The 57671-nt window shown below is 58.6% G+C and carries 52 protein-coding genes and 1 pseudogene (2 of these 53 cut by a window edge); 29 read left to right on the forward strand and 24 right to left on the reverse strand.

The genetic code is table 11. The annotated features are described in order from the left end of the window. On the reverse strand, positions 1–559 hold the 5' portion of the coding sequence (paaG, locus tag ACFY68_RS05155) for a 2-(1,2-epoxy-1,2-dihydrophenyl)acetyl-CoA isomerase PaaG (protein ID WP_387524024.1). It extends 233 nt beyond the left edge of the window; only the first 559 of its 792 coding nucleotides appear in the window; its start codon is at positions 557–559; the stop codon falls past the left edge of the window. Between the two features lie 36 nt (positions 560–595). Continuing rightward, positions 596–1369, reverse strand: coding sequence for a 2,3-dehydroadipyl-CoA hydratase PaaF (gene paaF, locus ACFY68_RS05160; protein ID WP_387524027.1), 774 nt, complete (start codon positions 1367–1369; stop codon positions 596–598). Between the two features lie 282 nt (positions 1370–1651). Here paaF and paaY point away from each other — a divergent pair, with 282 nt between their 5' ends. The 3 genes from paaY to ACFY68_RS05175 all read left to right on the forward strand — a co-directional run bounded on the left by paaY (position 1652) and on the right by ACFY68_RS05175 (position 5072). Further along, positions 1652–2251 carry a phenylacetic acid degradation protein PaaY gene (paaY, locus tag ACFY68_RS05165; RefSeq protein ID WP_346613342.1) on the forward strand — a complete coding sequence of 200 codons (600 nt, stop codon included), beginning with the start codon at positions 1652–1654 and terminating at the stop codon, positions 2249–2251. A 77-nt stretch (positions 2252–2328) separates the two neighbouring features. After that, positions 2329–3252: a phenylacetic acid degradation operon negative regulatory protein PaaX gene (gene paaX / locus ACFY68_RS05170; protein WP_387524649.1), complete on the forward strand. Its 924-nt coding sequence runs from the start codon at positions 2329–2331 to the stop codon at positions 3250–3252. Positions 3253–3284: 32 nt separating this feature from the next. Continuing rightward, a complete protein-coding gene (locus ACFY68_RS05175; protein WP_387524030.1) occupies positions 3285–5072 on the forward strand; it encodes an ATP-binding protein in 1788 nt (595 codons plus the stop codon). Positions 5073–5172: 100 nt separating this feature from the next. Here the strand turns inward: ACFY68_RS05175 and rfaD are convergent, their stop codons facing one another. Further along, positions 5173–6204: an ADP-glyceromanno-heptose 6-epimerase gene (rfaD, locus tag ACFY68_RS05180; protein ID WP_387524032.1), complete on the reverse strand. Its 1032-nt coding sequence runs from the start codon at positions 6202–6204 to the stop codon at positions 5173–5175. A gap of 810 nt (positions 6205–7014) precedes the next feature. On the opposite strand from rfaD, the gene ACFY68_RS05185 reads away from it, so the two are divergent. Then, positions 7015–7284, forward strand: a complete 270-nt coding sequence (locus ACFY68_RS05185) for a hypothetical protein (protein WP_387524035.1) — start codon at positions 7015–7017, stop codon at positions 7282–7284. A 759-nt stretch (positions 7285–8043) separates the two neighbouring features. Here ACFY68_RS05185 and ACFY68_RS05190 read toward each other — a convergent pair. Further along, on the reverse strand, positions 8044–8685 hold the full coding sequence (locus ACFY68_RS05190; RefSeq protein WP_387524038.1) for a 4-carboxy-4-hydroxy-2-oxoadipate aldolase/oxaloacetate decarboxylase: 642 nt from the start codon (positions 8683–8685) through the stop codon (positions 8044–8046). 241 nt (positions 8686–8926) lie between these two features. Here ACFY68_RS05190 and ACFY68_RS05195 point away from each other — a divergent pair, with 241 nt between their 5' ends. The 3 genes from ACFY68_RS05195 (at position 8927) to ACFY68_RS05205 (ending at position 12449) form a co-directional block, all read left to right on the forward strand. Then, on the forward strand, positions 8927–9598 hold the full coding sequence (locus ACFY68_RS05195; RefSeq protein ID WP_387524041.1) for a GntR family transcriptional regulator: 672 nt from the start codon (positions 8927–8929) through the stop codon (positions 9596–9598). A 349-nt stretch (positions 9599–9947) separates the two neighbouring features. Then, entirely contained in the window at positions 9948–11336 is a 1389-nt protein-coding gene (locus ACFY68_RS05200; RefSeq protein ID WP_387524044.1) for an MFS transporter, read from the forward strand. A 75-nt stretch (positions 11337–11411) separates the two neighbouring features. Next, on the forward strand, positions 11412–12449 hold the full coding sequence (locus ACFY68_RS05205; protein WP_387524047.1) for a hydroxyacid dehydrogenase: 1038 nt from the start codon (positions 11412–11414) through the stop codon (positions 12447–12449). 268 nt (positions 12450–12717) lie between these two features. Here the strand turns inward: ACFY68_RS05205 and ACFY68_RS05210 are convergent, their stop codons facing one another. Then, entirely contained in the window at positions 12718–13035 is a 318-nt protein-coding gene (locus ACFY68_RS05210; protein WP_387524050.1) for a DUF2790 domain-containing protein, read from the reverse strand. Continuing rightward, positions 13032–16163, reverse strand: coding sequence for an efflux RND transporter permease subunit (locus ACFY68_RS05215; RefSeq protein ID WP_387524053.1), 3132 nt, complete (start codon positions 16161–16163; stop codon positions 13032–13034). Before ACFY68_RS05215 ends, ACFY68_RS05210 begins: the two co-directional genes overlap by 4 nt. A gap of 309 nt (positions 16164–16472) precedes the next feature. Between ACFY68_RS05215 and ACFY68_RS05220 the strand changes: the two genes are divergently transcribed. Then, positions 16473–17162: a response regulator transcription factor gene (locus ACFY68_RS05220; RefSeq protein WP_387524056.1), complete on the forward strand. Its 690-nt coding sequence runs from the start codon at positions 16473–16475 to the stop codon at positions 17160–17162. A 61-nt stretch (positions 17163–17223) separates the two neighbouring features. Further along, positions 17224–18501: an ATP-binding protein gene (locus ACFY68_RS05225; protein WP_387524059.1), complete on the forward strand. Its 1278-nt coding sequence runs from the start codon at positions 17224–17226 to the stop codon at positions 18499–18501. Between the two features lie 2 nt (positions 18502–18503). On the opposite strand, the gene fliE is transcribed toward ACFY68_RS05225, so the two are convergent. Beyond that, positions 18504–18833: a flagellar hook-basal body complex protein FliE gene (gene fliE / locus ACFY68_RS05230; RefSeq protein WP_387524062.1), complete on the reverse strand. Its 330-nt coding sequence runs from the start codon at positions 18831–18833 to the stop codon at positions 18504–18506. Between the two features lie 319 nt (positions 18834–19152). Here fliE and tnpA point away from each other — a divergent pair, with 319 nt between their 5' ends. From tnpA to tnpC, 3 genes and pseudogenes are all read left to right on the forward strand, one after another. After that, the gene (gene tnpA, locus ACFY68_RS05235) at positions 19153–19485 is read left to right on the forward strand and encodes an IS66-like element accessory protein TnpA (protein WP_387524065.1); all 333 of its coding nucleotides are present in this window, start codon (positions 19153–19155) and stop codon (positions 19483–19485) included. Further along, positions 19482–19817 (forward strand): IS66 family insertion sequence element accessory protein TnpB, encoded by a 336-nt coding sequence (tnpB, locus tag ACFY68_RS05240; protein ID WP_387524068.1) that lies wholly within the window; start codon positions 19482–19484, stop codon positions 19815–19817. The genes tnpA and tnpB overlap by 4 nt, the downstream gene beginning before the upstream one ends. 81 nt (positions 19818–19898) lie before the next feature. Beyond that, positions 19899–21471, forward strand: a pseudogene (gene tnpC / locus ACFY68_RS05245) (IS66 family transposase). Between the two features lie 19 nt (positions 21472–21490). Here the strand turns inward: tnpC and ACFY68_RS05250 are convergent. Next, the gene (locus ACFY68_RS05250; RefSeq protein ID WP_387524070.1) at positions 21491–22114 is read right to left on the reverse strand and encodes a class I SAM-dependent methyltransferase; all 624 of its coding nucleotides are present in this window, start codon (positions 22112–22114) and stop codon (positions 21491–21493) included. A 313-nt stretch (positions 22115–22427) separates the two neighbouring features. Next, entirely contained in the window at positions 22428–23351 is a 924-nt protein-coding gene (locus ACFY68_RS05255; protein ID WP_387524072.1) for a LysR family transcriptional regulator, read from the reverse strand. Positions 23352–23774: 423 nt separating this feature from the next. On the opposite strand from ACFY68_RS05255, the gene ACFY68_RS05260 reads away from it, so the two are divergent. Continuing rightward, complete coding sequence (locus tag ACFY68_RS05260; RefSeq protein ID WP_387524652.1) at positions 23775–25067, forward strand: MFS family transporter; 1293 nt, start codon at positions 23775–23777, stop codon at positions 25065–25067. Positions 25068–25139: 72 nt separating this feature from the next. Here the strand turns inward: ACFY68_RS05260 and ACFY68_RS05265 are convergent, their stop codons facing one another. Further along, positions 25140–25814 (reverse strand): nitroreductase family protein, encoded by a 675-nt coding sequence (locus ACFY68_RS05265; protein WP_387524075.1) that lies wholly within the window; start codon positions 25812–25814, stop codon positions 25140–25142. 102 nt (positions 25815–25916) lie between these two features. Between ACFY68_RS05265 and ACFY68_RS05270 the strand changes: the two genes are divergently transcribed. Continuing rightward, on the forward strand, positions 25917–26813 hold the full coding sequence (locus ACFY68_RS05270; RefSeq protein WP_387524078.1) for a LysR family transcriptional regulator: 897 nt from the start codon (positions 25917–25919) through the stop codon (positions 26811–26813). Between the two features lie 43 nt (positions 26814–26856). Here the strand turns inward: ACFY68_RS05270 and ACFY68_RS05275 are convergent, their stop codons facing one another. Then, on the reverse strand, positions 26857–28146 hold the full coding sequence (locus ACFY68_RS05275) for a dicarboxylate/amino acid:cation symporter (RefSeq protein WP_387524081.1): 1290 nt from the start codon (positions 28144–28146) through the stop codon (positions 26857–26859). 412 nt (positions 28147–28558) lie between these two features. Between ACFY68_RS05275 and ACFY68_RS05280 the strand changes: the two genes are divergently transcribed. From ACFY68_RS05280 to ACFY68_RS05320, 9 genes are all read left to right on the forward strand, one after another. Continuing rightward, positions 28559–29089 carry a thiamine pyrophosphate-binding protein gene (locus ACFY68_RS05280; protein WP_265967733.1) on the forward strand — a complete coding sequence of 177 codons (531 nt, stop codon included), beginning with the start codon at positions 28559–28561 and terminating at the stop codon, positions 29087–29089. After that, entirely contained in the window at positions 29077–29673 is a 597-nt protein-coding gene (locus ACFY68_RS05285; protein WP_387524084.1) for a thiamine pyrophosphate-dependent enzyme, read from the forward strand. Before ACFY68_RS05280 ends, ACFY68_RS05285 begins: the two co-directional genes overlap by 13 nt. Positions 29674–29742: 69 nt before the next feature. Next, positions 29743–30906 carry an acyl-CoA dehydrogenase family protein gene (locus ACFY68_RS05290; RefSeq protein ID WP_387524086.1) on the forward strand — a complete coding sequence of 388 codons (1164 nt, stop codon included), beginning with the start codon at positions 29743–29745 and terminating at the stop codon, positions 30904–30906. Positions 30907–30969: 63 nt separating this feature from the next. Then, positions 30970–32172: a CaiB/BaiF CoA transferase family protein gene (locus ACFY68_RS05295; protein WP_387524089.1), complete on the forward strand. Its 1203-nt coding sequence runs from the start codon at positions 30970–30972 to the stop codon at positions 32170–32172. A 49-nt stretch (positions 32173–32221) separates the two neighbouring features. Next, complete coding sequence (locus ACFY68_RS05300; RefSeq protein WP_387524092.1) at positions 32222–32971, forward strand: electron transfer flavoprotein subunit beta/FixA family protein; 750 nt, start codon at positions 32222–32224, stop codon at positions 32969–32971. Beyond that, positions 32971–33900 carry an electron transfer flavoprotein subunit alpha/FixB family protein gene (locus ACFY68_RS05305; RefSeq protein ID WP_387524095.1) on the forward strand — a complete coding sequence of 310 codons (930 nt, stop codon included), beginning with the start codon at positions 32971–32973 and terminating at the stop codon, positions 33898–33900. Before ACFY68_RS05300 ends, ACFY68_RS05305 begins: the two co-directional genes overlap by 1 nt. Before the next feature lie 19 nt (positions 33901–33919). Next, the gene (locus tag ACFY68_RS05310; RefSeq protein ID WP_387524097.1) at positions 33920–34762 is read left to right on the forward strand and encodes a MaoC family dehydratase N-terminal domain-containing protein; all 843 of its coding nucleotides are present in this window, start codon (positions 33920–33922) and stop codon (positions 34760–34762) included. Then, positions 34759–35583 carry an HpcH/HpaI aldolase/citrate lyase family protein gene (locus ACFY68_RS05315; RefSeq protein WP_387524100.1) on the forward strand — a complete coding sequence of 275 codons (825 nt, stop codon included), beginning with the start codon at positions 34759–34761 and terminating at the stop codon, positions 35581–35583. Before ACFY68_RS05310 ends, ACFY68_RS05315 begins: the two co-directional genes overlap by 4 nt. A gap of 164 nt (positions 35584–35747) precedes the next feature. Then, positions 35748–36341 (forward strand): TetR/AcrR family transcriptional regulator, encoded by a 594-nt coding sequence (locus ACFY68_RS05320; protein ID WP_387524103.1) that lies wholly within the window; start codon positions 35748–35750, stop codon positions 36339–36341. A gap of 130 nt (positions 36342–36471) precedes the next feature. Here the strand turns inward: ACFY68_RS05320 and ACFY68_RS05325 are convergent, their stop codons facing one another. From ACFY68_RS05325 to ACFY68_RS05340, 4 genes are all read right to left on the reverse strand, one after another. Continuing rightward, entirely contained in the window at positions 36472–37113 is a 642-nt protein-coding gene (locus ACFY68_RS05325) for an alpha/beta hydrolase (RefSeq protein ID WP_387524106.1), read from the reverse strand. Between the two features lie 22 nt (positions 37114–37135). Then, the gene (locus ACFY68_RS05330) at positions 37136–38266 is read right to left on the reverse strand and encodes an MFS transporter (protein ID WP_387524109.1); all 1131 of its coding nucleotides are present in this window, start codon (positions 38264–38266) and stop codon (positions 37136–37138) included. Positions 38267–38609: 343 nt separating this feature from the next. After that, positions 38610–39272 carry an RraA family protein gene (locus ACFY68_RS05335; RefSeq protein WP_387524111.1) on the reverse strand — a complete coding sequence of 221 codons (663 nt, stop codon included), beginning with the start codon at positions 39270–39272 and terminating at the stop codon, positions 38610–38612. A gap of 59 nt (positions 39273–39331) precedes the next feature. Further along, complete coding sequence (locus ACFY68_RS05340) at positions 39332–40681, reverse strand: MFS transporter (RefSeq protein WP_387524114.1); 1350 nt, start codon at positions 40679–40681, stop codon at positions 39332–39334. A gap of 175 nt (positions 40682–40856) precedes the next feature. Here ACFY68_RS05340 and ACFY68_RS05345 point away from each other — a divergent pair, with 175 nt between their 5' ends. Both ACFY68_RS05345 and ACFY68_RS05350 read left to right on the forward strand, forming a co-directional pair. Further along, on the forward strand, positions 40857–41756 hold the full coding sequence (locus ACFY68_RS05345; RefSeq protein ID WP_387524117.1) for a LysR family transcriptional regulator: 900 nt from the start codon (positions 40857–40859) through the stop codon (positions 41754–41756). Between the two features lie 98 nt (positions 41757–41854). Then, complete coding sequence (locus tag ACFY68_RS05350; RefSeq protein WP_387524120.1) at positions 41855–42520, forward strand: RraA family protein; 666 nt, start codon at positions 41855–41857, stop codon at positions 42518–42520. 80 nt (positions 42521–42600) lie between these two features. Here the strand turns inward: ACFY68_RS05350 and tldD are convergent, their stop codons facing one another. The 9 genes from tldD to ACFY68_RS05395 form a co-directional block, all read right to left on the reverse strand. Then, positions 42601–44052, reverse strand: a complete 1452-nt coding sequence (tldD, locus tag ACFY68_RS05355) for a metalloprotease TldD (protein WP_387524122.1) — start codon at positions 44050–44052, stop codon at positions 42601–42603. Between the two features lie 20 nt (positions 44053–44072). Then, positions 44073–45464: a metallopeptidase TldD-related protein gene (locus ACFY68_RS05360; protein ID WP_387524125.1), complete on the reverse strand. Its 1392-nt coding sequence runs from the start codon at positions 45462–45464 to the stop codon at positions 44073–44075. Between the two features lie 74 nt (positions 45465–45538). Then, entirely contained in the window at positions 45539–46150 is a 612-nt protein-coding gene (locus ACFY68_RS05365) for an RNA polymerase sigma factor (protein ID WP_387524128.1), read from the reverse strand. A 193-nt stretch (positions 46151–46343) separates the two neighbouring features. After that, positions 46344–47156, reverse strand: a complete 813-nt coding sequence (locus tag ACFY68_RS05370; RefSeq protein WP_387524131.1) for a TonB family protein — start codon at positions 47154–47156, stop codon at positions 46344–46346. A gap of 366 nt (positions 47157–47522) precedes the next feature. Then, on the reverse strand, positions 47523–48158 hold the full coding sequence (locus tag ACFY68_RS05375) for a TetR/AcrR family transcriptional regulator (protein ID WP_387524134.1): 636 nt from the start codon (positions 48156–48158) through the stop codon (positions 47523–47525). A 95-nt stretch (positions 48159–48253) separates the two neighbouring features. Further along, positions 48254–49084 (reverse strand): hypothetical protein, encoded by an 831-nt coding sequence (locus ACFY68_RS05380; protein ID WP_387524137.1) that lies wholly within the window; start codon positions 49082–49084, stop codon positions 48254–48256. After that, entirely contained in the window at positions 49084–49416 is a 333-nt protein-coding gene (gene trxA, locus ACFY68_RS05385) for a thioredoxin (protein ID WP_387524140.1), read from the reverse strand. The genes ACFY68_RS05380 and trxA overlap by 1 nt, the downstream gene beginning before the upstream one ends. Before the next feature lie 73 nt (positions 49417–49489). Further along, positions 49490–51268, reverse strand: a complete 1779-nt coding sequence (locus tag ACFY68_RS05390) for an ABC transporter ATP-binding protein/permease (protein WP_387524143.1) — start codon at positions 51266–51268, stop codon at positions 49490–49492. A 133-nt stretch (positions 51269–51401) separates the two neighbouring features. Further along, the gene (locus tag ACFY68_RS05395; RefSeq protein WP_387524146.1) at positions 51402–53942 is read right to left on the reverse strand and encodes a TonB-dependent siderophore receptor; all 2541 of its coding nucleotides are present in this window, start codon (positions 53940–53942) and stop codon (positions 51402–51404) included. Positions 53943–54202: 260 nt separating this feature from the next. Here ACFY68_RS05395 and ACFY68_RS05400 point away from each other — a divergent pair, with 260 nt between their 5' ends. The 4 genes from ACFY68_RS05400 to ACFY68_RS05415 all read left to right on the forward strand — a co-directional run. Further along, positions 54203–54868, forward strand: a complete 666-nt coding sequence (locus tag ACFY68_RS05400) for an RraA family protein (RefSeq protein ID WP_387524149.1) — start codon at positions 54203–54205, stop codon at positions 54866–54868. A 2-nt stretch (positions 54869–54870) separates the two neighbouring features. After that, the gene (locus ACFY68_RS05405; RefSeq protein WP_387524152.1) at positions 54871–56097 is read left to right on the forward strand and encodes a pyridoxal phosphate-dependent aminotransferase; all 1227 of its coding nucleotides are present in this window, start codon (positions 54871–54873) and stop codon (positions 56095–56097) included. A gap of 54 nt (positions 56098–56151) precedes the next feature. Beyond that, the gene (locus ACFY68_RS05410) at positions 56152–57429 is read left to right on the forward strand and encodes a cation:dicarboxylate symporter family transporter (protein WP_387524155.1); all 1278 of its coding nucleotides are present in this window, start codon (positions 56152–56154) and stop codon (positions 57427–57429) included. 133 nt (positions 57430–57562) lie between these two features. Further along, a protein-coding gene (locus ACFY68_RS05415) for an OprD family outer membrane porin (RefSeq protein WP_387524158.1) crosses the window boundary here: on the forward strand, positions 57563–57671 show its beginning. The gene runs 1205 nt beyond the window's last position; the window shows 109 of its 1314 coding nt (coding positions 1–109); its start codon is at positions 57563–57565; its stop codon lies beyond the right edge, outside the window.

Consider the following 57671-nt stretch of genomic DNA (forward strand, 5'->3'; position numbering starts at 1 on the left):
CGACCACGCGGTGGATCAGGCCCCACTGCTGCGCCTGCTCGGCGCTCAGGCGCTCGCCGAGCATCGCCAGCGCTTTGGCCCGGGCCATGCCGACCAGTCGCGGCAACAACCAGGTGCCGCCCGAATCGGGGACCAGGCCAATCTTGCAGAAGGCCTGGATGAAACTGGCGGAACGGGCCGCCAGCACCAGGTCGCAGGCCAGCGCAATGTTCGCCCCGGCGCCTGCCGCCACGCCATTGACTGCGCAGATGACCGGCAGCGGCAGGTCACGCACGGTGCGCACCAGCGGGTTGTAGAACGTGTCGATGGACTCGGCCAGGTCAGGCATTGCCGCGCCAGGGGCGACATTGCGGTCGGACAGGTCCTGGCCTGCGCAGAAGCCGCGGCCTTCCCCGGTCAGCAGCAGCACCCGTGCTTCGCTGCTCTGGCGCACCTGCTTGAGCGCCTCGCGCACCTCCATGTGCATCTGCGTGTTGAAGCTGTTGAGTTGCTCGGGGCGGTTCAGGATGAGCTGGGCAACACCGCCCTCGATGGAAAACAGAATGTGCTCGAACGTCATGGAAGGCTTGCTCCGTCAGGCGATGGGAAGGGCAAATCAACGGCCTTTGAACTGGGCCGGGCGTTTTTCCTGGAAGGCGCGAATGCCTTCGTCGCGGTCGGCGGTACCGGCCAGCAGGGTGAAGGCGTGGCGTTCGAAGCGCAGGCCGCTGGCAAGGTCGGTGTCGCCGGCCTTGAGCAGCGCCTCCTTGGCCAGGCGCACCGCCAGCGGCGCCTTGGCGGCGATGCTGCGGGCAACTTGGGTAGCGCGCTCCACCGTCAGTTCTGGCTGGGTGATTTCGCTGACCAGGCCGGCTTGCAGGGCATGCCGGGCGTCAATCGCCTCACCGGTGAGGACCATCTGCATCGCCAGGGGCTTGCCGACGGCGCGCAGCAAGCGCTGGGTGCCACCGGCACCGGGGATGATGCCAAGGTTGATTTCAGGCTGGCCGAAGCGGGCATCGCTGCCGGCGATCACGATGTCGGCACACATCGCCAGCTCGCAGCCACCGCCCAGTGCGTAGCCGTTCACGGCAGCGATAAGGGGTTTGCAGAAGGCCGCAATGCGCTGCCAGTGGGCAACCCGCGGGTCATTGAGAATGCCAACCAGGTCGCGCTCGGCCATCTCGCGAATGTCGGCACCGGCGGCGAACGCCTTGCGGCTGCCGGTAATGACCACGGCGCGGGTCTGCTCGTCGCGCTCTGCGGCATCCAGTTCGGCGGCCAGCTCTGCCAGCAGTTCGGTGCACAGGGCATTGAGGGCCTCTGGGCGTTGCAGGGTGATCCGGCGAACGCCGTGTTCCGGCGCCTGCACTTGGAGATAACGCGGCATGTCGGGGTCCTCAAGCTGCTTGGCGCGGCGCATCGAGTGGCCGGCTTTTTTTGGAATTGTCTGCAGGGGCGACGGGTGAGCGTGCCCAGGTGCGGTCAATATAAACATCACGCGATACATGGAATCAATAGCGAAATGTGGATCATGTATCTCGTTACACGACCTTCAGTTCTGTAGATTCTTCCAGGAACAAGCAATTTCGCTGCTTTCAAGAGGATTGACGCCCAGCAGCGATACGATACAAGATCAACATACGATACGAATCATTTCAGGAGATACCACATGCCCTGCTACCGACTCGACGGCCTGACCCCCGTCATCGATCCGACGGCCTATGTCCACCCCAGCGCCGTGCTGATCGGTGACGTCATCGTCGGCGCGCACTGTTATGTAGGGCCGCTGGCCTCGCTGCGCGGTGATTTCGGGCGCATCGTCCTGGAGGAGGGCGCCAACCTGCAGGACACCTGCGTGATGCATGGCTTCCCCGGTGGCGACACGGTGATCGAGCGCAACGGCCATGTTGGCCATGGCGCGGTGCTGCATGGCTGTCGCGTGGGCGCTGACGCACTGATCGGCATGAATGCGGTGGTCATGGACGGCGCCCGCATCGCGCCGCGTTGCATCGTCGGCGCCACGGCGTTCGTCAAGGCCGGGTTCGAATGCGCCGAACAGAGCCTGGTAATCGGTTCACCCGCCCAGGCTAAACGCCCGTTGACCGAGCAGGAACTGCGCTGGAAGCAGCGCGGCACCGCCGAATATCAACGCCTCAGCCAGCGCTGCATGGCGAGCCTGGTCGAATGCCCACCACTGGCCGCAGCCGAACCCCAGCGACCGCGCATGGGTGACGGCGGCTTCCGGCCCAAAGGCGAGGAGGGCGCATGAACCTCCCTGCAGCGCGCAATGGCCAGGCGGGCCGCCGCACAGGTATAGTCGGTGCTTTCTCCGCGCACAGTTCCTCCATGAGCAACCTCGCCCCGCTGAACTACCTGATCACCCGCTTTCAGGAGCAGACGCCGATCCGCGCCAGCTCGCTGATCATCACCCTGTACGGCGATGCCATCGAGCCCCATGGCGGCACGGTGTGGCTCGGCAGCCTGATCAACCTGCTGGAACCTGTCGGCATCAACGAACGGCTGATCCGCACCTCGATCTTCCGCCTGACCAAGGAAGGCTGGCTGACCGCTGAAAAGGTCGGCCGGCGCAGTTACTACAGCCTTACCGGCACCGGCCGCAGGCGTTTCGAGAAGGCGTTCAAGCGCGTCTACAGCCCCAGCCAACCGGCCTGGGACGGCGCCTGGACCCTGGTCTTGCTGTCGCAACTCGACCCCGGCAAACGCAAGGCCGTGCGCGAAGAACTGGAATGGCAGGGTTTCGGCGCCATGGCCCCGAACGTGCTCGGTTGCCCGCGCGCAGACCGCGCCGACCTGGCCGCAACCCTGCGCGAGCTGGAAGCGAGCGACGATAGCATCGTGTTCGAAACTCATACGCAGGAAGTGCTGGCCTCCAAGGCCATGCGCGCTCAGGTGCGCGAAAGCTGGCGTATCGACGAACTGGGGCAACAGTACAGCGAGTTCATCCAGCTGTTCCGGCCACTGTGGCAAGGCTTGAAAGAACAGGACGCGCTCAACCCTGAAGACTGCTTCCTGGCGCGCACCTTGTTGATCCACGAGTACCGAAGGCTGCTGTTGCGCGACCCGCAGCTGCCCGACGAGCTTCTGCCGGGTGACTGGGAAGGCAGGGCGGCACGGCAGTTGTGCCGCAACCTGTATCGGCTGGTGTTCGCCCAGGCCGAGGCGTGGTTGAATACGGCGCTGGAAACGGCCGATGGCCCTTTGCCGGACGTGAACGAAAGCTTCTACAAACGATTTGGTGGTTTGGCTTGAGGCTGCAAGGCTGACCACCGCGAGGGACCGACATGACAACCACCGCGCTGGCCGACATCGACCTGTTGCACAGCATCAGCGTTGCGCTGATCGGCGAGCAGGACCGCCGGGCGCTCTATGACAAGATCGTCGATGCCGCCGCCAGCATCACCGGCTCGCAATTTGCGACGATGCAGGTGCTTTGCCCGCCCGATCATCCGTCTGGGCATGGCGGGCAGCTGCAGTTGCTGTGCTCGCGCGGGCTGCCCCCCGAGGCCGTGCAGTTCTGGCAGTGGGTGCACCGCGATGCGCTGAGCAGCTGCGGCCTGGCCCTCAGGCGTGGCGAGCGTGCGGTCGTTTCAGACTTTGAACGGTGGGACGAGATCACCGGCACCGAAGAGCTACTGTGCTTCCGCAATGCCGGCATCCGGGCAGCACAGACCACGCCACTGCAATCGCGCAGTGGCCAGTTGCTGGGCATGATCTCTACGCACTGGAGCCAACCGCATCAGCCCTCGGAACGGGTTTTGCGCCTGCTCGATATTCTGGCGCGAACAGCAGCTGACCTGCTGGAGCGGACAATAGCCGAAGAAGCCTTGCGCAAACTCAACGAAACGCTGGAGCAAAGGGTTAGCCAGCGCACGGCGGAACTGATGGCTGCCGAAGAACAACTGCGCCAGTCGCAGAAAATGGAAGCGGTTGGCCAGTTGACCGGCGGCCTGGCGCACGACTTCAACAACTTGCTTGGCAGCATCAGTGGTTCGCTTGAGTTGCTCAGCCAACGCATCCAGCAGAGCCGCTTGGAGGAAGTCGACAAGTACATCAGTGCAGCTCGAAGCGCCGCCAGCCGCGCTGCTATTTTAACCCACCGCCTGTTGGCGTTTTCGCGGCGACAGACACTGGAGCCCAAGGCTGTGGAGCTCCCTGCGTTGTTGCATGGTATGAGTGAGCTGGTACAGCGCACGGCAGGGCCCGGCATTCGGGTCGATACCCTGTGCGACGTGGCACTCTGGCACGCGTTCGTCGATGCCAGCCAACTTGAGAACGCGTTGCTGAACCTCTGCAACAATGCTCGCGATGCCATGCCTGGCGGGGGGCAGATCACCTTGGCGGCGCGCAACCTGGCGCTGACGGTGCACGAGGCCCCGCACCATGACTTGGCGCCAGGGCAGTACCTGCACCTGAGCGTGACGGACACCGGCGTCGGCATCGCGCCTGAGGTGCTACCTCATGTCTTCGAACCCTTCTACACCACCAAACCCGTAGGGCAGGGCACGGGGCTGGGCCTTTCGATGATCTACGGCTTCGCCCAGCAGTCGGGCGGCCAGGTGAAGATCCACTCGACGCAGGGGGTAGGCACGCGGGTCGACCTTTATTTGCCGCGGCATTGCGGTGATGTGGCCGAACCCGAGCAGCACGCGGCAAAAGCACCTGCCATTGAGCTACAGCGGGGAAAGGTCATATTGCTGGTGGAAGATGAGCACACGATGCGCCTAATCCTGTCAGAAACCCTGGAGGAACAGGGCTACCAGGTGCTCCAGGCTGGCGGGGGTGTTGCAGCGCTCGAACTTTTGCGTTCAGGGGCAAGCGTCGACCTGCTGGTTACCGATGTGGGCTTGCCTGGCGCAATGGATGGGTGGCAACTAGCCGAACAGGCGACTGCGATCCAACCCTGTCTGAAAGCAATGTTCATCACGGGATATGTGCAAGCGGCGGGGAGGCAAGTGCTGACCAAGCCGTTTACCTTGCATGCATTTGCAAGTCGGGTGACTGAGCTATTGGCCGATCCTGCAACCAGCCAGGCTACCAGGGCAGACGTTGCGGTCATGGTTAAACCATAACTACACTAAATGACTATTTAGTGTAGTTATCGCCAGAAATCAGTCATAGAACGCCTGCGGAGCAGCTGAAATCACTCGAGTTCGGTCTGAATGCGCAATATCAAGCTGCCGCTGCATTCTTCAACGGAGCAGGTGACGGGCTTTGGATTCCCTGCAACCAATCGCAGTAGCGGGCCACGCCTTGCTGGGCTATCAAGGTAGGCGCCGTATAACCGGCGGCGCGCAAGCGCCCCAGTTCTGCGCAGGTGTAACACTGGTACTTGCCCCGCAAATGCTCAGGAAATTCGCTGTACTCCAGAATGCCTTCGAGCAAAGCCATCTCAAGTGACAACGCGGGTTGGCCTTGCCGCTCACGCAGCCGATTTATCATGGCCAAAGCCACGTCATTGAATGGCTGGGCGCGGCCACTGCCTACGTTGAAGATGCCGCTGGATTGCGGGCTATCAAGGAAGAACATGTTCACCTTGACCACATCATCCACACAGACGAAATCACGCAGATGGCCACCGTTCGGGTAATCGCCATAACTGCCGAACAGGCTGACTTTGCCGTGGGCCTGGTACTGGTTGAAGCAGTGCAGGGCCACTGACGCCATAGTGCCTTTGTGCTGTTCATGCGGCCCGTAGACGTTGAAATAACGCAACCCGACGATCTGGCTGCATGCGGCCGGTAGCTGCCGACGTACGTATTGATCGAAGAGGAATTTCGAATAGCCGTAAACATTCAGCGGGCGCTCACATTCACGTTGTTCGCGAAAGTCCTGGCCTGCGCCGTAGACGGCTGCCGATGATGCGTATAAAAACGGGACCTGCTGATGTTGAGCAGCCGCTAGCAACTCACGACTGAACCGGTAGTTGTTATCCATCATGAAGCGACCGTCAGCTTCTACGGTGCTCGAACATGCGCCTTGGTGCAGCACGGCGCGCACCTTGCCGAACTGGCCACGGCTGAAGCGCTCGAGAAAGTCGTCCTTGTCCAGGTAATCGGAAATTTCGCTGCAGGCCAGGTTGCGGAATTTGTCTCCGTCAGTCAGGTCGTCGACGGCGATGATTTCGGTTTCGTTGCGTTGGTTGAGCGCCTGAACGAGGTTGCTACCGATAAAGCCCGCGGCGCCGGTTACGATGATCGTCATGCCAGATTCCCCGTGAGGGTGCGGAGCCGGCATTTTAATCAAGGGAAAGTGAGGTGGCGTTAACCTGGGTCAAGGACTGAGCGGGTTTGGGGGCTTTTGGGATTGGGCTGGTTTCAAATCTGACCACCCACGGGCCAGGACCAAAATACGAAGGTTCGCATAATGCATATTATGTTAAATTAAGTTTGCGACGGCACGTCCTGAATCTGTCACCAGCCCCCGAAAACCAGACTTTGCCTGAATTGACCATACATCTCTCCAGTATCTCCTCAGCTTCACCAGCCCCGCATCTCTGCTTGCCCGGTTTGAAACGATAATTAAGCAGCTAGAGATCCCATCCTAAATCCCATCGTCTAGTTCAGCCAAAGCTCTCGATCTACGGTTGAAGTTGGAGCTTCACTCAACTGAGCCGACGGTTGCCCAAGTTTAGTCTTCTCCTGTCATGCCTGTGCGCGGTTGAGGAGCTTTGCGCCATGATGAATTCAGCGCGGACATCGATTAAGAACCCAGCGCGCAAACCACGCCCTAAGCCGGCGCCGAGCCCGCCGTCCGAATCGCCAGCCGAGCCGATGGATTCCTTCGTGCCGTATCCGTTGTTCCCGCCGATTGTGCTCCTAACCGACCACCAAGGCCTGGAGCGCCCCATCAGTAATGACGTCCGCGCACGGCTCGGTACCCTAGACCCTTCACTGGAGGCATTTCAAACGTTGCGCCTCGGGATCAACTTCCTCGCCAAGCAATGCCAAAGGCCCGAGTTCAGCCCAAGACACTACAAGATCGTTTGCACTTGGAACCGCTCAGCAACGAACTATGTTCCTGCGCAGCGGGAGGGGTTTCTTCAACTACCTGTATGCACTGCGAACCACAACCCCGATGAATCCCTTCGATGCTCTGAAACCGCGAGATTTCGAGGTTCGCCAGGTGAAAACCCGGACGATTTTCACGCCCGCGCAACTGACAGATTTGATGTCGACGGCTACTTCATTGGCCCAGAGCGATAACCAATGGGAGACGTGGCTTCTCGTCGCAGCCATGGCCATGAGAACCGAGCTCGGCATGGCTGTCGTAAATCAAGCCTGACTTTGCCGTGGTTGCCCTAAGGCCTCCATCCTCGTGTCTGCGCCAAGATTGCAACTGCCCTCCCCGACTTAATAGCTCACGCAGCTTCAGCAATATTTCCCGCGCATCGGTTGCACGCTGAAACAATCATGTATGCCTCACGTTGAGCTCAATGAGATCAGCTTGAAACGTTAGATAAGCCACGCCGATTCAATGGGCGAGATGGGTGTAATGAGTCTTCATAAGTTCTATGGAGTACATTTGTACTCCATCACTATTCCGGTCACCAAGTCCCTAACAACCTCCACTCGTGACTAGGGCAAGCATGCACGTGGGGCGCTTTGTTCACGATCACTTATCGCGGTGAAGCCAGACCCAGGAACACCTGAGGGCTGTACACGGCCTTACGAGAGAAGCTTCCTTCGCCCTTTGCTTGCGTAATACTTAGGCAAGATCCCGACCATGGAGTCGGTCTGGTCTACCATCGTCAAAAGCTCTCCACCCAGGATGCTGTCGTTTAGAAATCCAGCGTGCTGGATAGCGCTTCAGCGCACCCCACAGGCACAAAGATCCGTAATCATAGAGGAACGCCGCCTCGTGCTTTATTGGTTGAGCGACCTCACGGGCACGCCCGCGGGCCACCACTATCACGCCATAGACGTCTGCCACGATAAGGCGTAACCGATCAATCGCGCCCAGCTTTTTTACAGAAGCACTTTATTAGATGCATGCCCACGGCTCTTGGTGGAGATAGCGAGAGCTGCCGTGCTGCTACCGTACTCATTGCATATTGAAGCGCTGGAGCGTATCCCGCAGCCCAAGCAAATCCACAGTGCTGGTACCCGCCTCGATGCCTTCACGGATAGCTGCCTCCTTGTCTTCCCTAGCACGGCTCAACTCAATGACTTCCTGCACGCGGGAGCGTTCTACCACCACCAGACCGTCTCGATCCCCAATGATGATGTCACCCGGACGCACACTCACACCACCTATTACGATGGGTACATTCACCCTGCCTGGCTGGCATTTGTTGGTCCCTTTGATCGAAAGCCCGCGAGAAAATGTCGGGAAACCCATATCGATGATCGCATTCGCATCGCGCACAGCGCCATCGATTACCAAGCCAGCGATACCCAGTTTCTGGGCAGCCAGCGTCAGCAGGTCACCCCACGGGCCCGCTTCAGTGAATCCTTTGGCATCTACGACCAACACGTCACCGGGTCGGGCTTTGGTCAGCGCGTAATGAAGGGCCAGGTTATCGTCCGGCCGGCATTCAACGGTCAGCGCCGACCCGCACAGGCGCACGGTTGGATCGATCGGTCGAAGGCCGCTGTCCAGCGCGCCGACCTGCCCTTGTGCCTCATGGATAGTCGCGGTGCCAAGCTGAGCCAAAGTCAAAAGTTGTTCTTGTGTAGGTGTCATGACGGGAGTCCGCTTAAATAGGAAACGACCTGCTCAGGCAGCAGGATTAATCGACCAGGCTCTCCAGCCCTCGCTCGACCCAATACAATTAAAATACAATCAAGCGATTTGCAAACAATTTTTGTACGATCCTCGCGCGCCAGCGGAATAATCGCAGTTGAAACAACTGCTGCCTGCTCTGTAGGAGGGGCGCCCACCGCTGCTTTGCCCGCTACCCGTTCAGATGAGAGATCCTTGCAAAATGGCAACCGACCATGTCTATGACAACCTGCGCAATCGCATCATCGCCGGCCAGTACGAGCCCGGTACGCAACTGAAGGAAGAGCCGTTGAGCAGAGAGTTCAACGTTAGCCGAACGCCAATTCGAGCCACTTTGAAACGGCTTGTAGAGGACGGCCTAGCGGTGATAGAAGCCAACAGAGGGGTATTCGTTGCAGGCTGGACACATTGGGATATCGAAGAGATGTTCAACCTGCGCGAGCTGCTTGAACCCCATGCTGCAATGCTTGCAGCGCAGCGCGCCAGTCGTGAAGACGTGCTGATGCTGCAGCGAATCAATGATGAAATGGCCGCTGCAATAGCCGCCAAGGGCGAAGATATGGCGATGGCGGTCCAGGCGGCCAATCGGGCATTTCACGGACAGCTTCTGGAAATAGCCGGCTCCCAGCGGCTCAAGTCAATGCTCGCGACGTTGATCGATATGCCCGTGATCACCCGTTCATTCTTCCTCTACCAGCCAGACGATCTCCGGCGGAGCCTGCATCAACATCAGGACGTAACCTACGCAATCGAACAAGGTGACGGCGCGCTTGCGAGGCAGGCCATGCAGACGCACATCCGCATGGCGTACCTACGCTTCATGGCTCACAGATCGGATGCCCAAGAACAGAAACAAAAAAATAGTACAATCTGAGTACAATCGGCGTTATAGTCGGCTCCACAACAAGACTCCGGAGGAGCCATGATGTCCAACGACTCTCGTAACGCCGTCTTACCTGCGCCCAGTCTAGTGCCTCCTCATATACTGGTGGCATTTGCATCCCTGCCTGCATATCCGCTTCACCGTCGTTACCTGCGGGGCTATAGCGCTAACCCTCCCGACGATCTGGTCAATTAGCTCGAAATCTTCCACTCGACTCCTACTTACGTCAGCGTTTGGCCGGATGGACGGCCCTCGGCCGCCCGATCGGAGACCGAACGACTGAGCGCGAAGTCGGACGGCTGACGGACCGGCGTACTCCAATAATAAAAGCAGGCACTCTATGACAAATCCTTGTGAAAATTCTGGCAAACCCACCCGCTTCCGCTGGCTCGTCGCAGGGCTATTTTTCCTCGTCTATACCGTTGCTTCCGCAGACCGCGCCAATTTGGGTGTAGCGCTGCCTTTCATCCGTGAAGAATTCCCCATGACCAACGCGCAAGCCGGCGCGTTGTTGAGTATCTTTCTGCTGGCCTACGCGTTGGCTCAAATCCCGTCCGGCTTTGCCTCCAGCCGGTTCGGTGTCCGTAACCTGTTTTCTCTGTCAATGATTGCCACATCCATCTTCACCGCTCTGATGGGGACTGTCAGTTCGGTGGTGGGTCTCAAAGTATGTCGATTCCTGCTCGGGATAGCCGAAGGCCCCCTGCCCATCGGCATCGCGGCAACTATCAATAACTGGTTCCCAGCCAAGGAAAAAGGTACGGCCACCGGTATTTTCCTGGCTGCTGTGAAATTCGGTCCTGTGATCGTGCCACCACTCTGCGTAGCGATCGTCGCAGTATGGGGATGGCGCGAAATTTTCTATTTCTTCGCGATTCCCGGGATCATCCTGGCCGTCATGTGGTACTTCCTCGTAGCTAACCAGCCGGCTGAAAGCCGTTTCGTTAATGCTGAAGAATTGGCGCATATCACCGATGAATCCAACAACGTGATCAGCCGACCAAAAGAGGGCTCGCGCGCGCAGTTCAAATGGCTGGACAAGTTCATCAGAGTTACCCCTGTCGAACAAATTGAATCCAGTAAAAGCCTGTTCCGCTCGTGGAACGTGATTGGCTGCGCCTTGGGCTACAGTTTTCAGGTAGGGATCTCCATGATTTTACTGTCGTGGATCCCCACTTATCTGGTGACAGTCAAGAATTTTTCCATCATGAACATGGGCCTTGTGGCAGCAGCACCTTGGGTAGGTGCGATCTTCGGTAACCTTTTGGGTGGTATTCTTTCAGATCGCTTACTGGGCAAACGACGCAAACCGGGAATGATGATCTCGGCGCTCGCCACTGCCGGCATGATGTACGCGTTGATCAATTCACCCAATGATCCAACCCTTTATGCGGCTTTGTTGTTCATGACCGGCACGCTCATAAGTATCGGCTATTCGTCCTACATGGTTTATCCGATGGGCCTTGCGACCAAAAAAGCATTTCCTATCGCAAGCTCGATCGTCAACACCGGGGGCCAACTTGGTGGGGCGGCGGCTCCATTCCTTGTAGGGCTGCTCCTCGACAGTTACGGGTGGTCGCAAGTCTTCCTCTGCATGGCGATCGCATCCTTCACCAGCTTCCTGATTCTCTTGACGATCCAGGAGCCAGTCCCTGCCAGCGCGGACGCCCCGATCAAGGACTGCCAGCAGCAGCCACCACCACCTGAGCTCCAACCGGCCAAATCCTGATCCAACAGGCAGCGCTTCGGCTCCCTTGTAGCGCTCGCTAGGTTTTTCTTCATCAACCCATGTAAAGGAACCGCCATGTCCGTACCTTCCAAGGCGCGCGTGTGCCGTCTCGATATCTGGATCAATCCAGTATTTGATCGGATCATCACTCCCGAGCCCCAACTGGACTTGCAGATTCTATCTAAAGACCCCTCTTGTGCCATGACCGCAGACGCACTGGCACTGGCCCATGCCTACCATGTATGCGCGGCCAAAGACGACCTGCCCCGTCGGTGGTTCGTCGACGAGCAATTGATCAGTTCCTGCCCCGAATTGCTATGTGTTTCCGCAGGAGGGGCAGGTTACGACACGGTCGACGTCCAAGCCTGCACTGCGGCAGGTATCGCCGTGGTCAATCAGTCTGGTGCCAATGCCAATTCGGTTGCTGAGCACACTTTTGCGCTGCTCTTAGCCGTAGTCAAACGTGTAGTCGAGTCGGACCAGAAACTGCGGCACGAATCGGGTTTCACCCGCGAGGACTTGATGGGTGACGAAATCTACGGCAGCACCATCGGGCTGATCGGGCTAGGAGTGATCGGGACCTGCGTAGCGCGTGTCGCCCAAGGTTTTGGCCTGCGTGTGTTGGCCTATGATCCGCTATTGGATGCACACCAGATTCGTGAGCGGGGCGCTGAGCCGACAGATCTGCGAACTCTCCTGGCAGAGAGTGATTTCGTATCCCTTCACTGCCCACTCAACGCTCAGACCCGCCACCTTATAGGCGCCGAAGAATTTGCCGCGATGAAACCTGGCGCAGTTTTCGTATCGACCGCTCGCGGCGGTATCCATGATGAGATCGCTCTGTATGAAGCACTCAAGTCTGGGCACCTCAAAGGGGCCGGACTGGATGTCTGGGAAACGGAGCCGCCACGCCGGGACGCACCACTGCTGAGCATGCCTAATGTCGTTGCCACCTTTCATACCGCTGGCGTCAGTCATGGCGGACGACATAACGTTGCCCGTTCGTCAGCTCAGCAAATCATCATGATGCTCAACGGAGATCGCCCGCCTCATTTGCTCAACCCGCAGGTCTGGGAACGCTATCTCGAACGTAGAGCAAAAGCGCTTGGATAACACCCTGCGCTGAGGAATGGATCTGCGCAATGCAGTTCCATTCCGCACTCAGCAATCGCATGCTTGATGGCGCTTTTTTCGCTAGGCCGATAATAGATGGCAAGTACTTCCGTGCAATCAATCAGACGCGTGATTGCCGTTCGCTATGAGGCCAGACGGCACATTCAGCGATCGCGACCGCGTTGAATATCCTTACCGTCTGTACAAAGTTATTGAAGACTGACGACCGAGGCACACCACGTCTCATGGTGCGCCTTCACCCTTCCTGTCAGCTTTTGGGGCACGTTCCCATTGCCGAATACAGCACCGTCGTTAGTTGTCCGGCTCTATCCTCGTACGTCATCGCCATGGGGACTAACTCACAAGAGCTGAGCGCATCGGTCATGCCAATCATTCTGGCAATATCGAGTTTTTCGCCGTAGGCATAGTCTTTTACCACCGGTTTAGCTTTTCCTGCCTTTTGCGCGTAGGCCAACATGGCCTCGTGATGGTCTTGCAGGCGCCCATCTTGACCGGCTGCAGCCGCGCTGGCCACAAAAAATCCAAATGCGCAGATACTCATGCGTGAATAGAAAAGCCAACTCACTGGTTCGACTCCTTTGGTGTATGGGCCGGCCTGTTGCGCTGGAACATTGAGCTGACAGACAGGTAAAACAGCGGTACCCAGAAGATCGCCAGCAAAGTGCCGGTAATGACGCCACCGATCACACCTGTACCAATAGCATGCTGGCTGCCGGCCCCTGCCCCGCTTGAAAGCACTAAGGGCACCACGCCCAGCGTAAAGGCAAGCGATGTCATGATGATTGGGCGAAGGCGCATACGACACGCCATCACCGCCGCATTGAAGTTGCTCAAGCCCTGCCTGTGTAGGTCAGTGGCGAACTCGACGATCAGGATTGCGTTCTTTGCAGAGAGGCCCACAGTTGTAAGCAGGCCGACCTGGAAGAACACATCGTTCGACAAGCCCCGCATGCTGGTGAACAGCAGTGCGCCGATTACACCTAGCGGAACAACCAGCATCACGGAGAACGGGATTGACCAGCTTTCATACAGCGCGGCCAAGCACAGGAACACCACCAGCAGCGAGAGGATGAACAGTGCTGGAGCCTGATCCCCCGACAGCCGTTCCTCGTAAGACTGGCCAGTCCACGAGAAGCCCACCCCAGGCGGTAGCTCTTGAGCAATTCGCTCGATCGCTGCCATGGCATCACCCGAACTATACCCGGGAGCCGGTTCACCTTGGATCTCCAGAGCTTGCACACCGTTGTAACGGGAGAGCTTCGGCGGACCATAACTCCATTCACCACGGGCAAACGTGGTCAGCGACACCATTTGCCCGCTGGCATTGCGCACATACCATTTGGCTACGTCTTCAGGGCTCATGCGCGAAGTTGCTTCACCCTGAACGTAGACCTTCTTAACTCTGCCGCGGTCAATGAAATCGTTGACATAGTTTCCACCCCAGGCAATCGCGACGGTGTCGTTGACATCGGACAAAGACAGGCCGTGGGCACGCGCACGTTCATCGTCGATGAACAGGTTGTATTGCGGCTCGTCGCGCGGTCCATTTGCCCGCACGTTCGCGAGTGCTGGCTCCATGGCCGCCAACTCGATCAACTGGTCACGAGCCAACCCCAACGTCTCGTGCCCCAGCCCTGCGCGGTCTTGCAGGAACAGGTTGAAGCCGGTCGCATTGCCCAATTCCATTACAGCCGGCGGGGCAAATGCGTTCACCTTCGCATCGCGCAGGCCGGCAAAGTGCTGCTGCGCACGCTCCGCCAGTTCGAAGACGCCCTGCCCCGGCTCAGTACGCTGCTCCCAAGGTTTCAGCATGACGAATGCCATGCCAGAACTCTGCCCGCGACCACCGAAGTTGAAGCCGTTGACATTGAATACGGAGGAAACAACCTCCCCCTCCTCTTCCAGCAGATACCGGCGGACTTCATCAATGACCGCCTGGGTGCGCACGGCGGTAGCTCCGGCAGGCGCTTGAATCTGCGCGTACAAAACACCCTGATCCTCTTCCGGCAAAAACGCTGTAGGAATTCGGGTAAACATCCAGGCCATGGCCATGACTATTACTGCATACATCATCAGGTAAGGCAGCTTGCGCTTGAGCACACCTACGACACCGCGCTCGTAAGAACCAACGACTTTGTCGAACGTGCGATTGAACCAACCGAAGAACCCGCGCTTGTGGTTGTGGTCAGCGGCCGGCTGTTTGAGCATCGTGGCGCAGAGAGCCGGGGTAAAGACCAACGCGACCAATACCGACAACGCCATCGCCGACACGATAGTGATAGAAAACTGTTTGTAAATGACCCCGGTGGAACCGCCAAAGAACGCCATAGGAAGAAACACGGCCGTGAGCACCAGACCGATCCCCACTAGCGCACCTTGGATTTGATCCATGGACTTACGCGTCGCCTCCAACGGTGGCAGCCCATCTTCGACCATCACGCGCTCGACGTTTTCCACCACTACGATGGCATCATCGACCAACAACCCGATCGCCAGCACCATGGCGAACATGGTCAGGGTGTTGATGGTGAAGCCAAACATCGCCAAAACACCGAAGGTGCCTAGCAGCACCACGGGTACCGCGAGCGTCGGGATCAGGGTGGCCCGAAAGTTCTGCAGGAACAGGTACATCACCAGGAATACCAGGACTACCGCCTCGACCAGCGTCATCAGTACGCCCTGGATGGAGGCCGAAACTACTGGAGTCGTGTCATAAGGCAACACCACCTTCATGCCCTGGGGCATGAACGGTTCCAGTTCGGCGACCGTGGCACGGATGGCCTTTGCCGTGTCCAGCGCGTTGGCGCCGGTTGCCAGTTTTATCGCCATACCCGAAGCTGGAAGCCCGTTGTACTGGGCGCTGACGTTGTAGCTCTCGCCGCCCAGCTCAACACGCGCCACATCGCCCAAGCGTACTTGAGACCCGTCAGCATTGACTCGGAGCAGGATATCGGCAAATTGTGCCGCCGTCTGCAGCCGCGACTTGGCAGTGATGGTGGCGTTCAACTGCTGATCAGGAGCGGCCGGCAACCCGCCGATCTGGCCGGCAGAGGTCTGTACGTTCTGCTCCTGAATGGCCGCCTTGATGTCCACGGGTGTCAACTGGTAGCTGTTCAGGCGTGCGGGGTCCAGCCAGATGCGCATAGCGTACTGTGCACCGAACACCTGGAAGTCACCTACACCTGGGGTACGTGCGATCGGGTCTTGGATATTGGCAACCACATAGTTGCTCAAGTCTTGGTTGGTCATGCTGCCATCTTCGGAGACCACTCCGATGACGAGCAGGAAATTCTTGACCGCCTTGGTGACCCGAATGCCCTGCTGCTGGACCTCCTGTGGCAGTAACGGGGTCGCCAACTGTAATTTGTTCTGGACCTGAACCTGAGCGATGTCCGGATCGGTCCCCTGTTCAAATGTCACCGTAAGGCTCATCCGGCCATCGGAGGTACTGTCCGACGACATGTAGCGCAGGCCGTCAATGCCGTTGAGCTGCTGTTCGATGACCTGGACGACAGTGTCCTGCACCGTTCGAGCAGACGCTCCAGGGTAGTTGACCTGGATACCAATCGCTGGTGCCGCGATACTGGGGTACTGGTTGACCGGGAGCTTGAGAATCGACAGGGCGCCTGCCAGCATGACCACCAGAGCGATGACCCAGGCGAAGACCGGGCGATCAATGAAGAATCTGGACATCAGTCTTTACCTCCGCTTGCTGCCGGTAGCCCATGTGCAGGACGCAGGGAACTGCTCATGTGGGCATGGGAGTTCAGCGAGATGCTGGAGGGGATTACAACGTTCACGATGAAGGCGCTCCTCAGTGCTTCAATCAGCGCGCTCCATAGGGGCGCGCAGGTATGAGGGAGGCAATCGTGTAGCGAAGCGAGTGTTGAGCGTTAGCTAAAATAAGTTAACTATGAGCTAGAACGCTGCTGCTTTACGATTGTAAAGACTACTGCTGCGCCGGCACCGGGCTGACAACTGCCCAATCACCCGAGGACCACTGTGAAGAGCGCCTTATGCATCGAAGATGATGCGATCACCGCCGAGGAAATCGTCACCGAGTTGCGGCGTGCCGGGTTTCGGGTCGAGCACACCACCGATGGGCAGAAAGGGCTCGACCTCGCTCTTAGTGGGGATTATGACGTCATCACTCTTGACCGAATGCTCCCCAACTTGGACGGCATGGCCATCGTTGCTGGCCTTCGTCAGGCTGGGCTTAACACGCCTGTACTAATGATCAGCGCCATGGCGACTTTGGATGACCGGATCCAAGGCCTACGTGCAGGAGGCGACGATTATCTGGTAAAGCCGTTCGCCTCTGAAGAAATGGCCGTGAGAGTTGAATCTCTTCTACGCAGGCAAGCGCACGATGAGCGCAAGACCCAGCTGCAATTCAAGGATCTCCATCTCGATTTACTTGAACGAAGGTTGTCCTGTGCGGATCGCCATGTCGACCTTCAGAGCACGGAGTTCAAGCTTCTGGAGTTTCTGATGCGCAATGCTGGTCAGGTGGTGACGCGCGGTCTGATCTTCGAGACAGTGTGGGGATATAACTTCGATCCAGGCACCAAGTTGATAGATGTCCACCTCACCCGTCTGCGGCGCAAACTGGTTGATCTGCAATGTACGCCCTCGATCAGAACGATACGAGGCTCTGGCTTTCTGCTCGACGCGGGCGATCATGAAGCCTAGCCTCTGGCGGACCACTGCGTTCAGGCTGACGGTTAGCTACGCGGGGGTTCTGGCACTGGCCATGATGGTCCTGCTGGCACTGATCTATTGGCGCTCTACCGACTATTTCAGTCAAATTGGCGAAACGTTCGTTGTCGGCCAGGCGCGCTCACTGCTGCATGTACCTCCTGTAGAGCTTCCGCGCGAACTGGAGCAGTTGCAACGTGGCGATATCCGCGGCATCGCCCACTACGGTCTGTTTTCAAGAGATGCGCATTACATTGCCGGCAACATCAAGCATTTGCCCTCGGACTTGCCGTTGGACGGCATGCCACGTGCGTTGAACGAGCCAGGCTTTGAGTTTGGCGCCAAGGCCTCTGCTCAGGTGGTCGCAAATGGCGATATCCTGGTCGTCGGCTATGACGCCAAGACATTGAGTGGCATCAGCGACATGCTGCTGGCTCTTTTGCTCTGGTCAGGGGGTTTAAGCATAGCCGGTGGTATCGGGCTGGGCGCAATTCTAGGCTTACGCCCATTGCGCAGAGTGAAGAAGGTTCAATACACAAGCCAGCGTATTGCAGAAGGTAATCTGGGTCTGCGATTGCCTTTGTCGCGCCGAGGGGATGAGCTGGATGCCCTGTCCGCTCTGGTCAACCAGATGATGGACGAGGTTGAACACTTGATGGGTGAGGTGCGCAGTGTCGGCAACAACCTCGCGCACGACCTGAGAACGCCCTTGAATCGGTTAAGAGCACAACTACGCCGAACCATCGAGGATTTTCACTGCGAGTCCCCCGAGCGTCAGTTATCGCGCCTGCATGAAGCTTTTGACGCCACGGAGCAATTGTTGACGCGCTTTCGTGCTATCCAGCGCATTGCCGAAATTGACACACATAGCCGCCGAGCCGGTATGAAAATGCTGGACCCAGGCTCGCTGATCAGCTTACTCGCTGCAGACTTCAAACCTGTCGCAGAAGAATGCGGTGTTACGCTCCTGGTCGACGTGCAAGCTGGGCCACCGCTACTGGCTGACGATGAACTGCTCATGGAAGCACTGATAAACCTTTTAGACAACGCGCTGAAGTTCACGCCTGTGGGGGGCACAATCCGAGTTGCGCTGGAGCAATCCACGAATGGTTCTAACCTGATCGTTCAAGACGACGGGCCAGGCATCCCGGCCGAGGATCGCGACCATGTGCTGTTGCGCTTTGGTCGTTGCAGTCGCGATCAGCAGGTCTTGGGAGCAGGTCTTGGACTTGCCATCGTTGCGGCAATTGTGCGGCTGCACGGGTTTCAGCTGCGCCTGGAAGATGCATCGCCGGGGTTGCGAGCAGTTATTCAATGCGCAGGGGGGCGGTAGCTTCATACGGGCATTTGCATGATGTCCTGATAAGCCTGGACTACCTTGTTGCGCACCTGAACCAGCGCTTGAGTGGAAACGCTGGCCTTCTGAGAGGCGATCATCACTTGTGTGAGATCTACACCCGTCGTGCCTAGCTCGAATGCTTTAGCCAACTGCCCGGATGCCTGTTGGTTAACATGCACTTTTTCTAATGCCTGCTCGAACAAATCAGTGAAGCTGTTCGGATTCGCAGCCCCTATCGCCAGATGGGAGGTCGTCGCCAGAGGGAGCGCGGACTGCATAGAGCGCATCTCCAGTAACAGCTTGTTCACTTCAAGACCTTGTACCATTGGGCTTGTCTCCATGAGGTTCGAAGGCCACAACGCTAACCTGCCAAGCTCCCCTCCCCCAGTTAAAAAAATTTAAATGGTGGCTTGCAAAGCTGGCCTTGAATGAACGAAGTCGGTCTGCATCACCCCATTGACAGAAATGCGTGTCGGCTACGGATTGCCGCCGGTCGCTGCATTTCACCAAGGCAGATTATCCGTGACACTCGGTATTGATATCGTATCCGTCCGGCCTACACATCTTCCTGACGCAACCGCCGAAGGCCATGGTGTCCACCTAATTTAAGCGGACACCATTTCTGGCCTCTCAAGCGGATTTCTTATGCACCCTCAGCGCCGAACCTACAGCAAATCTTTCAAAGCCCAGGTCATCCAAGAGTGCTCAGAGCCCGGTGCCTCCATCGCAAACATCGCCTTGGGCTACAGCCTTAATGCCAACCTCGTCCATAAATGGATTCGGCTGCATAATCAAAAAGCCGTGGCGCTTCAGCCTGCGTTCATCCCGCTGCATCCGCAGATGCTCGGCGCTGGCACCCATGCTCAGCCCTCCAGTATCAGCCTTGACATCCAGCACCCGCGAACGCCCATTAAGATTCCTTGGCCAGTGGAAAGCGCAGCCGCCTGCGCGAGCTTTCTTCGAGAGCTACTGAGATGATCCGCATCGATACCATCTGGCTCGCCACCGAGCCGATGGACATGCGTGCCGGCACCGACACCGCCATGGCCCGCGTGATCGCGGTGTTCGGTGCGGCGCAGCCGCACTGTGCTTATCTGTTCGCCAATCGCCGCGCCACCCGCATGAAAGTTCTGGTGCATGATGGGTTGGGTATCTGGTTGGCGGCACGTCGGCTCCACCAAGGAAAATTCGCCTGGCCTGGCACGCGCCAAGGTTCACAAATGGAGCTGAGCGCCGAACAGCTACACGCCTTGATACTGGGCTTGCCTTGGCAAAGAGTTGGCCCCGGAAACGCCATTTCCATCATCTGAATCGAGCCATGCCCCATCCGGCAGTGCAATTGTCCGATCAGCCTGTCGTCTTGTTTATGCTGATCTCGCAAGATTGTCGGCATGACTTCGATCCCTGACCTCGACCACCTGAATCCCGAACAACTGCGCGCTCTGGCGGCGCAGTTGTTGCAACGCGTCTCGGCGCTCGACGAGCAAGTCGAAACGATGGGCAAGACCGTTCAGGTCATGGACAAGAAGATCCATCACGACAAAACGCTGATCGAAAAACTCAGCCACGAAATCGCCCAGCTCAAGCGCTTCAAGTTCGCCAAACGCAGCGAGCAAATGAGCCCGGAACAGGCCGTTTGCTCGACGATCTGCTCGATACCGATATCGCTGCCATTGAAGCAGAGCTGGAGTCGCTGCAAGTTACTCCGGCACCTACCCAGGAAAAGCAGAAACCCAAACGTCGCGCCTTGCCGCCTGAGTTTCCCCGCACGCTGATCCATCATGAGCCGGACAACAGGGAGTGGGCCTGTGGCTGCGCGCTCAAACGCATCGGTGAAGATGTCAGCGAGAAGCTCGATTACACACCCGGCGTGTTCACCGTGGAGCGCCATATCCGTGGTAAGTGGGTCTGCGACAGTTGCGAAACACTGATTCAGGCACCGGTGCCGGCGCAGGTGATCGACAAGGGCATCCCGACTGCGGGCTTGTTGGCCCACGTCATGATTGCGAAGTTTGCTGACCACCTACCGCTGTACCGTCAGGAAGCCATATTTGGCCGCGCCGGCCTGGCTATCCCGCGTTCTACTCTCGCCCAATGGGTTGGCGCCTGCGGTATACAGTTGCAGCCCCTGGTCGATGCGCTGCGCGAAGTGGTGCTTGAGCAGCCGGTCGTTAATGTTGATGAAACGCCGGTGCAAATGCTCATGCCGGGTACGAAGAAAACTCATCGTTCCTATGTTTGGGCCTATGCCACCAGCCCGTTTTGCGAAACATCGGCTGTTGTTTACGACTTCAGCCTCAGCCGGGCCGGCGAGAGTGCCCGTAACTTTCTGCAAGACTGGAATGGCAAACTGGTCTGCGATGATTTCGGCGGTTACAAGGCCAGCTTCGAACTCGGCGTGACGGAAATCGGCTGCATGGCCCATGCTCGACGTAAGTTCTTTGAACTGCATGCGACCCACAAGAGCACGCTGGCTGAACAAGCCTTGCGTTACATGCAGGCGTTGTACGAGATCGAGGGGAAATCAAGGATCTGGAGCCGGACATACGTCGCCGAATACGGCAAGAGAAAGCGGTACCGGTGATGGATGCATTGCATGCCTGGATGGTTGCCCAGCGCGATATCGTGCACAACGGCTCAGCCATTGGCAAAGCCTTGGATTATAGCTTGAAACGCTGGACGGCATTGTCGCGCTACCTCGATGATGGCGCTGTAGCCATTTATAATAATTGGTGTGAAAACCAGATACGGCCTTGGGCGCTGGGGCGCAAGAACTGGCTCTTTGCTGGGTCACTACGCAGCGGCAAACGCGCCGCTGCGATCATGAGTTTGATCCAGTCGGCCCGGAACAATGGGCACGATCCGTATGCCTATCTCAAAGATGTGCTGACGCAGTTGCCGAAGCAGCAGGCAAGCGAAATTGCCAATTTACTGCCACACAACTGGCGTTACCCTTTGGGGTAAAAATACAAGGTAGCCAAGCTCACTCGCTCGATGCTGGCTTTTGGGCAACGACGTCAAAGCGATGCCAATGCTTCGTGCCCCGCATACTGGGCCCATCATATTCAAGGATTTCGAAAACCTTCAAGCTAAGCCCCCGGAATAGCGCACGGGCCTCTAGCTCAGAGTGAAAGGTTCTCGCCGTGTCGGATGCCCAATCATCTTTGTCGCCGAAGAGTTGGCCCACGAAAATGCCTCCCGGCAGAAGCGCAGATATCACAACTGACCAGAATTTTTCAAAGTGATCTGGATGACAGAATGGTAAGGCCATTCCTGCATGGATCAATGACGAGGGTGGCAAAGACTCGAGGCTTTCAAACAGTTGGGTAGCTGTTTCCAGCTTTGCACCAGGGTGAGCCAGACCGATAGCGTGTACCATTTCGATTGCGGCCGGCTCTCGGTCAATAGCTAGAACATCCCAGCCAGCTTGAAGTAAAGCGCGAGTCTCGTTGCCAGAGCCACAACCCAGATCCACAGCTTTTCTAGAGTTCGTCTGAGTGCTAGCAAGTCTAAGTGCTGTGTGAAGAAGCGATGATACTGGACGGTCTCTGTGGTGCTCGTAATACGTTTTCCACCTGGACGCCCCACACGGATCGTTGAGTTGCATTCTTTTATCCTTCCCTGTGATCGTTCGTATGCTGGCATGGATTCAATGCGGAGTCTCTCTAAAAGGCAGCCAGACCATAGGGTCTCGATTTGCAGCGGGGTACATCTCCTAGGGCGGTGCTCTGAGGGATCCCATTACGCAAGGTGACTTGGGCATACGCTTACTTGATATCTTGGTTTTGAGCGGTAATGCGAATCCCTTCTTGCTGATGCTGAATGACAGGCGCACAACATACTGAAGCACGAGCACCGCAAAAGCAGCGCCCACGCATCCGACCGCTTGAGATCATAAGCGCAATCCCACGGGCTGTTGCTCACAGCATATGGCCGGCCCAAATACCCTGCTCGACCAACCGGGACGCCAGATCTACAAAGGTCTCACCCACATAGCGTGTTGCCTGGCTTACCTTCCTGTCAGCCGGTGACACCATGACCACTTTACGCATCGGGGTTGGCTCCACCAGCGGAGCAGCGCAAAGCGTACCGCTCTGCAGATGACCGTAAATCGACGCCAGTGGCAGGGCGGTTAGGCCGAAGTCATTGCGGACCAGATCTATCATTGCACCAAAGGAGTCTGCCTCAACGCTGGTAGCAAGCTTGAAACCCAGATCGGCAGCGCAACGGTCCATGATCTTGCGTAAACCATGCCGTGGGCTTGGCAACACCATGCCCTCATGTGCCAGGGCTGAGAAATTGATTGCTTGGTCCATTTTAAGGGCGGCATTGGGCGGCCCAACCAGGACAAGATTCTCCATCATGACCGGCACGATCCGAAGGGTATGCAAAGGCTCTAAATCGTAAGAGACAGCCAACTCCAATTCACCACGCTGAATCCAGTCGAGGAGATAGCCGCTGAACGCAGATGAAATGCGGATTGATAAATCCGGATGTTCTTCGCGAATGCGTTTGACCAAACGAACTGTCATGATCTCGGCGATAGTGGGCGTCGTACCGATCGCGACTGCCCCACGGAAGGAGCCTTGAGCACCGGAGACAGAACTACGAATTGCCTCCAATTCATCCATGATGCGGGTGGCATGCTGCAAAACGCCACTGCCTGCTTCCGTGATGATCATGCCTCGACCATGACGCTCAAACAGATACACGCCCAATTCCTTTTCCAACTGGCGTATCTGGCGACTCAACGCCGGCTGCGCTATATGCAGCCGATCAGAGGCTTTGCTGAGGCTGCCGAGCTCAGCGACATGAATCAGTGTTTTGAGCTGTACGACGTCCATAGGCTGACCGTAATGAGAGGCAAGAGGCGGGTAGAAAGTCTAAAGAGACTGTTCGCAGCCAGCTATAGAATTTCAGCATATCAGATAGACATCAAGCCCCCTTATTGAAGTGCTCAGCCTGGAGTAGCTTCAAATCTAGGTCGCATCTCGTCTGCGACTCCTCACAAAAATAAAACCAGAGGATTTCATCATGCTACTTGCCTTCCCACCCCCTCTTGGCAACACGCGACCTCAACGCTTGTAGCTCCAGATATCAGCGCCAGCGCTGAGCTTTTTGCCCCCCTATCGCCGTGCACGGAGCGCAGTTTCGCTTCGTGGTGTCTCTCGCTTCGCCAGAGGTTGACTGCCATGCCAATTCCAGCCCAAGTCGACACCGCTCTGAATGATACCCCCGCCAAACAACCCAATCGCGTCAGGGCGATCATGGGCGCATGCTCGGGTAACCTCGTCGAGTGGTACGACTTCTTCATTTATGCGTACACCGCAATTTATTTCGCTGCTTCGTTTTTCCCCAAGGGCGACACGACGACCCAGTTGCTGGCAACCGCCGGAGTATTTGCCGTAGGCTTCTTCATGCGCCCGCTGGGAGGATGGATCTTTGGCTGGCTGGCTGATACTCGCGGTCGCAAGGTGTCAATGATTATCTCTGTGTTCATGATGTGCGGCGGGTCGCTGTTGATTGCTGTGATGCCCACTTATGAAACAGTCGGCATTGCTGCGCCGATCATGCTGGTCGTGGCGCGCTTGATTCAGGGGTTGTCCGTCGGCGCCGAATACGGGACCGGTGCCACTTACATCAGCGAAATCGCGACGCCCGGACGGCGCTGCTTCTATGGTTCCTTCCAGTATTTCACGATTATCGCAGGCCAATTGCTGGCGCTGTTCACTGTGGTTATCCTGCAACAGACGCTGAGTGATGAGCAGCTACGCGAATGGGGCTGGCGCATTCCGTTCTTTATCGGTGCCGTGAGTGCCGTCGTCGTTGTGTATCTGCGCCGGTCGATGCACGAAACCGCATCGAAGAAGGAAATGCACCGTGAAGGTGCCGGATCGTTGCGAGGGATGTTCAAACACAAGCGTGCAGTGGGCTTGGTGATTGCCTTCACCATTGGTGGGTCGCTCTACTTCTATACCTTCACCACCTATATGCAAAAATTCCTGGTCATTTCCGCAGGGTTCGATGCTGAGACGGTGAGTTTCATCATGACCTCAGCATTGATCGGGTTCATGATCTGCCAGCCTTTGTTTGGCTTGCTGGCTGATCGACTCGGCATCAAGACACACATGCTGCTCTTTTCAAGCCTTGGCGTTCTGCTGGTCATCCCTCTGTTGTTTGCGATCAAGGGCTCACATAATCCTTTTGTAGCCTTTGCCCTGGTATTTGGCGGATTGGTGATCGCTTCGCTATATACGCCAATCGCCGGTATCGTCAAAGCCGAACTCTTCCCGCCTGCCGTGCGCGCGCTGGGGGTGGGATTCCCTTACGCAGTGGGCAACGCAGCATTTGGAGGCACCGCAGAATATGTTGCGCTTTCATTCAGGGCCCAAGGGGTTGAAGACTATTTCTTCTTCTACGTCGCGGCGGTGCTCTGCGTGACCTTCATCGCCTCGATGCTAATGCCCAATTTGACGCGCCATGGCTATATCAGCGGTGATGGCAAGATCGAGGAGAACACCGGTATGCCGCTCAGTAAAATGCAGACCGCTCAGCATTGACAAGTAGCGCCTGCACCCACTAATTAACAAGGCTGGCAGTTCCCGGGCTGTCAGCCTTGCCAACACCCCTCATCAAACGTGCTGGGTCACACTCTCGCACAGTGGCGCTCTACCCACCGCTACAAAATTGGCAGGCGATTGCGGGTCCGCGTAGCCGAAAGATATACCGAACATAAGCTTCATCTCCTCCTCAATGCCCAGCACCTCGCGTATTGTCTGGGCGTATAGACCCAGCAGGGTTTGCGGAATGCCAGCCAACCCTCGTGCATGCAGTGACAGCAGAAACGTCTGTGCGTACATACCCACATCACTGGCGCTGCGCACGTAGTCGTGAATGCGTGGCATGAAAAGCAATGCGACGTGGGGTGCATCGAAGAAGCTCAGGTTGTGCTGCATGGCCGCGAGCCTACCTGGCCGATCATCGCGAGCCACGTTGATCGCTTCATAGCGTGCACGGCCGCTGGATTGGGCGCGCTGCGCGTGGACACCCGTGTAGGACTGCATATCAAACTCAAAATCAGGCGTAAGATCTCCGCGTGCATCAGCGGCGCGAAGTGCTTTGCTCAGTACATCGCGCGTAGCACCGCTAACAACATGGACAACCCAAGGTTGCGTATTGCAGTTTGAAGGGCTGTGCTGCGCATCCATCAAAAGCGCATCAAGCAGCGCGCGGTTCACTGGCGTGGGCAAAAATTGTCGTGCTACGCGGCGCGTGCGAACAAGCCTCTGAAAATCGTCTGCGGTCATCACGCATGAGCCTCCTGAAGAAAAGAATGCTAGCCTATTCACTCATTTGAATAGGATAAACCTGCATATGGTTGCGGCATTCAAAACGCAGGGTTGTGAATCTTGAACCGTTTGCGTGCCATGGAAGTATTTGTCGCCACTTGTGAAGCCGGTTCTTTCGCGGCTGCGGCTAACCGACTGGAGATGTCGCCACAGATGGTCGCGCGCTACATTGCGGATTTGGAAGCACACCTTCAGGTACGATTGCTCAATAGAACCACTCGCCGGCAGAACCTGACCGAAATCGGGCGAGCGTATTTTGACCGCTGTATCGCAGTGCTTGCCGAAGCCAAAGCGGCCGATGCCATCGTGCTGGAAACCCGGGGCCAGCCGGCGGGTGCATTGAAAGTCAGCGCACCACAAAACTTCGGCGGACAAAGCCTGATGCCTTTTGTGACTGACTTTTTGACTGATCATCCGTTGGTATCGATCGACCTGGATCTGACCGATAGATTTGTCGACCTGATTGCGGAAGGCATCGAAGTCGCTTTCCGTATTGGCGAGCCTAAGGTCGACACCAGCAGCAGCCTGGTCATGCGCTCACTAAACCCCTATCGCCTCATCGCTTGCGCCGCCCCTGCTTACCTGCGGGCAAACGGCACGCCTCAGACACCCGCCGACCTCGCCGAACATGTTTGTATGGGGTACGTATTCTGGGAGCGGGTAATGGACAAACAGTGGATATTTACCCGCGATGGCGTGGCCTATCCAGTGAGCGTGGGCAGCCGTTTACGTGTCAATGATGCGGGAGCTCAGTTGAACGCTGCCTTATGTGGCTTTGGCATTCTTCTCGCCGCTGAAGACCTCATTGCGCCATCGCTGGCCAGTGGTGCGCTGGTGCCAGTACTGCCGAGCTTCGATGGGCCATCCAAGCCCATGAGTCTGCTTTACCCTGCCGACAGGCTAAGGACGCTGAAGGTACGCCGGTTCATTGATGCTGCTGTCGAGCGTTTTGCTTGAGGTAGACCGTTCCCCGCCTGGGGAGCGGTCTACCTCAACCCCTTTATCCAACTACCCGTTCATTGATCTGTACAGGTTCGCTCGTCGAAACAACGACAGGCTCTTGTGACAGCTCGCCTTCCCACTTGGCAACCACTGCTGTTGCGATCGAGTTACCAACCGCGTTCGTGGCAGATCTGCCCATGTCCAGAAACGTGTCGATCCCTAGAATGAGCAAGAGACCCGCTTCGGGGATGTCGAACTGCACCAGGGTCGCGGCGATGACGACCAGCGAAGCGCGCGGTACGCCTGCAAGCCCTTTGGACGTGAGCATCAGTGTCAGCAACATGAGTATCTGTGTTCCAAGCGACATCTCAATGCCATAGGCCTGGGCAATGAACAGCACAGCGAAGGTGCAGTACATCATCGAACCATCGAGGTTGAATGAGTAGCCCATGGGCATGACGAAGCTTGATATCTTCCGCGAAACACCAAAGCGATCCAGCGCAGCCAGCAACTTTGGATACGCCGACTCCGAACTGGCTGTAGCAAACGCCAGCAGGAAAGCTTCTTTGATCAACCGCAGCAATGAAAATATCCTGCGCCCCAGGAACATCGCACCCGCCAGTATCAGCAGGCACCAGAGCAGTGACAGGCCTATATAGAAGTCGCGCATGAAAACGGCAAACGTCACCAAGATCGACAAGCCGTTGATCGCAACAGTCGATGCCATGGCGGCCATCACCGCCAAGGGTGCAAGCTTCATCACATAACCGGTGATCACCAACATGGCGTGCGCCAGTTCATCGGTAAGCCGCACCAGTCCTTTGGCTTTTTCCCCCAATGCCGCCAATGCAACACCAAAGAACATGGAGAATACAACGATCTGCAGGATCTCGTTGGTCGCCAGCGCCTCAGCGAACGATCTTGGTACCAAGTGGGTGACAAACCCTTTCAGGGTGAAAGCTGAGGTCTGCAGGGATGTGGTGGCATTCACATCGGGCAATGGTAGAGCCAAGTGCTGCCCCGGCTGGAGGATATTGGCCATCATCAGGCCAACCGCAAGCGACAGTAACGATGCGGTCATGAACCACAACATGGCTTTGCCGAAAACCCGGCCGACCGAGCCTGCATCGCCCATGTGCGCGATCCCGACTACCAGCGTGGAGAAGACCAATGGCCCAATCAGCATTTTGATCAGGCGCAAGAACACATCTGAGACGATCGAGACATAGCCGGCTATTTCAGTGGCAGTCGTCTTGTCAGGTGCATTGAGGAAAATGCTGTAACCGATGAGTACACCCAGCAGCATGGCCAGCAGGATCCAGCCTGCCAGCGGTAAACGGTATTTCATGAACCACCTGTAATCGAGTAATGAACATGATCACCGCGTGAGCGGCGCATTACGGAACGAGGTAGGCAAGAGCGAGTTGGCCGCAAGGGCATTTAGAGGGGAACGGCATTACAGCGGGAGGCGAAAGCCAGCGAAGTACGCGATCGAACATAGTGGTGCCCTCATATTTTATTGTTGTTGGTCCAGCGCGGCATCTGCAGAGACGCCGAACGATCACGCTAGCGTAGTTGGCCGACTTGATTAAGCGCAGTTCCGGCCTAGCAGCTATCTGATTTGGTGATACCTGACCGGTTTCCGAGAACATCCCTCGAGGTATATCAATCCGGCATATCTAAAAGTGAAAAATGGTAGTCGTCGCTCCCGCAAGCTCGCTCCATGATGAGGCAAAACAAGAGCAGCATTGGAGACAACTATGTCATCGCAAGAAGCTGAACAAAGCTGGCAAGAAGACGTGTTCCGCGTCCTTAAGGCCCACGACGTCAAGCATGTCGTATTCGTCCCGGACGCTGGCCACTCGGCAGCCATCCGCATGTCCTATCAGGATCCTGATATCAAGGCCGTCGTACTGACTACCGAAGAAGAAGGCATCGGCTACCTGGCAGGTGCCTGGCTCGGCGGCGAGCGGGGCGCGCTGCTGATGCAGTCCAGCGGCGTGGGTAACTGCATCAACACCTTGGCTCTGCAGAACTGCGCCGGCTTCCCCCTGCTGATGGTCGTGACCATGCGTGGCGACTGGGCTGAATTCAATGCCTGGCAGAACCCGATGGGTCAGGCGACCGAAGCCTCCTTGCAATTGATGAAGGTCATGACCTGGCGTGCAGATAAGCCAGAAGACGTGGCGCCGCTGCTCCATGGCGCCGCCACCATGGCGTTCAACGGTGATTCTGCCACTGCCCTGCTGCTTGGCCAGCGCCTGATCGGAGAAAAGAAATGGGTGAAGTAAGCGCTAACTACACGCTGTGCCGCCGTGAGGTGGTACGCACCCTGCTCGCCGATCGTAAGGACGTGCTGGTGGTGACAGGCCTCGGCTCGGCGTCCTATGACGTGATGGCTGCCGGTGATCACGACGGTAACTACTACCTCTGGGCGGCTATGGGTAGTGCTATCACCGTAGGCCTTGGGCTGGCGAATGCTCAGCCCGACAAGTCGGTAGTTGTCATCACCGGTGACGGCGAGTTGCTGATGGGCTTTGGCGCCCTAGCTACTGTCTCCCTGCAGAAACCTGCCAATTTGACCATTGTGGTGTTGGACAACGGTCACTTCGGCGAAACCGGCATGCAGGTCAGCCATGCAGGCTTTGGCATCAAGCTCGACCAGGTTGCGCAAACCTGCGGCTTCAGCTGGACGAGCGAGATTCGCGACATGGCAGGCGTACATGACCTGCGCGAGCGTTTCGCTACGCGTGAAGGGGTAAAGCTTGCCACCGTGAAAATCAAGGCAGAGAACCCCCCAAGAGTGTTGCCGCCGCGGGACGGTCATTACATCAAGAACCGTTTCCGCGCTGCCCTGGGCTTCCAGCCTCTTTGACTGTGTTTGGTGTGGGCTGGCAGCCGAGCCACGACAAGGCTGCCAGCCCCCGCCGCCTGGAGAACAATAATGAGCGACTACGACGACGAAGAACTCAATGCCATCCGCGAAGGCGTTCGCGCATTGTGTGGTGATTTCCCTGCCGATTACTGGCGCAAGATCGATGAGGAGAAGGGATTTCCTGAAGCCTTCGTAAAAGCCATGACCGACGCCGGCTGGCTGTCGGCGATGATTCCTGAAGAGTATGGTGGCTCCGGTCTGGGGCTGGCCGAGGCCTCGGTGATTCTTGAGGAAGTCAACCGTTGTGGGGGCAACTCCGGGACCATCCACGGCCAGATGTACAATATGTTCACCCTGCTGCGTAATGGCAGCGAGGAGCAGAAGAGCCACTACCTGCCTAAGCTGGCGAGTGGCGAACTGCGCTTGCAATCGATGGGTGTTACCGAGCCCACTACAGGCACCGACACCACCAAAATCAAGACCACCGCGGTACGCAAGGGTGACAAGTATGTCATCAACGGGCAAAAGGTTTGGATCTCGCGCATTCAGCATTCTGATCTGATGATCCTGCTGGCCCGCACTACGCCGCTGGCCGAGGTGAAGAAAAAGTCCGAAGGCATGTCGATCTTCCTGGTCGACCTGCGCGAGGCCATTGGCAATGGTTTGACCGTGCAACCGATTGCCAACATGGTCAACCACGAAACCAACGAACTGTTCTTCGACAACCTCGAAATCCCTGCTAGCAGCCTGATTGGCGAAGAAGGCAAAGGCTTCCGTTACATCCTCGACGGCCTCAACGCCGAGCGCACGCTGATCGCTGCAGAATGCATCGGTGACGGTCGCTGGTTCATCGAGAAAGCCAGTCAATATGCCCGCGATCGCGTGGTATTCGGCCGTCCGATCGGGCAGAACCAGGGCGTGCAGTTCCCGATTGCCGAAGCGCATATCGAAATCGAAGCGGCCGACCTCATGCGCTGGCGTGCATGTGAGGAATATGACAGCGGCCGTAATGCCGGTGCCGCTGCGAACATGGCCAAGTACCTTGCAGCCAAAGCAAGCTGGGAAGCGGCGAACGCCTGCCTGCAAACACATGGCGGCTTCGGTTTCGCCAACGAATATGACGTCGAGCGCAAGTTCCGTGAGACCCGCCTGTACCAAGTGGCCCCAATTTCCACAAACCTGATCCTGTCGTATGTGGCCGAACACCTGCTGGAACTGCCACGCTCGTTCTGACCGAAGTCGGCCCTTGTCGCCAAGACGGCAAGGTCATGACATGACAAAAGAGATAAAAAAGCCATGAGCCAGCTCACAGGTATCCGGCCACTCGACGGCATTACCGTCATTAGCCTTGAACACGCTATCGCGGCCCCTTTCTGCACCCGTCAACTGGCCGACCTGGGTGCGCGGGTGATCAAAGTCGAACGCCCGGGTGTCGGCGACTTCGCCCGTGGTTATGACCAACGCGTAAATGGCTTGGCCTCGCACTTCGTCTGGACCAACCGCTCCAAAGAAAGCCTGTCACTGGACCTCAAGCAGGACATCGCTGGCGACATACTCGACCAGTTGCTGGAGCAGGCCGACGTATTGGTACAAAATCTGGCACCAGGCGCCGCTGCGCGCTTGGGTTTGTCGTTCGAAGCATTGCATCAGCGCTTCCCTAAACTGATCGTCTGTGACATTTCAGGTTATGGGGCGGGAGGGCCTTATGAGCAGAAGAAAGCCTATGACCTGCTAATCCAGAGTGAAGGTGGTTTCCTGTCTGTAACAGGAGGCCCCGGCGAAGACCAGATGGCAAAGGCAGGTAACTCAATCGCTGACATCGCCGCGGGCATGTACGCCTACACCGGTGTATTGTCAGCCCTGCTTCTGCGGGGCAAGACCGGTGAAGGCAGTCACGTCGATGTGTCCATGCTCGAAAGCCTGGTCGAGTGGATGAACTACCCCCTCTATTATGCCTATGGCGGAGCTGCGCCGCCTCCGCGCGCAGGTGCTGCCCATGCCACGATTTACCCGTATGGCCCCTTCCCCACCGGTGACGGCAACACCGTGATGCTCGGGCTGCAGAACGAGCGCGAATGGCGTTTGTTCTGTGAACAGGTCCTGCTAACGCCCACGCTTGCCGACGACGATCGGTTCTCTGCCAACTTCAAGCGCGTGGAAAACCGCGAACAGTTGCGGGCACTCATCATCGAGGCCTTCGCCAAGCTCGATTTCAATACTGTGATTGCGCGCCTTGACGGCGCGAGCATTGCCAATGCCCGTGTCAATGACATGCAGGGTGTCTGGGAGCATCCGCAGCTTCAGGCACGTGAGCGCTGGCGCAATGTGGAGACCGCGGGCGGCAGTATTCCAAGCTTGCTCCCCCCGGCGACCAGCAATGCTTTCAGCTCTCGCATGGACCCAGTACCGGCGCTGGGCGAACACAGTGAGCGCATCCTTGCCCAACTGGGTATGTCTGCCGAACGAATTCAGGAACTGCGCGTTTGTGGGGTCATCTGACCCCTTTTTTAAGCTGCAGCCAAAAGAGTAAAAGGGAGTAACACAGCCCATGAAAGTGCTGGTCGCAATCAAGCGAGTCGTCGACTACAACGTCAAGGTTCGCGTCAAAGCGGACAACTCCGGCGTCGACCTTGCAAACGTCAAGATGTCCATGAACCCCTTCTGCGAAATCGCCGTCGAAGAAGCCGTACGCCTGAAAGAGAAAGGCGTGGCGAGCGAGATCGTGGTTGTCTCCGTCGGCCCGACTACTGCCCAGGAGCAGCTGCGTACCGCGCTGGCGCTGGGTGCCGACCGTGCCATCCTGGTTGAAGCCGCCGATGAGCTGAACTCCCTGGCCGTGGCCAAGGCGCTTAAGGCCGTTGTCGATAAAGAGCAACCGCAGCTGGTCATTCTCGGCAAGCAGGCCATCGACAGTGACAACAACCAGACCGGCCAGATGCTGGCCGCGCTGACCGGCTACGCCCAGGGTACCTTCGCTTCCAAGGTCGAGGTTGCTGGCGACAAGCTGAATGTCACCCGTGAAATCGATGGTGGCCTGCAAACCGTATCGCTGAACCTGCCGGTCATCGTCACCACCGACCTGCGCCTGAACGAGCCGCGCTACGCGTCGCTGCCGAACATCATGAAGGCCAAGAAAAAGCCGCTGGAGACCGTCAAGCCTGACGATCTGGGCGTTTCCCTTGCCTCCACCAACAAGACCCTGAAAGTCGAAGCGCCTGCTGCCCGCAGCGCGGGTATCAAGGTCAAGTCGGTGGCCGAACTGGTCGAGAAACTGAAAAACGAAGCGAAGGTAATCTAATGGCCATTCTGGTAGTAGCAGAACACGACAATCACACACTGGCCAGTGCCACGCTCAACACGGTGGCGGCCGCCCGGCAGATTGGCGGCGATGTCGTGATAGTGGTGGCAGGCCATGATGTTTCCGGCGTGGCATTTGCCGCCGCAGAGATTCCGGGTATCAGCAAGGTATTGGTTGCCGACGATGCCGCTTATGCGCACCAATTACCAGAAAATATCGCTCCGCTGCTGGCCAACCTGGGACGTGACTTCACGCATGTTCTGGCACCCGCAACGAGTAATGGCAAGAATGTTCTGCCACGCGTCGCGGCTCTGCTGGATGTGGACCAGATTTCGGAAATTATTTCGGTTGAAGCCGCGGACACCTTCAAGCGGCCAATCTACGCAGGCAATGCCATCGCCACAGTACAATCCAGTGCAACGATCAAAGTCATCACGGTACGCAGCACCGGGTTCGATCCTGTACAGGAAGCAGGCGGTGGCGCAGTTATCGAAGCGCTGAAAGGCGGCACGGACGTGCAACTGTCGTCCTTTGTGGGCGAAGAACTGGCCACGTCGGACAGGCCGGAGCTGACGGCTGCCAAGATCGTCGTATCCGGCGGCCGCGGCCTGGGCAATGGTGACAACTTCAAGTACTTGTACAGCTTGGCCGACAAACTCGGCGCTGCCGTCGGCGCCTCGCGTGCAGCAGTTGATGCAGGCTTCGTGCCCAACGACATGCAGGTCGGCCAGACCGGCAAAATCGTTGCGCCGCAGCTGTACATCGCCGTCGGTATTTCCGGTGCGATCCAGCACCTGGCCGGCATGAAAGACTCCAAAGTGATCGTTGCGATCAACAAGGACGAAGAAGCGCCGATCTTCCAGGTAGCCGACTATGGCCTGGTCGCCGACCTGTTCGAAGCTGTTCCCGAACTCGCGAAGCATATTTGAAACCTTGAGGACAACCACAATGACAACACAGGACCTCAGTAGCTGGATTGGCCGCAGCGAAATCAGCCATGACCGCATCTCTCATAACCTGGTCAAGCGTCTGGCCGCCACGTTGAGTGAGCCCTCACCTTGCACTGGCGATCCGCTACCGTTGCTCTGGCATTGGGCATTTTTCCAGGAGCCGGTTGATGCTGCCGGACTGGGTATTGACGGGCACCCTGCACGCGGTGGTTTTCTCCCACCGGCAGACAATCGCAACCGTATGTGGGCAGGCAGTCGAATCGAGTTTTTGGGCTCGCTACGGGTAGAGGCACAAGTATCCCGTCGCTCCACCATTCTCAAGGTCGAAGAAAAGCATGGGCGCACAGGCTCGCTGCTTTTCGTCACGGTCAAACATGAGTACGTCCAGGACGGGCGTAATGTACTGGTCGAAGAGCAAGACATTGTTTACCGCGAACCGACTCCACCCAAGTTGAGCGGTACAGAACCAGCCCCGACGGGCAGTTGGCAAGAAATTATAGAACCGACAGCCACGCTGTTATTCCGGTATTCAGCCGCCACCTTCAACGGCCACCGCATCCATTACGACTGGCCGTATGTGACCGAAACCGAGGGATATCCAGGGCTGGTTGTACATGGGCCATTGATTGCCACCCTTAACTTGCGGGCGTTCCAGCGCGCCAACCCAACCGCACGCGTGCTTCGCTTCAATTTCCGCGGCCTGCGCCCCCTGATTTCACCTGATAATTTCGAGGTGGGTGGGCGCCTTTTGGAGGCTGGCAAGGCGCAGCTTTGGGCAACCGCTGAGGCCGGAATGGCACAAGCGGGTGAAGTCGAATTCAGTGCGGAGATTACCCGATGAATTCGGCTATCGTTCGCACCGCTCTATTTGTGCCTGCCAGTCGCCCTGAACGCATCCCAAAGGCACTGGCCAGCTGCGCTGATCGCGTTATCGTCGACCTGGAGGATGCTGTCGAAGAAACCGCAAAAGAGCAGGCCCGGGACAATCTGCGTGACTTCCTCACGAATAACCCGTTGGCCAATGTGTTGGTGCGCGTCAATGCGCCAGGGCATTGGGCACATGAAGCCGATTTGGCCCTGTGCCAGCGTTATGCGGGAGTCAGCGGCATTCTGCTGCCCAAGGCCGAAACAGCGGAACAGATCCAACTTGCTCACGCCACTGCGAAGCCTGTTTGGCCAATCATCGAGAGCGCCCGCGGGCTCGTTGCCCTCCCCTCGCTGGTCAATTGCAAAGGTGTTGAGCGCCTGTCATTCGGCAGTCTTGATCTGGGCCTGGATCTTAATCTGCGCACCGCAAGCGAGGCAGCGGAGCAGGTTTTGACGCACGCGCGATATGCAGTCGTGCTTCACAGTCGCGCTGGCGGCCTCGCCCCGCCTTTGGATGGTGTTTACCCTGCCATTCAGGATGTTGACGGCCTCCATCGCCATGTCCAGTTCGCTCGTGATATGGGCTTTGGCGGGGCGCTGTGTATTCACCCTGGCCAAGTCAATGTCATTCACAGCGCGCTGAAGCCCTCAGCTTCGGAGCTTGATTGGGCAAAGCGTGTTGTCGCGCAAGCCGAGGGTGGCGCCGGGGTATTCACCCTAGATGGCCAAATGGTCGATGCACCGGTAATCCTTCGGGCTCGCGTCATTCTGCAAGTTGCTGGCCAAGCCGAATAGCCGAGTTTGCCCCTGAGCAGGCTGCTACTGTTCTGACGGACAAAGCGGCCTGCCCAGGCTTTTTTGTATGCTGCAGCTGAGTTCGATAGCTATGACACTTAAACCAAGACGCTGCCGGCGAGTGTTGTGTCGGATGTTGCGTGCATTATCCAGGCTCCCAGCTTATGCGTGAGACCACTCAAGTTTTGCAAAGCCATGAGCGCTTGCTTTGCGCCGCCCGTGACTTGATCGCTGAAGTCGGCTATGGGGCCATGAGCATGCGCAAGCTGGCCGAGCGTGTGGGCATTCAAGCGGGGAGTTTGTATCACCACGTGGCCAGCAAGCAGGACCTACTGCTGGATGTTTTACTAGGCACCCTTACCGAACGCCTTGCAGCTTGGCAGCGTGGCGCATACAGCCGCGACCTGCGCGGTTACCTTCGTTTCTTGCTGGCGCGTCAACGCTCACACCCCTTCGAAGTGACAATGCTCCGCCACGAGTCGAGGCACATAGAGCCTGGCAAGCGCAAATGGCTGGAGCAGGCTCTGGCCTGCTCTCAGGCGCCCTTGCTCACCATCATCGACCAAGGCAAGCTGGATGGGCATTTCCGCGCTGAGGATACTGCAGGGACGGTAGAGGCAATCCTGGCCCTGGTCGAGACTGCAGATAGCATGAGGCATCGCACGATACCGGTCGATGAAGTATGGATCGAAGCATGGATTACGCAGATGAGCCTGGCCCTGCTGTCGGCGCCCTGCGTTACAGATTCAAGCGTTTGAGAGCCCCGCTGAATGGGCTCAATCGCTACTAGCCCACACAACATGGCAGACCACGGCAGGCACCCTTACGGCCTGAACGATATATTCGCTGGGTATGGCTGGTACGCCATCGAACCGGCGCATGGGTTGATCAGCTAGCGTGGCTCAAGTGCCTTGCCACGTGCTGCGCGACCTGCGCCAGGCAGCCCTTGAAGAAGTGATTGCAACCAGGGTAGACCACCACCGCACGGCGCTGTGGCCGCGCCCAGTCGAGCAGGTTTGCCAAGGGCGCCATTTCGTCCTGCTCGCCATGCAGCAGCAGGCACTCGTCAGGCAATGCTAGCGGCTCGTACAAGCGTCCCCCGGGCACCAGTCCAACTGGCAGCCCCAAGAGTGCCACCGCGTGCAGGGTGTCATTGAGCACGCACGCGACCCGAGCAAACACGTGTGCGCCAAACGAGAACCCTACCAGCGCAATTGGCAGGTCCGGGTACAAGCGCTGAAGGTGCTTGATGACGATGATGCTGTCTTCGCTTTCGCCAATGCCTTCGTCGTGAACACCGGTCGATTTACCGACGCCACGAAAGCTCGGACGTACCACTCGCCAGCCTTCTGCACTGAGCTTGCGTGCCAGCGTCAGTGGCACCAGGTGATGCGGGCTACCGCCCAGCAGTGGCTGAGGGTGGCTGACGACCACCATGCCTCTAGGCGGGCCACTCGGTTCATCGATGATCATTTCAATCTGGCCCGCGGGCCCTTCGATCAGACGCTCGCTTCGTTTTTCATCGCTCATGCTGAAGTTCCTCTACCGCTGCTCAGGCCGGCTGAGCGGAAGACCGTTGCAAGGACCTTAATACCAGGCCAACCAGCACCACGTTGATCACGGCCAGGCTGCACAACGTGACGAGTACGCAGATTGCCCCGAAGTGCTGCATCAAATAGCCACCGGCCAGGGGGGTCAGCGCCTGCCCGATCAACGACGGGCGCGACATCTTGCCCATCAGCGCCACATACTGCGACGCCGGCATCAACACCAGCGGCAGCAACCCACGGACGATCGCCCGCAAGCCGTTGCCAAGGCCGTACAGCAGCAAGCCAACTGCCGTGGCGCCCGGCGCGAAGGCTACCAGCAGCATCCCGACGGCAACCAGCACCGCCGACACCAGCGCCGTCCAGATCGGATGACGCTTGCCTGCGATCATTTGCAGAACCCGTGAGGCCACCTGGCTCGGGCCGAGCAGCGACGATAGCGCAATCGCCGCCGCCAGCGAATAGCCTAGCCCCTGCAGCACCGCTACCAGCTGCACCGAGATCGCCGTCATGATGATCGCGCCCAGCGCGAAGATCCAGATCAACAGCAGGTAAAGGCGCCGGTCAACCGGCGGACTGCTTGGCTCGGTGCTGCCTTTGACCTGGCGAAGCCTGCCACCGCTGGGTAGCACTTTCAGATAAAGCGGGGTCGCGAGCACCAGCAGCAGCGCATAACCCACGCAGGTGGCACGCCAGCCCACGTGTTCGATGGCCAATGCAATCAGCGGCCAAGCCAGGGTCGTGGCGAAGCCTGAGATTAAGGTAATACCGGTGATTGCCCTGCCAGCGCGCTCCGCGTACAAAGCGCCGAGGGTGGAGAACAGGGCTTCATAGAGCCCCGCCGCCATGCCGATACCTATCACTGCCCAGGCCAGCAGAAACATCGGCAGGGTTTGGCTGGCGGCGACGATCAACAACCCCAGCGCGACGATCAGGCCACTGCAGGCCAATTGCACCCGGCCGCCATAACGGGCCACCAGACGGCTCGAGATCGGCGCCAACAGCGCCGAGATCATCAGGCTCAACGACAATGCGCCATAGACCCACTGGCTGGCCCAGCCGGTGTCGCGCATGATCGGGTCACCCATGACCGCCAGTAGAAAGAACGAACCGCCCCAGACCAGAATCTGCAGCATGCCCAGGCAAAAAATGCCCGAGGCTCCGGGAAGACGAGCTTCAGCGTGCACGGTAAACCTATGAGAAAACGTTCAATTCGCAAGCGTGGCTAGCGAGGGAAGCCTGCAAGCTCCAGGGTGACCGCTGACAGGCTGTATTAAGGCAAGGCGCGAAGCGCGCCCCTATGTTAGAGCGGTGTAGCAACGCCTGCTAAACAATGTGGGCATAACAGATATACCTGTAAGCGCGCTGGCACTGCAGGGTTGCCACTGGGGCTGGACGCAAAAGGCGGCAGGTGCCGCGTTTATCTCTCTAAACGCCTGCTTACCGCCTTTGGCTTAGCGCGGCTCAGCAGAGCAACGTTTAGGACTTGCGTTGCAAGGTGTGATAACCCAACTCTTCACGCGCTTGCTTGAGGGTGCGGCCCTGGCTGATCAATGCGCGGATATCCGCTTCGATGGCTTCGATCTGACGCGCCACCTGGGCCACTTCCTGCGCCCGAGCACGCGGCACCACGACGACGCCATTGGCGTCGGCCACGATGATGTCACGCGAGCACACGCGGGCCTGGCCGATGGACACCGGCTGGTTGACCGACTCGACCTGAACGCGGTCTTTGCCTGTGCGCATGAAACGCCCCTGGGTAAACAGCGGATATGCATCGCCCAAGGCCTTGTTGACATCGCGGCAGACACCGTCAATAACCGTACCGGCGATGTTCCGAGTGCCGGCATACTGGGTCATGATGTCGCCCCACACGGTGCAATCGGTGCGGCCATCGTTATCGATGACCACGATATCGCCTTCAGCAACGTCTTCTATGAAGTCACCGACGGTGCCGGGTGGCACGCTCGCCGATACGTACTTCACCGTGAAAGCAGGCCCCACGACTACCTGTTTGTAGTTGTCCAGCGGCATGACGCCAAAGCAGTGGCCAGGCAGGCCCAGCTTGTCCAGGGCATCCGAAACCCCGGGAGTGTCCAGACCTTCGAACAGTGCGACCAGCGCTTTATCTTCTGCGTGCATCGTTAACTCCTTTCAAACAGACTGATTGATCACAACGGGTGACGCCATACACCGTGAGGTCACGCCTTGTTACTCTTCGGCACCGGCTCCAGAATCGTCAGTAACAGCACGAAGCTGGCGAACGAACCAATTGCAAGGTAGGTGAACACGTAGTTCCAGCCGTAGCTGTCAAGCAATAGACCGGTCAGGAACGGCGTCGCTGCGGCCCCTAGCTGTCCGACCATGTTGACGATCGCGTTGGCGACCGGAAAGGTTTTCTTGGTCGCTAGAGCCATCGGATAGACCATGTACGATGAGAACCCGAAGCTCAGCACGACGCCGGTCGCCATCAGCAACAGACCGTACGAGAGCGGGTCGGCAGGCGAATGGATCAACAGATACATCATCACCGACGTACCTAGCGCCGAAAGCAGCATCCCCGGCTTGCGCCGGCCAGCCAACCACCGGTCCGAACAGTACCCGCCCAGCAGGTTGCCCAACACTGCCCCTACCCACGGCGCTGCCGAAACCAGGCCCATGTTCATCAGCGAGAAGCCTTTGACGGTGATCAGGTAGGTAGGGATCCAGGACAACAACACGCTGGAGACGCCCAACTGGAAGCAGTACGCCAGCGCGCTTCCCCAGATCAGCCAAGAGTAAAATACCTGGCGCTTGGTCTCCAACGCAGACACTTCGCGGCGACGGATGAAGAAGTCCAGGCGCTTGAGGCCCAGCCCTGCCGCCTTGTGCTGGGCGGGTTCAGTGCTGGCGACCTTGTCGAGCGGTGTTTCGTCGGTGATATAGTCCAGCTCGGCCTGATTGACGAAGCGGCTTTTCGACGGGTGATCGGCAACCATGAAGTACCAGGCGATCGACAACAGGATCCCGGGTATTGCAAAAAAGTAGAACATCTCGCGCCAGCCCCAGGCCGCGATGATCAGGGCGCACAGCGGCGGCACAATGACAGGGCCGAACTTGACCGCAGACAGGAATATGCCTGAAGCAATGCCCTTTTCCCTCGGAGGGAACCAGTTGTTGATGGTGGTGGTCATGCTGATCGGCAGCGGCCCTTCGGCAAGTCCCAGACCAAACCGATAGACTTTCAACGCAAGCAGTGAGCCTGCAGTACCCACCAAACCGGTCAGTACAGACGTCATGACCATGGCGGTCGGCAGGATCCGGCTCACGCCCATGCGGCTGAACGCCAGGCCCGCAGGGATTTGCGCCAACGCATAGGCGAGCAGAAACAGGCTCATCAGCCCGCCCGCTTCGGCGTTGCTCATCTCGAACTCTTTGCGAATAAACGGCAGTGCAACGCCGAGATTGGCCCGGTCGGCAGCAGCGATGGTGTAGATCGAAAAGATCATGCCAGCCACTATCCACCGGTAACTGCTGCGCCCTTTGGCCTGGGCAATTTCAGCGGTCGACATACTTCATACCCTTGTTTTTATAATTCGGCGGTAATCTAGGCGCGGCAAGGCTAGAAAAAAAGCGACAAATACTCACCACTTATCATCGCTTTTAGTGGACAATCAGATCACTCTTACTGCCGTTTAGATCTGTCCAACCCGCTCTAATGCGGCCTTCTCGACCTTAGGGAAAGCGATGATCACGTTGAAGCAAATCGAAGCCATCTACTGGATTGTCGAGTTGGGCAGTTTTGAAGCGGCGGCGGCCAAACTGAACATGTCCCAATCGGCGATCTCAAAACGCGTGCAAGAGCTGGAAGACGCCTTTGGTGTCTCGATTTTCGATCGTTCCAAGCGCAGCGCCCGTCTCACCCAGAAAGGCCTGGAGCTGCATGGCTGCGCGGTGGAGATGTTGCGCCAGCGGGATAACCTGCTCGAGCGCGTCAGCTCGAAGGAGACACTGGTCCGACGCTTCAGGCTGGGCGTCACCGAGCTCACGGCGCTCACCTGGCTACCTACTCTGGTCGAGCAGATCCATCAGACCTATCCCAAGGTCGACCTGGAACCCTCGATCGAATTGAGCACCGACCTGTTGGGCCGGCTGGAGGCAGACGAACTCGACCTGATCATCGTGCCCGACATTGTCCGCGACCCCCGCTTCATCAGCACCCCACTGGCCGCTGTCGAAAACGCGTGGATGTGCTCACCCTCCCTTTACCCAGGTAACGCGCCGATGAGCCTGCAGTCGCTGTCGTCGTTTACCGTCCTTACCCAGGGGGGCAGTTCAGGAACCGGACAAACCTACGAGCGTTGGCTGGCGGAACACGATGTTCGGTTGACCCGGACCCTCACCAGCAACTACCTGGTCGCTCAGGTCGGGTTGGCGATTTCAGGCGTAGGGCTCAGCTACCTGCCCAGGCAGTGCATGCGGACCTTGATCGAGCAGGGCCGACTGAAAATCATTCAAACCGATTTTCCGTTGCCGCAAATCAGCTATGTGTGTGTACATCGGGCTGACCGCTACCAAGGCCTCAGCAACGAAGTCGCCCGACTAGCGCAACGGGCTTGCGACTTTACTCGCCTTATCATCACCTAAGGCGATGATTTTTGATCAATAAATATCGCTAAATGTAACCGCGTTTCTCTCCTACCATCGGCGTCTACCCCGCTGGTTTTGTCATTCAGGAGATTGTCATGCTGTTATCCGGGTCTCGTATCCTGCCGTCGCCAACCCTCGCCCCTGAGGCCGTGATCGAATCGTTCCAATCGGTCGTCACGCCGCACATCAGCGACAACCTCGGTCGACACATCGGTTCGCGTGGGCTTACCCGTTACAATACCTCGGGCAAAATTGTCGGTACCGCGCTGACCGTGAAGACCCGCCCAGGTGACAACCTGTTCATCTACAAGGCGCTGACCCTGATCGAGCCAGGCCACGTGCTGGTCATTGATGCCCAAGGTGACACCAACAACGCGGTCATCGGCGAATTGATCAAGCTCTACGCGGAGCAGCGGGGCTGCGTGGGTTTCATTGTCGACGGGGCGATTCGTGATGTTGAAAGCTTCAAGTCCACCCCTTGCTATGCCCGTGCGGTGGTTCACTGTGGCCCTTACAAGAGTGGCCCGGGCGAAATCAACGTCCCGGTTTCGGTTGGCGGCATGATCGTCTCACCCGGCGATATCATCGTGGCAGACGAAGACGGCATCGTTGCCTTCCCTCAGGAACTTGCCGAAGAGGTGCTGGGCAAGGCACGCGAGCACGAGGCTCACGAAGAAGCGGTCAAGGCGGAGATCGCCACCGGTGTGCTGGACCAATCGTGGCTCGACAAGGTCCTAGAAAAAGCAGGCCTCTCGAACTGAAGCTAACTCGCTCAGGCGGCTGCACTCATCCTGACCAAGAGGTATTGAACGAGGGCAGATATCTCTGCCCTCGTGCTCGATCAAGCACTGCCACCCACCGTCATATTGTCAATCCGCAAGGTGGGCTGCCCTACCCCGACCGGCACACTCTGGCCATCCTTGCCACAGGTCGCCGTGCCTTCATCCAACGCCAGGTCGTTACCGATCATGCTCACATGCTTGAGCGATTCAGGCCCGTTACCGATCAATGTTGCGCCCTTCACCGGGGCGGTGATCCTACCGTCCTCGATCAGGTACGCCTGGGTCGCGGCAAATGTGAAACGCCCACTGGTGATGTCCACCTGCCCGCCGCTGAAGTTTGCCGCATAGATGCCACGCTTGACCGAACGAATGATCTCCTCCGGTTCGTGCTCGCCGTTGACCATGTAAGTATTGGTCATGCGTGGTAGCGGCTCGTGCGCATAACTCTGGCGCCGACCGTTGCCAGTCGGCGCCACGCCCAGCAAGCGGGCACTCAGGTCGTCATGCATGAAGCCGGTGAGGATGCCGTCCTCGATCAGGGTGGTCGACTGCCCGGGGTTGCCCTCGTCATCGATGCTCAATGAGCCGCGCAAACCGGGCAGCGCGCCGTTGTCGAGGATAGTCACCCCTTGGGCCGCGACTCGCTGTCCTACCCGGCCGCCGAACACCGAGCTGCCTTTGCGGTTGAAATCGCCCTCCAGCCCATGGCCGACCGCCTCGTGCAGCAGCACGCCGGGCCACCCGGACCCGCAGACCACGGTCATGGTACCGGCGGGCGCATCGACTGCTTCCAATTGAAGCAGTGCGGCGTCCACAGCGCCGTTGACATAGTGCTGCACGCGGCCCTCGGTATAAAAATCATAGACTGTACGGCCCCCCCCGCCCGCCCGTGCTGTGCCTCTGCGCCCGGCACTTTCGACCACTACCGTCAACGTCAGATTCACCAGCGGCCGCACGTCTGCAGCCAGGCGACCATCACTACCTAGAATCAACACCGTCTCGTAGCTACCTTGGAGAAACGCGCTGACCTGTTTGACCCGGGCATCGCGTGCACGCGCCAGTTCATCGACCTTGCTCAGCAGTGCCACTTTTTCGGCTGCGCTGGCCAACTGGATCGGGTTGTCGGCGACATACAGGGCCGTAGCGTGCTCTGCCGAGCGGCGCGGCAAAGGCACCGCCATACGCTGTGGCCCGCTGCTTTTGATGACCTCGCGAGTAATCTGCGAGGCGCGCAGGACCGACGCGATCGACAGATCATCCGAGAACGCCAGCGCCGATCGCTCACCTGCAACGGCGCGCGCCCCGACGCCTTGCGTAACGCCGAAGCTGCCGCGCTTGACCACGCTGTCTTCGAGGTTCCAGGACTCGGCATAGGCATGCTGGAAGTACAGATCGGCATAGTCGGCCTGGACGTCGAGCGCCCGCTGCAGGTCGCCGAACAGCTGCGACTGTTCAAGGCCGTTGGGCGCGAGCAGGCGCGTTTGAGCGTGCTCGATTGCATGTTGGGTCATGTAATACTCCTAATGATCGGTTACAGGCCGGCAATTCGCATGTGCTCGACAAGGACCGAGCCGCAACGCACACCGGCGCCGGACAATTCGTCGCGGCCGATAGCCTGGATGCCATGGAAGATGTCGTGCAGGTTGCCGGCGATGGTGATGTCTTCGACCGGGTAGCGGATCACGCCTTTGTCGACCCAGAAGCCCGCGACCCCTTGCGAGTAGTCACCCGTCACCGGGTTTACGCCCCCGCCAAGAATGTCGGTCACCAACAAGCCGCGATCCATTGCCCTCACCAGCTCGGCGAGGCCATCGGATGCCTGTGCCCTGCGGCTGCTGATGCGTACGTTGCGGGCCCCGCCGGCATTTCCGGTCAGTGCCAGCCCAAGTCGTCGGGCAGAATAGGCATCGAGCAGGTAGCTCTGCAGGACGCCTTCGCTGACCAACAGGCGCTCACGCGTGGCAACTCCCTCGGCATCGAAGCTGGAACTGGCAGGCCCGGATTTTTCATGGGGGTATTCGCCGATGTCGATATGAGCAGCCATCACCGAGGTATTCAGGCTGTCTGGCAGGTAGCTCTGATTACGGTACTGCGCGGCACCGCTGATGGCGGCGAACAGATGGCCGAACAACGATTGCGCCACTGGCGCCTCGAACAGCACCGGCGCATCGCACGACTTCAGCCGCTGGCCGCCAAGACCGCGCGAGGCGCGAAAGGCCGCCATGCCGCCGACCTGTGCCGGCGTCATCAGGCCGTTGCGCGAGCGTGCATCGCTCCACCACTGCCCTGCTTGCATGCCTTGATCGGTGCTCGCGAAGACATCGCTCGACAGCCCGTGATAGGAGTACACTTCGCCCTGGCTGAACCCCTGCGAGGTGGCGAACAACGACTGCCCATGGCTGGTGCTTACTCCCGCACCGGAGCTGGCCAGCACGGCCCGTGGCGGTTCGGGAAACAGCGCCGCCGCCGGGCTCTGCCCTGGCCACTGCAACGACAAGGTCTCAAGCTCGCGAGCAATCTCCAGCGCCGATGGCGTGTCCAGCCGCCACGGGTGATACAGGTCTAGGTCAGAAAATTCACTCGCCAGGTCTTCACGCCTTACTACCCCGGCATAGGCGTCGGTGCCGGTTTGGAGTGCGATGGCCACTGCCGCTGCGGTGGCTTCGCGCACGGCGCCATCGGATAGATCGCTCGAATAACTGCTGCCACTGCGCTCGCCGATATATACGGTGATGGCGATCTGTTTGTTACGCCGATGTTGGAAGCTGTCCAGATCACCGTTGCGTACATTCAATGAGAACGTCTCGGACTCCCCAAGCCTGACCGTCGCCTCGTCGGCCCCTGCATTGCGTGCGTGCTCGAGCGCGGCAGCCGCCAACACCTGCAACTGTTGCTGTTCGTATACAAATACATCGCCAACCATTATCGACTCCTCGAGTCGGGCAGATAAAGACCACTATCGACCCGTTTGAAATTCTGAATGTCATTGCCCACGACTCAACCCAACGAGGCGTGAACCCCAAGCCTTGCGCGGCAGTGGCTGAGTGCGCGCGATTGATGCTTCTCAACCTGACTCACGGAGATGCCCAGCCGCGTGGCGACTTCTTTGTGCGGCAGGCCGTCGATGCGCAATAACAGCAACACCTGACGCACGTTGTCCGGAAGTTCGCGAAGGGCACTGTCAACTTGCCGGATTTCGTCTTGCAATATGACCAACTGTTCAGTGGACGGCTCACAACGTTCTTCAAATGCATAGGAAGTGTTCAACAGTTCGGCCCGCCTTCCTTCTACCCGAATATGATCAATCGCCAGGTTGCCGGCGATCCGGTACAGGTAGGCCCTCGCCTTATGTTCATTGGGAATGCAGGCCCGAATCGACGGCAGCTTCTCGAAGATATCTTGGGTCAGGTCCGCGGCGAGGGCCGCGTTGCCGGTTCGACGGATCAAGAACCTGAGCAGGTCCTCGCGCATCGCGGTGAACACCATGCGCAAAGCTTCCAGGCTCAGCGCCTGCACGTCGATGTCAACGTCGTGAGCGACAGGGATCGCCAGCAATGCCAGCGCTACAGGTGGAGGCGTCGTGCTGATGCCTTGGGTGCAAAGGTCCATGATGGCTTAGAGTTCGACAATAAATCATGCACGCTCTTTTGGTTGAGTGGCGTACATGCACGCGATTTATAACTGCTCTCAGCAACGGTGGTTTGTCGAGCGTACTAGTTGATCGGCGGCATTTGTTCTGCCAGACCGTTAATTCAGGCTTGAGTCTCTGGTACTACTGGCTAGGCGGCGCTGCGTTTTGCAGTCAGCGACGGCTCAAGAAGAAGTTCACTGGTACCGTGACCGTATACGGATCGCTCTTTATCGTGTCGGGCAACGGCGGCAACGGCGATGCACGACGGACCATGACGTTTACGGCATTATCGAGCAGCGTGATGCCTCGACTGCGAACGATCTTGTAGTCGACGATCTCACCGTCGCGACGAATGCTCAGGCGCACGTAGATCACGTCCTCCTGGCCGCGGTTGATGGCAGCTGGCGGGTAACGTTTTTGCGCTTCGAGCTGGGCCAATGCCTGGCTTTCCCAGTTCTGCCAATCACTGCTGGCACCTTGGCTCACGGCATTGTTGACCGGCGCTGCGGCTTGTTCGCGCACCGCTGCTGGCTGGCTCGGCGGCTGCACGCGTGGCGCCGCTTCGCTGGGTTTGGGAGCCGGCTTGGCGGCCTCCACAGGCCTGGTACGGGACGCTGCTTGTAGCGGTTTTTCAGGCTTGGGTTGAGTCTGCTCGGCCTTTTTCAAGCCGTCAGGATCCACCGCGCTGGCCTTGACCGTGTGCGCTTTATCGAGCGTTTTCTGCTCTGCCGGCGCTTTCGTTTCAGGGGGCTTTTGCGCAGGCGGCGGCGTCACTGGGGCAACCGCAGCAGGCGGTGTGGGCGCACGCATGATGGCGACTTCCATGGTCCGTGCGCTGGCCTGACGCTGGGGCAAAGTGGGGGTTGGCTTGTACAGGTAAGCCATCAGCACGCACAGGTGCACACCGATGACGACGCCCCCTACTAGCAGCCAAAGCCGCCGGGGGGAACTCGGGATGACCGGCATCGCCTGCAGACTGCGCAACGTGTATGCGTCCAACCCGATCGCCCTGTGTCGATGGTTTGTGTCCCCCGCATGTTCGCGGGTAGCGCCAGGCAGCCTGAGCAACTCGGCATTGCTTGGCCGGGAGGTGGCTAAGATTGCCCTGTCCGGAGAAAAACCAAGCGTTTGACGAGCGGCTCGAAGGGGCATGGTAAAGGCTCATTTGAAATGGCGGTGTTGACTAAGTTAATTAACTGACTCGTCAGTTAGTTGATACTACATCACAACCCAACCGAACTGTAATCACGTTTCTTTATAGCGTTCAGCGATATACTTCTAAGTAGCTGAAACTTCCGCGCAGCCTCATTCCTCGCGGTTCAGCGCGTCTTCCAGACTCGCGCGTTCGGCCTATCCAGCGTTGCCTGAACCATTCAGTCCGTAGAATTCGAACTCGGCCAATTGCCGCGCCAGTACTTCGGTACTGACCGTCGGTTGGTGTTGTAGGTCGTAGTCATGGCCGAACAGCCACCACTCGATGCTGCCCTCCAGCAGACGGTGGACGAACGCTGCGCGCAGGTCCGTCGCCTGGGGTTGCAAGCGGCCCAAGTCCACAGCCCTGGCGATATTGCCGCGCAACACCTCGTACATGGCCGTACGGGTATCGGCGATGGCACGGTCGATCTGCGGATCTGCCCCGTAGCCGCGTGCCAGGAGGATGGCCATGTATTCCCGGTTGTCGTGACAGTAACGCAGCAGGTCGGTGAACCAGCGGCATGAGTTTTCGACCATATCGTCGACCGATTCGATGCGGTCCCGATAGCCGCGGCGCAGGGTATCAAGCAATGTCGCACGGCCGCTGGCCATGAGCTCGAGGACCAGTTCGAGCTTGCTCGGGAAATGCCAGTAGAATGCCGCCTGGGTGACGCCGCACCGCCGCACGATCTCCGAAACCTTGGTGGCGTGATAGCCTTGGCTGGCAATAAGTGCCAGCCCTGCGCGTATCAGGTTGTCCCGGGTCACTTGCGCATCACGTGGTTCTTTCACTGCTTTTCCTTGGAGAGACATACCATTATCCCGTGAGAGTGTACCGCGCCGTCGAGCAATCGGCGCGGCGGCCGGCTGAGCGCAGCGCAGTCAAGTTACCCCAGATGCTGGCCCTGGATCAGGTCCAGCAAGATTGCCTTGGCCCTGCTCTGCAAGGCCTCGCGCCCTTGGAAAATCCCTTCATGGCGATCACGCACGCGCTGCCCATGGGTATCGCCATAGGCGTTGTAGGCCGCCAGAAAACGCTGAACCCAAGCCTCCCCTTCTTCTGTGTTGTACCACCCTGGATCTTCACTGGGGGTCGGCCCGGCCTGCTCACGACCGTGTGTGATCGCCTGTTCATCCAGCCGTTGGGCCTCCTCATCGTCAGCCGCGCCCCAGCCTGAAGCCGCCTCCCAGCGGGCCTCGGCCAATGACGGCAGTAGCAGCGCGGCATCGGCGAATGCACCGTGGGTGGTCAGCGGGTCCCAAGCCGTTGCCACGACGATCGCCGCCACGGCCCCCGGCACACCCGCCTCGCTCCCGACAAACGCTGCCCTGGCCTTGCGCCAGACCGTTCGGTTCACCGCTACACCGGTCGCGGCGCTACGGTGCAGGTCGAGCACGTTGGCCACCGCCTCGCGTTCGCTGCGCGCCTCCAGTGCCTCACCGATCTCGTCCCACAGTGCAGCCAGCCATCGGCCAGGCAGGGCCGCCACTTCGGCGCCAGTCGGCAAGCCTTGGAGCGCCGCACGGAGGAACACCTTGTCGTTCCAGCCAAGCGCCTGCAACAAAGCGATGAAGGAGGGCGTCAAGCCGGTATCAGCGGCCATTGCCTGGACCCCGTCGCTGCCAGGGCCCTGCGGTGAAGTCAGCAGTGTCACTGTTTCCTGGTCAACCTGGGCAATCAGATGCAAACGTGCGCCCTGCTTTTCAAACGCGCCCATCAGACTTGCTCCAACGCAGCTTCAATGGACGCCGCCAGACGCGAACGGCTAGTACTGCCCAGCACTTGCTCCAACACCTGTTCACCCTTGAACAAGATGAACGTCGGCAGACCGCGAACGTTATAGCGCGCGGCCGTCTCCCGGTTGGCGTCAATGTCGAGGACTAAGATGTCGACCTCGCCGGTGTATTCCCGGGCCAGATCCTCCAAGGCCGGCACCATGCCTTTGCACGGCCCACACCAGGCGGCGTAAAAGTCCACCAGCACGGGACGGCCTGCTTGAAACACTTTTTCCTCGAACGTGGCATCGGTCACATTGTCTAGCGCAGCCATAGGTACTCCTGTCGTTGTGCGTTTATCCGCAGTGCCTTGAAGCAATGCGCACTTTGGGCCCGAATGAAATGGTCTAGTGGGTGGCTTGTTGCGCAAGCCGGCCACAGGCGCGTTTGCGACTGGATGGCTCGACCGACCAGCCCCCGCCTTCGGTAAGGGTCAATATGCAGTCGTGGTGCTGGAGGATATTCAGCCGGTGGCCGATGCTGATGTAGCTCGCACCGCACTGGGCCAGCAGGCCGTACAAGTGGTTTTCGGTGTCTTGGTCTACGGCGCTGGTGGCCTCGTCGAGATACACGAACGAAGGGCGCGAAACCAAGATTCGCGCGAAGGCGATACGCTGTTGCTCCCCCAGCGACAGCACCTTGCCCCAGTCGCGCACCGTGTCGAGGGTGCCGTACTTGCTCAGCAGCGTGCCCAGGCGGACTTTTTCCAGCACCGCCAGCAGGGTTTCATCCGGCACATCTTTGGCGTGCGGATAGAGCAGCTGGGTGCGCAGGTCGGCCAGGATCATGTAAGGCTGTTGCGGCAGGAACAGGTTCTCGTGGGCGGGAGGCATCTCCAAGGTACCGCTGCCGCGGGTCCACAGCCCGGCCATCGCGCGCAACAGAGAGCTCTTGCCGACCCCAGTCTGGCCAATGATCGCGAGGCTCTGGCCGCGTCCGATCTGCAGCGACAGGTTGCGCACCAAGGCCTGCTCACCGCCGGGCGTTTGTAGCGACACCTGGCTCAGACGCACACCTGCGGTACGGGTGCTCACCTTCACATGCTCGTCACCGCGCCGCGCACTGCCCGACTTGACCTGGTCGAGCCGCTCCTGGATATGCGCCAAGCGCACCGCTTGGGGCGCCGCAGCGCTGAGCATCGGCAGGAACGCGGCCAGTGCCGTTATCGCCTGCAGCAGCTGGGTCGCCACCTGGATGCCTTGGGTGATCGACCCAAAGGTCAGCTCACCGGAAAACACCCGCGGCGACAGCAACAGGTAGGGCAACAGCATCCAGATGATCGCCATGATGCCGTTCAGGCCCCAGATCACCCCATAGGTGTAGTACATCACCTTGCGCTGCCGGCGCATGCTGGTCGCCAGACGCGTGATGAGGTGACTGCGTTCCGCCGCCTCGCCCTGATAGAAGGCCACCGCCTCGGCGTTTTCACGCACGTGCAAGAGGCCATGGCGCAAGTCGGCCTCCGCCACTTGATACTCGAAATTTTGCTTGATGGTGGGCACATAGCTGAAGTACAGCACTAGCACCTGCACTACGCCGAACACCACCGCGGCATAGATCAGGCTGATATCGATGGTGCTGAGGATCGCCACGCCGGTAACCATGGTGGTGACCTGAGCCAGCACCATCCGCGGGAACGAGGCAATCATGTAGACGAACGGATTGACGTTCTCCTGGATGCGCTGGTCCGGGTTGTCCAGGTCGCCTGCCTGGGCAATGTCATAGTAAGTGCGATTGGACAGGTACTGATCGATCAGGCGGGTGGTCAGCCAGCGCCGCCAATCGAGGTTAAGCCAGCTGTCGAAAAGGCCCATGAACATCGGCGCCAACTGAGTGCCGGCAAAGGCCAGCAGGTAGATTAGCAACCAGGCGCCAAACTCGGCCTGGTCCTTGGCGATCAGCGCATCCGTGAGGTTTTTCATCGCTGTCGAGGTCTGTACGCTCAGGTACGACAGTGCCGTCACCGAGACCACCAGGATGGCCAGGACGATCCACGATCGCCAGGCATCCTTGCGCGCCCAGTAAGGCTTGATCAGCAGCCACATGCGACGGAAGAGGACCCGGCCGATCTTGTAGTCGGCGGGGTTGATTGCTGGAGGGGTCGACACGGTCTTGAGGACCTTCATCTGATGAACGTGTAGGCATAACGAGCCGCGGGAGGGTTTTCCGCACAGCGCGCCAAAGAATGTTTTCCCGAGCGCTCTGGCCAGCCGCCGCTGCTTGCCGTTTTCCGGTGTGCCGCGACCGCTGGCGGTGCACTCAGAACTGGGCGCGGACGCTGAACATCAGCTTGCGCGGCTCGCCGTAGAAGTTGCCGCTGCCCAACTGCCCGGCCGTGGCGTAGTAGCGACGGTCGAACAGGTTGGTGACGTTAGCGGCCAGGTCCCAGTGCTTGTTCAGCGTGTAACCCAGGCGCAGGTCGGTGACCGCATACAGCGGCTGGGTGTAGGCATAAGTCACGCCAGGGCTGACGCACTGGCCAGTCAGCGGATCGCTGTCGGCGCAGTCGGAACCTTCGGTACTGCGCTCGCTCTCCACACGCACACCGCCGCCGACGGTGAATCCTTCAAGGCCGCCTGACAACGCATAGGCGGTCCACAGCTTGAACTGATGACGCGGTGTCTGGCTTTGCGCGTATGGCGCCTGGATGCCGAAGAAAGACCGCTCCAGGGCCTGGTTGCGGCGCAAGTCTGTGTAAGTGTAGCCAGCGGTCACCTGCCAGCGCGGCGTCAGCGCACCGGACAGCTGGACATCGACGCCTTCACTTTCCACTTCGCCGTCCGGCAAGTAGCAGCAGGCCCTGAACTGCGCCGTGCCGGAGTAGACCGGTACGTCCGTCTTGTGGGTCTTGAAATAAGCCAGCGACAGGTTCAGTGCGTCTTCTGCGAAGGCGGCCTTGAGACCGATTTCGACGGTTTTGCCGCGTTCGGGGTCCAGTGGCGTACCGGTTGCCCCGACGAACAAGGTGTTGGCACTGATGATGTCGGAGTAGTTGATGTAGGTCGAATAAGTTTCGTTGATTTCGTACAGAAGGCCGACCGACTTCGTGTAGTTGTTGTCGGACTGCTGTTCAAAGTTGAAACCGCCCAGGTAAAGGCCATTGATCGAGAACCCTGCATCACTGCTGTTTCGCACCCTCGCCTCACGCACGCCGGCACTTAGATGTAGGCCCTCGAGCAGCTCCAGCGACAGGTTACCGTACAGGCCGACCTGCCGCGTAAGGGTACCTTGGGTCTGCGAGTAGTAAGGATCGCCGCCGGAGAATGGGCCAGTCGAGTCAGGGTCGTACGTGCTCGGATCGACTGCAATGGAATCGACGAAGTAGTTGTCCTCGACGTTGGTCGTGCGGTCTTTGGAGTAATCGGCACCGAGCACCAGTGAGTGCTCGCGGCCCCAGCCGTTGAATTTTCCGGTCAAGCTGGCACCAAGCGAATGCTGGCGCTGCTCGTAGAGTTGGCCGATGTCGTCCTGGCGGAAGTAGCCGCTGCGATCCGGGTTGATCAGGCCATAAAAGCTTGGATAGAGCGATGTCGAGCGGCTGTGAGTCGAGGAATAATCGAGCTTGGCCGTCCAGGTGTCCGACAGCCGGCTTTCGAGCTGGATGAATTTCTCTCTCTGGTTTTCGTCGGTGTAGGCCCATGGTGCACTGAAATTGGTTGAACGCGAGAGTTTCAGGTCATCGCCGTTGCCGTAACGCGGCACCCCGAGCACGTTGGGTGAGTCGTCCCGCACCCGCTGGTAGCGAACGCCGAACCGCAGCAGGGTATCGTCGCTGAGGTCGGCTTCGAGGATGCCGTACAGGCTGCCCTGCTCTCGGTTGGCTTCATCGTAGAACAGGTCATTGTTCTCCTGCGACACCACCATGCGCCCGCGCAGTCGGCCATCGAACGCCAGCGGCGAAGACGCATCGACCTGAAGCCGGCGGCTATCCCAACTGCCGGCGCTGCCGTCGATGATAACCTGCTGGCCGTCGACCGGCCGCTTGCGCTGCAGGTTCACCACCCCGCCCGGGTCGCCAACGCCGGCAAACAGGGCACTCGAGCCGCGCAGCACTTCGATGTGATCGTATGCGGATAGATCCGGTGTGCTCAGCAGTGCGAAGCTGGACGGGAAGCGCATAGGCGCACCACCATCGACCTGATAGCTGGAGATCTCGAAACCTCGTGACAGGAATGCCGGTCGGCCCTTGCTGGTCATGGCCAGGGTGACGCCTGGCGCCGCCGCCAAGGCATCGCTGACGTCAGCCATGTTCTGTTGCTTGAACTCCTCACTGGTGACCACTGATACCGTCTGAGGGGTGTTTTTCAGTGACGCACCTGTCTTACTGGCGATGCTCGCATTGTTGCTGGTCAGGCTGCCGCTACCTTCGGTTGCGGTAACATCGCTACTGCCGTTGACCCCTGCGCCTAAGCCAAAGCCATTGACATCGGCGAACGCCGAACCTGATGATTCAGCCCCTTCAACTCGAATTGCACTAAACGCCCTACCATCGGCCTCATCGAATTTGCTACCTCGGATTTCGATCAGTCCTGGGGCGACTTGCGCCCAGCTCAGGCCGCTTCCTTCGAGCATGTCACTCACCGCTTGATCGACGTTGCTCGCCCCGGTAACCCGGTGAGTGCGAACAGAGCCATCCACTGAGCGCTCCAGCACGATGCTGATGCCTGCCTGGCTGCCCAGGATACGGGCGGCATCCGTCAGCGGCAGTTCCTCGACCTGCAGAACCTGCTCCGCGCTGACGTTGGCAGTGCATGACAGAGAAACCGCCACAAGGCTCGCCAACCCCAATCTGATACCCATGGATAACATCCCCCCTACGTTGTGTGTGTTATCCAACGATCAGGGGACGGTAAAACCACATGCTTTATTCAGCGATTCAGCCACCGCTCGAACTCGTCGGAGCTATGGCGAATGCTTTGCAACAATTGACGCGGGAGTCCAGCGACAAGGGCTAACGTGAAATAAAGCAAACAAACTACATGATTTAATATCGCTAAAAGTAAACCCGATCACATCGTAATCTCGGTCGCGTCGTTCACCACGCTACCGGATAATCAGCTATGTCCTCACTCGGATTTCGCATCAAGCCCGCTGTGGCACCAGCCTCCCCTTCCCTTGTTCAAGCATTTCACTCGGTCGTGACGCCGCACATCAGCGATAACATGGGCCGTCACATCGGTGCTCGCGGGCTCAACCGCTACAACAGCACTGGAAAGCTGGTAGGTACTGCTCTCACCGTGAAGACCCGACCGGGCGATAACCTCTATATCTATAAAGCTATGACGCAGCTCAAACCCGGCCATGTTCTGGTGATTGATGCGCAAGGCGATCTCGGCAATGCCGTAATTGGCGAGCTGATAAAGCGCTTTGCAATGCTGCGCGGCTGCGTCGGCTTTGTTGTCGACGGTGCGATACGCGACGTCGCGGCCTTCGCCGACACTCCTTGTTACGCGCGCGGAATCACCCATAGAGGCCCCTACAAGGACGGCCCAGGAGAAGTCAACGTGCCTGTGGTGATCGGCGGGATGATCATCGAACCCGGCGACATCCTGGTCGGCGATGAAGACGGCTTGGTCGCATTTGCCCAGGCACACGCCGAAGACATCCTGCACAAGGCGCACCGCCATCAAGTATTCGAACAGAACATCATCGAGGAAATCGCCACGGGCGCCGAGCAGCAAAGCTGGCTACAGGGCCTGCTGGCATCCAAAGGCCTGGGAGACTGACCATGAAGCATCTATTGTCGGAGCGTTTGTCCAGCATCAAACCGTCGCCGAGTTCCAGCGCCAACGCCCGGGTCGGGCAACTGCGCGCCCAAGGCCATGACATTGTCAACCTGACCATCGGTGAGCCGGACTTCGACACGCCGGAGCATATCAAACAGGCCGCAGTGGCAGCGATGAACGCCGGCGATACACACTACACGCCGACCCCCGGTACCGTGCAACTACGTGAAGCGATCGTCGAAAAGCTTCAAAGGGACAACGGGCTGACGTATGGCGTGGACGAAATAGTCGTGGGCTGTGGCGGCAAACATGTCGTTTTCCATGCATTGGCGGCCACCCTCAATCCAGGTGACGAGGTCATCATCCCCGCTCCCTACTGGGTGTCCTATCCCGACCTGGTGGTCCTGCATGGGGCGCAGCCGGTCATCGTCACCGGCGAACCGCACAACGGCCTGAAAATATCCGCCGAACAGTTGGCGTCAAGCATCACCCCGCGGACCAAGTGGGTCATTCTCAACAGCCCCAACAACCCGACCGGCAGCGTCTACAGCGAAAGCGAGCTACTGGCCCTGGCACGGGTGCTCGAGGACTATCCGCAGGTGCTGGTGATGGCCGACGAAATCTACGAGCATTTCGTCTTCGGCGAGGCGCGGCACACCTCCATCGTCAAGGTTGCGCCTCAACTCAAAGCGCGCACCCTCATCGTCAACGGTGCCTCCAAAGGGTATGCGATGACAGGTTGGCGAATCGGTTTTGGCGCCGGACCGGCCGAGTTGATCCAGGCCATCGTCAAGCTGCTCACGCAGACCACCTCTTGCCCAAGCAGCGTCAGCCAAGCCGCCGCTGTAGCCGCGTTTACTGGTGACCAGGCTCCCGTGGCAGCCATGTCTGCTGCTTATGCTCAGCGCTGCAAGGTGATCGTCGAAGAACTGACGGACATACCCGGCCTAGGTTTTGATGTGCCACAGGGCGCCTTTTATGTGTATGCCGATGTCAGCGGCGCCATTGGCAAGATCACCCCTCAGGGGCAGCGCGTGGCGCGTGACTCTGACCTGGTCGAGCACCTTGCCGAAGTAGGCGGCGTGGCGACAGTCACAGGCGCTGCGTTCGGCCTGTCGCCCTACCTGCGAATCTCGTTCGCCGGCGATGAACAGTCGATTCGCGAAGGCTGCCGGCGCATCCGCCGTACGCTGAGCGCATTGCAAGAAAACGACGGCCAACAACTATAGCGACACTCCAATCGATTGGCACTGCCGACACTAATTACAAGACAGGTAGGCTTTATGAGCAAATGCGCAATTCCACTGGTATGGCAGATCATGCTCGGCTTGGTGCTCGGCGTAATTGTCGGGGCCATCCTCAATCACTTCCCTACGCAGCAGGTGTGGCTGGCGGGCAACGTGCTGCAACCGGCGGGTGATATCTTCATCAAGCTGATGCAGATGATCGTGGTGCCCCTGGTGTTTGCCTGCATGGTGGTGGGCATCGCTGGCCAAGGTAGTAATCAGTCCCTCGGGCGGGTAGGTGTGAAAGCCATGACCTATTTCATGGCGATCACCACGCTGGCGATCATCTGGGGATTGCTGGTCGGCAACCTGTTGCAACCAGGCCACGGAACCGACGTCGGCAAGCTTCAGGCAGCCGCGCTCAATCTGCCCGCCACGGCGAGCCAGCAGGGCTTGTCCGGCCTGCTGCTGAGCATCATTCCGGACAACATCGTCGGCGCAATGGCCCAGGGCAAAATGCTCCCGGTGCTGTTTTTCGCGATCGTCTTCGGCATTGCCCTCAACCAGGTCGAGGCGGCGTACAAAGACCCTGTGGTCGCGGTGCTCAGGGGCGTATCGCAGGTAATGTTCAGGATCACCGCGATGGTCATGGCGTATTCGCCGATCGGCATCTTCGGCATGATCTCAGTGGTGGTATCCACCTATGGATTCGCATCCTTGCTGCCCTTGGCCAAGCTGATTGGCGCGACCTATTTCGCCATTATTCTGTTCGGTGGCGTGGTATTGGCGTCGGTTGCGCGCTATGTCGGGGTCAACCTTCTCCACCTGGCGCGACACATCAAGGATGAGCTGATCCTGGCGTTTTCCAGCGCCTCGTCGCTGTCGGTCATGCCGCAACTGATCCAGAAGATGGAAAGCTATGGCGTCCCCCCTACTCTGGTGCGCTTCGTCGTGCCCCTGGGTTATTCCTTCAATCTTGACGGCGGTTCGATCTTCCTGGGCTTGGGTACGCTGTTCGTCGCCCAGTTGTACAACATCGACATTCCGCTCTCGCAACAGCTACTGCTGGTCGTGACCATGGTGCTGACCAGCAAAGGCGCTGCAGGTGTGCCGGGGCTTGTCTTCGTGGTCATGTCGGCCACCCTGACAACCGCCGGGCTGCCGCTGGAGGGCCTAGCCTTCTTTGCCGGTGTGTACCGGATCATGGACATGGCCACCACCACCCTCAATGTGCTGGGCAACGCGCTGGCGCCGCTGGTGATTGCGCGCTGGGAACTGGGCAAGGCACGGGGTGCACAAATGCCTGCGGCCAGCGGGGTCGCAACGACTCAGTAGGCACTCTGCGGTCGTCACTGAGACGGCTGGGTGCACGCGTGCGTGCGGCACCCAGCGATGTCTGCAACAGGCCGAACAAGTCGAACTTCCCGGGCGGCGATCTGCCCCGACATCCCCTATTGGAATGCAAAGCATGTACAACTCTGTACGTATGGCAACCGTGCTCGGTATCAGTGTGCTCATGTTGAATTCAAGCGCGGCCGTTGCGGATTTCATGAGCGACGGCAAGGCCAGCGTGAACC

The sequence above is a fragment of the Pseudomonas sp. NPDC012596 genome (assembly GCF_042902325.1).
Lineage (GTDB): Bacteria > Pseudomonadota > Gammaproteobacteria > Pseudomonadales > Pseudomonadaceae > Aquipseudomonas.

Coding starts and splice junctions, on each gene's coding strand:
- paaF (WP_387524027.1), bottom strand. CDS start 1,369: ATGCCGCGTTATCTCCAAGTGCAGGCGCCGGAACACGGCGTTCGCCGG.
- paaY (WP_346613342.1), top strand. CDS start 1,652: ATGCCCTGCTACCGACTCGACGGCCTGACCCCCGTCATCGATCCGACG.
- paaX (WP_387524649.1), top strand. CDS start 2,329: ATGAGCAACCTCGCCCCGCTGAACTACCTGATCACCCGCTTTCAGGAG.
- ACFY68_RS05175 (WP_387524030.1), top strand. CDS start 3,285: ATGACAACCACCGCGCTGGCCGACATCGACCTGTTGCACAGCATCAGC.
- rfaD (WP_387524032.1), bottom strand. CDS start 6,204: ATGACGATCATCGTAACCGGCGCCGCGGGCTTTATCGGTAGCAACCTC.
- ACFY68_RS05185 (WP_387524035.1), top strand. CDS start 7,015: ATGTTCCTGCGCAGCGGGAGGGGTTTCTTCAACTACCTGTATGCACTG.
- ACFY68_RS05190 (WP_387524038.1), bottom strand. CDS start 8,685: ATGACACCTACACAAGAACAACTTTTGACTTTGGCTCAGCTTGGCACC.
- ACFY68_RS05195 (WP_387524041.1), top strand. CDS start 8,927: ATGGCAACCGACCATGTCTATGACAACCTGCGCAATCGCATCATCGCC.
- ACFY68_RS05200 (WP_387524044.1), top strand. CDS start 9,948: ATGACAAATCCTTGTGAAAATTCTGGCAAACCCACCCGCTTCCGCTGG.
- ACFY68_RS05205 (WP_387524047.1), top strand. CDS start 11,412: ATGTCCGTACCTTCCAAGGCGCGCGTGTGCCGTCTCGATATCTGGATC.
- ACFY68_RS05215 (WP_387524053.1), bottom strand. CDS start 16,163: ATGTCCAGATTCTTCATTGATCGCCCGGTCTTCGCCTGGGTCATCGCT.
- ACFY68_RS05225 (WP_387524059.1), top strand. CDS start 17,224: ATGATGGTCCTGCTGGCACTGATCTATTGGCGCTCTACCGACTATTTC.
- fliE (WP_387524062.1), bottom strand. CDS start 18,833: ATGGTACAAGGTCTTGAAGTGAACAAGCTGTTACTGGAGATGCGCTCT.
- tnpA (WP_387524065.1), top strand. CDS start 19,153: ATGCACCCTCAGCGCCGAACCTACAGCAAATCTTTCAAAGCCCAGGTC.
- tnpB (WP_387524068.1), top strand. CDS start 19,482: ATGATCCGCATCGATACCATCTGGCTCGCCACCGAGCCGATGGACATG.
- ACFY68_RS05250 (WP_387524070.1), bottom strand. CDS start 22,114: ATGCAACTCAACGATCCGTGTGGGGCGTCCAGGTGGAAAACGTATTAC.
- ACFY68_RS05255 (WP_387524072.1), bottom strand. CDS start 23,351: ATGGACGTCGTACAGCTCAAAACACTGATTCATGTCGCTGAGCTCGGC.
- ACFY68_RS05260 (WP_387524652.1), top strand. CDS start 23,775: ATGGGCGCATGCTCGGGTAACCTCGTCGAGTGGTACGACTTCTTCATT.
- ACFY68_RS05265 (WP_387524075.1), bottom strand. CDS start 25,814: ATGACCGCAGACGATTTTCAGAGGCTTGTTCGCACGCGCCGCGTAGCA.
- ACFY68_RS05275 (WP_387524081.1), bottom strand. CDS start 28,146: ATGAAATACCGTTTACCGCTGGCAGGCTGGATCCTGCTGGCCATGCTG.
- ACFY68_RS05280 (WP_265967733.1), top strand. CDS start 28,559: ATGTCATCGCAAGAAGCTGAACAAAGCTGGCAAGAAGACGTGTTCCGC.
- ACFY68_RS05285 (WP_387524084.1), top strand. CDS start 29,077: ATGGGTGAAGTAAGCGCTAACTACACGCTGTGCCGCCGTGAGGTGGTA.
- ACFY68_RS05290 (WP_387524086.1), top strand. CDS start 29,743: ATGAGCGACTACGACGACGAAGAACTCAATGCCATCCGCGAAGGCGTT.
- ACFY68_RS05295 (WP_387524089.1), top strand. CDS start 30,970: ATGAGCCAGCTCACAGGTATCCGGCCACTCGACGGCATTACCGTCATT.
- ACFY68_RS05300 (WP_387524092.1), top strand. CDS start 32,222: ATGAAAGTGCTGGTCGCAATCAAGCGAGTCGTCGACTACAACGTCAAG.
- ACFY68_RS05305 (WP_387524095.1), top strand. CDS start 32,971: ATGGCCATTCTGGTAGTAGCAGAACACGACAATCACACACTGGCCAGT.
- ACFY68_RS05310 (WP_387524097.1), top strand. CDS start 33,920: ATGACAACACAGGACCTCAGTAGCTGGATTGGCCGCAGCGAAATCAGC.
- ACFY68_RS05315 (WP_387524100.1), top strand. CDS start 34,759: ATGAATTCGGCTATCGTTCGCACCGCTCTATTTGTGCCTGCCAGTCGC.
- ACFY68_RS05320 (WP_387524103.1), top strand. CDS start 35,748: ATGCGTGAGACCACTCAAGTTTTGCAAAGCCATGAGCGCTTGCTTTGC.
- ACFY68_RS05325 (WP_387524106.1), bottom strand. CDS start 37,113: ATGAGCGATGAAAAACGAAGCGAGCGTCTGATCGAAGGGCCCGCGGGC.
- ACFY68_RS05330 (WP_387524109.1), bottom strand. CDS start 38,266: ATGCTGCAGATTCTGGTCTGGGGCGGTTCGTTCTTTCTACTGGCGGTC.
- ACFY68_RS05335 (WP_387524111.1), bottom strand. CDS start 39,272: ATGCACGCAGAAGATAAAGCGCTGGTCGCACTGTTCGAAGGTCTGGAC.
- ACFY68_RS05340 (WP_387524114.1), bottom strand. CDS start 40,681: ATGTCGACCGCTGAAATTGCCCAGGCCAAAGGGCGCAGCAGTTACCGG.
- ACFY68_RS05345 (WP_387524117.1), top strand. CDS start 40,857: ATGATCACGTTGAAGCAAATCGAAGCCATCTACTGGATTGTCGAGTTG.
- ACFY68_RS05350 (WP_387524120.1), top strand. CDS start 41,855: ATGCTGTTATCCGGGTCTCGTATCCTGCCGTCGCCAACCCTCGCCCCT.
- tldD (WP_387524122.1), bottom strand. CDS start 44,052: ATGACCCAACATGCAATCGAGCACGCTCAAACGCGCCTGCTCGCGCCC.
- ACFY68_RS05360 (WP_387524125.1), bottom strand. CDS start 45,464: ATGGTTGGCGATGTATTTGTATACGAACAGCAACAGTTGCAGGTGTTG.
- ACFY68_RS05365 (WP_387524128.1), bottom strand. CDS start 46,150: ATGGACCTTTGCACCCAAGGCATCAGCACGACGCCTCCACCTGTAGCG.
- ACFY68_RS05380 (WP_387524137.1), bottom strand. CDS start 49,084: ATGGGCGCGTTTGAAAAGCAGGGCGCACGTTTGCATCTGATTGCCCAG.
- trxA (WP_387524140.1), bottom strand. CDS start 49,416: ATGGCTGCGCTAGACAATGTGACCGATGCCACGTTCGAGGAAAAAGTG.
- ACFY68_RS05390 (WP_387524143.1), bottom strand. CDS start 51,268: ATGAAGGTCCTCAAGACCGTGTCGACCCCTCCAGCAATCAACCCCGCC.
- ACFY68_RS05395 (WP_387524146.1), bottom strand. CDS start 53,942: ATGGGTATCAGATTGGGGTTGGCGAGCCTTGTGGCGGTTTCTCTGTCA.
- ACFY68_RS05400 (WP_387524149.1), top strand. CDS start 54,203: ATGTCCTCACTCGGATTTCGCATCAAGCCCGCTGTGGCACCAGCCTCC.
- ACFY68_RS05405 (WP_387524152.1), top strand. CDS start 54,871: ATGAAGCATCTATTGTCGGAGCGTTTGTCCAGCATCAAACCGTCGCCG.
- ACFY68_RS05410 (WP_387524155.1), top strand. CDS start 56,152: ATGAGCAAATGCGCAATTCCACTGGTATGGCAGATCATGCTCGGCTTG.